Source organism: Agromyces sp. NPDC060279, assembly GCF_042726785.1.
Classification (GTDB): domain Bacteria; phylum Actinomycetota; class Actinomycetes; order Actinomycetales; family Microbacteriaceae; genus Agromyces.
In genome coordinates, this window is the sequence record NZ_JBHXBK010000001.1 from 1091500 (window position 1) to 1147037 (window position 55538).

Annotated in this window: 52 protein-coding genes and 2 tRNA genes; 18 read left to right on the top strand and 36 right to left on the bottom strand. The window is 71.6% G+C overall.

Annotated elements, in window-relative coordinates; genetic code table 11:
- Nucleotides 1-145: 145 nt before the first annotated feature.
- The 4 genes from ACFWE1_RS05185 to ACFWE1_RS05200 are packed head-to-tail and all read right to left on the bottom strand — an operon-like array spanning nt 146 to nt 5716.
- Nucleotides 146-1489 carry an MFS transporter gene (locus ACFWE1_RS05185; protein WP_376932423.1) on the bottom strand — a complete coding sequence of 448 codons (1344 nt, stop codon included), beginning with the start codon at nt 1487-1489 and terminating at the stop codon, nt 146-148.
- Nucleotides 1486-3129, bottom strand: coding sequence for a hydantoinase B/oxoprolinase family protein (locus tag ACFWE1_RS05190; RefSeq protein ID WP_376932424.1), 1644 nt, complete (start codon nt 3127-3129; stop codon nt 1486-1488). Before ACFWE1_RS05190 ends, ACFWE1_RS05185 begins: the two co-directional genes overlap by 4 nt.
- Nucleotides 3126-5126 (bottom strand): hydantoinase/oxoprolinase family protein, encoded by a 2001-nt coding sequence (locus ACFWE1_RS05195; RefSeq protein ID WP_376932425.1) that lies wholly within the window; start codon nt 5124-5126, stop codon nt 3126-3128. The genes ACFWE1_RS05190 and ACFWE1_RS05195 overlap by 4 nt, the downstream gene beginning before the upstream one ends.
- A 26-nt stretch (nt 5127-5152) precedes the next feature.
- Complete coding sequence (locus ACFWE1_RS05200) at nt 5153-5716, bottom strand: helix-turn-helix domain-containing protein (RefSeq protein WP_189083636.1); 564 nt, start codon at nt 5714-5716, stop codon at nt 5153-5155.
- Between the two features lie 92 nt (nt 5717-5808).
- On the opposite strand from ACFWE1_RS05200, the gene ACFWE1_RS05205 reads away from it, so the two are divergent.
- Both ACFWE1_RS05205 and ACFWE1_RS05210 read left to right on the top strand, forming a co-directional pair.
- Nucleotides 5809-7197, top strand: a complete 1389-nt coding sequence (locus tag ACFWE1_RS05205) for an NAD(P)/FAD-dependent oxidoreductase (protein WP_376932426.1) — start codon at nt 5809-5811, stop codon at nt 7195-7197.
- A gap of 55 nt (nt 7198-7252) precedes the next feature.
- A complete protein-coding gene (locus tag ACFWE1_RS05210; protein ID WP_376932427.1) occupies nt 7253-7627 on the top strand; it encodes a nuclear transport factor 2 family protein in 375 nt (124 codons plus the stop codon).
- A gap of 18 nt (nt 7628-7645) precedes the next feature.
- Here ACFWE1_RS05210 and ACFWE1_RS05215 read toward each other — a convergent pair whose 3' ends face one another.
- From ACFWE1_RS05215 to ACFWE1_RS05235, 5 genes are all read right to left on the bottom strand, one after another.
- Nucleotides 7646-7837: a hypothetical protein gene (locus ACFWE1_RS05215; RefSeq protein ID WP_376932428.1), complete on the bottom strand. Its 192-nt coding sequence runs from the start codon at nt 7835-7837 to the stop codon at nt 7646-7648.
- A gap of 46 nt (nt 7838-7883) precedes the next feature.
- Nucleotides 7884-8600, bottom strand: a complete 717-nt coding sequence (locus ACFWE1_RS05220; RefSeq protein WP_376932429.1) for a haloacid dehalogenase type II — start codon at nt 8598-8600, stop codon at nt 7884-7886.
- Nucleotides 8601-8655: 55 nt separating this feature from the next.
- The gene (locus ACFWE1_RS05225; protein ID WP_376932430.1) at nt 8656-9759 is read right to left on the bottom strand and encodes an acyl-CoA desaturase; all 1104 of its coding nucleotides are present in this window, start codon (nt 9757-9759) and stop codon (nt 8656-8658) included.
- A 169-nt stretch (nt 9760-9928) separates the two neighbouring features.
- Complete coding sequence (locus ACFWE1_RS05230; RefSeq protein WP_243570791.1) at nt 9929-10132, bottom strand: cold-shock protein; 204 nt, start codon at nt 10130-10132, stop codon at nt 9929-9931.
- A 543-nt stretch (nt 10133-10675) separates the two neighbouring features.
- Nucleotides 10676-11164 (bottom strand): CinA family protein, encoded by a 489-nt coding sequence (locus tag ACFWE1_RS05235; protein WP_376932431.1) that lies wholly within the window; start codon nt 11162-11164, stop codon nt 10676-10678.
- Nucleotides 11165-11325: 161 nt separating this feature from the next.
- Here ACFWE1_RS05235 and ACFWE1_RS05240 point away from each other — a divergent pair, with 161 nt between their 5' ends.
- Nucleotides 11326-11706: a hypothetical protein gene (locus ACFWE1_RS05240; protein ID WP_376932432.1), complete on the top strand. Its 381-nt coding sequence runs from the start codon at nt 11326-11328 to the stop codon at nt 11704-11706.
- On the opposite strand, the gene ACFWE1_RS05245 is transcribed toward ACFWE1_RS05240, so the two are convergent.
- Both ACFWE1_RS05245 and ACFWE1_RS05250 read right to left on the bottom strand, forming a co-directional pair.
- Nucleotides 11703-12488, bottom strand: coding sequence for a TetR/AcrR family transcriptional regulator (locus ACFWE1_RS05245; protein WP_376932433.1), 786 nt, complete (start codon nt 12486-12488; stop codon nt 11703-11705). The genes ACFWE1_RS05240 and ACFWE1_RS05245 overlap by 4 nt on opposite strands.
- 32 nt (nt 12489-12520) lie before the next feature.
- The gene (locus tag ACFWE1_RS05250) at nt 12521-12970 is read right to left on the bottom strand and encodes a hypothetical protein (protein ID WP_376932434.1); all 450 of its coding nucleotides are present in this window, start codon (nt 12968-12970) and stop codon (nt 12521-12523) included.
- 178 nt (nt 12971-13148) lie between these two features.
- Here ACFWE1_RS05250 and ACFWE1_RS05255 point away from each other — a divergent pair, with 178 nt between their 5' ends.
- From ACFWE1_RS05255 to ACFWE1_RS05265, 3 genes are all read left to right on the top strand, one after another.
- A complete protein-coding gene (locus ACFWE1_RS05255; RefSeq protein WP_376932435.1) occupies nt 13149-14165 on the top strand; it encodes a zinc-binding alcohol dehydrogenase family protein in 1017 nt (338 codons plus the stop codon).
- Nucleotides 14166-14190: 25 nt separating this feature from the next.
- Nucleotides 14191-14619 carry a MarR family winged helix-turn-helix transcriptional regulator gene (locus ACFWE1_RS05260; protein WP_376932436.1) on the top strand — a complete coding sequence of 143 codons (429 nt, stop codon included), beginning with the start codon at nt 14191-14193 and terminating at the stop codon, nt 14617-14619.
- 475 nt (nt 14620-15094) lie between these two features.
- Complete coding sequence (locus ACFWE1_RS05265) at nt 15095-20386, top strand: CshA/CshB family fibrillar adhesin-related protein (RefSeq protein WP_376932437.1); 5292 nt, start codon at nt 15095-15097, stop codon at nt 20384-20386.
- 178 nt (nt 20387-20564) lie between these two features.
- On the opposite strand, the gene ACFWE1_RS05270 is transcribed toward ACFWE1_RS05265, so the two are convergent.
- Nucleotides 20565-20655: transfer RNA gene (locus ACFWE1_RS05270), tRNA-Ser, on the bottom strand.
- A 94-nt stretch (nt 20656-20749) separates the two neighbouring features.
- Here ACFWE1_RS05270 and ACFWE1_RS05275 point away from each other — a divergent pair.
- Complete coding sequence (locus tag ACFWE1_RS05275) at nt 20750-21520, top strand: SGNH/GDSL hydrolase family protein (protein ID WP_376932438.1); 771 nt, start codon at nt 20750-20752, stop codon at nt 21518-21520.
- A gap of 9 nt (nt 21521-21529) precedes the next feature.
- Complete coding sequence (radA, locus tag ACFWE1_RS05280; protein ID WP_376932439.1) at nt 21530-22894, top strand: DNA repair protein RadA; 1365 nt, start codon at nt 21530-21532, stop codon at nt 22892-22894.
- Between the two features lie 43 nt (nt 22895-22937).
- Here the strand turns inward: radA and ACFWE1_RS05285 are convergent, their stop codons facing one another.
- Nucleotides 22938-23345, bottom strand: a complete 408-nt coding sequence (locus ACFWE1_RS05285; protein ID WP_285463033.1) for a dehydrogenase — start codon at nt 23343-23345, stop codon at nt 22938-22940.
- A 69-nt stretch (nt 23346-23414) separates the two neighbouring features.
- On the opposite strand from ACFWE1_RS05285, the gene ACFWE1_RS05290 reads away from it, so the two are divergent.
- Both ACFWE1_RS05290 and ACFWE1_RS05295 read left to right on the top strand, forming a co-directional pair.
- Nucleotides 23415-24074 (top strand): pentapeptide repeat-containing protein, encoded by a 660-nt coding sequence (locus ACFWE1_RS05290; protein WP_376932440.1) that lies wholly within the window; start codon nt 23415-23417, stop codon nt 24072-24074.
- 23 nt (nt 24075-24097) lie between these two features.
- Nucleotides 24098-24364 carry an SHOCT domain-containing protein gene (locus ACFWE1_RS05295; protein ID WP_376932441.1) on the top strand — a complete coding sequence of 89 codons (267 nt, stop codon included), beginning with the start codon at nt 24098-24100 and terminating at the stop codon, nt 24362-24364.
- A gap of 7 nt (nt 24365-24371) precedes the next feature.
- On the opposite strand, the gene ACFWE1_RS05300 is transcribed toward ACFWE1_RS05295, so the two are convergent.
- The 4 genes from ACFWE1_RS05300 to ACFWE1_RS05315 form a co-directional block, all read right to left on the bottom strand.
- Complete coding sequence (locus ACFWE1_RS05300; RefSeq protein ID WP_376932442.1) at nt 24372-25013, bottom strand: hypothetical protein; 642 nt, start codon at nt 25011-25013, stop codon at nt 24372-24374.
- 73 nt (nt 25014-25086) lie between these two features.
- Nucleotides 25087-25590, bottom strand: a complete 504-nt coding sequence (locus ACFWE1_RS05305) for an amino-acid N-acetyltransferase (protein ID WP_376932443.1) — start codon at nt 25588-25590, stop codon at nt 25087-25089.
- Nucleotides 25591-25693: 103 nt separating this feature from the next.
- Nucleotides 25694-28222: an ATP-dependent Clp protease ATP-binding subunit gene (locus tag ACFWE1_RS05310; protein WP_376933067.1), complete on the bottom strand. Its 2529-nt coding sequence runs from the start codon at nt 28220-28222 to the stop codon at nt 25694-25696.
- A gap of 164 nt (nt 28223-28386) precedes the next feature.
- Nucleotides 28387-28833 carry a hypothetical protein gene (locus ACFWE1_RS05315; protein WP_376932444.1) on the bottom strand — a complete coding sequence of 149 codons (447 nt, stop codon included), beginning with the start codon at nt 28831-28833 and terminating at the stop codon, nt 28387-28389.
- A gap of 91 nt (nt 28834-28924) precedes the next feature.
- Between ACFWE1_RS05315 and ACFWE1_RS05320 the strand changes: the two genes are divergently transcribed.
- A complete protein-coding gene (locus tag ACFWE1_RS05320; RefSeq protein ID WP_376932445.1) occupies nt 28925-29974 on the top strand; it encodes a pirin family protein in 1050 nt (349 codons plus the stop codon).
- Between the two features lie 18 nt (nt 29975-29992).
- Here the strand turns inward: ACFWE1_RS05320 and cls are convergent, their stop codons facing one another.
- From cls to ACFWE1_RS05335, 3 genes are all read right to left on the bottom strand, one after another.
- Nucleotides 29993-31462, bottom strand: coding sequence for a cardiolipin synthase (gene cls, locus ACFWE1_RS05325; protein ID WP_376933068.1), 1470 nt, complete (start codon nt 31460-31462; stop codon nt 29993-29995).
- A 9-nt stretch (nt 31463-31471) separates the two neighbouring features.
- Nucleotides 31472-31648, bottom strand: coding sequence for a hypothetical protein (locus ACFWE1_RS05330; protein WP_189083612.1), 177 nt, complete (start codon nt 31646-31648; stop codon nt 31472-31474).
- Nucleotides 31649-31713: 65 nt separating this feature from the next.
- Nucleotides 31714-32433: a DUF1684 domain-containing protein gene (locus ACFWE1_RS05335; protein WP_376932446.1), complete on the bottom strand. Its 720-nt coding sequence runs from the start codon at nt 32431-32433 to the stop codon at nt 31714-31716.
- Nucleotides 32434-32563: 130 nt separating this feature from the next.
- Here ACFWE1_RS05335 and ACFWE1_RS05340 point away from each other — a divergent pair, with 130 nt between their 5' ends.
- From ACFWE1_RS05340 to ACFWE1_RS05360, 5 genes are read left to right on the top strand one after another with little or no spacing between them, the layout of a single operon-like run.
- The gene (locus ACFWE1_RS05340; RefSeq protein WP_376932447.1) at nt 32564-35221 is read left to right on the top strand and encodes an ABC transporter substrate-binding protein; all 2658 of its coding nucleotides are present in this window, start codon (nt 32564-32566) and stop codon (nt 35219-35221) included.
- The gene (locus ACFWE1_RS05345) at nt 35218-36210 is read left to right on the top strand and encodes an ABC transporter permease (RefSeq protein ID WP_376932448.1); all 993 of its coding nucleotides are present in this window, start codon (nt 35218-35220) and stop codon (nt 36208-36210) included. The genes ACFWE1_RS05340 and ACFWE1_RS05345 overlap by 4 nt, the downstream gene beginning before the upstream one ends.
- A complete protein-coding gene (locus tag ACFWE1_RS05350; RefSeq protein ID WP_376932449.1) occupies nt 36207-37064 on the top strand; it encodes an ABC transporter permease in 858 nt (285 codons plus the stop codon). The genes ACFWE1_RS05345 and ACFWE1_RS05350 overlap by 4 nt, the downstream gene beginning before the upstream one ends.
- Nucleotides 37061-38746, top strand: coding sequence for an ATP-binding cassette domain-containing protein (locus tag ACFWE1_RS05355; RefSeq protein ID WP_376932450.1), 1686 nt, complete (start codon nt 37061-37063; stop codon nt 38744-38746). The genes ACFWE1_RS05350 and ACFWE1_RS05355 overlap by 4 nt, the downstream gene beginning before the upstream one ends.
- Entirely contained in the window at nt 38743-39822 is a 1080-nt protein-coding gene (locus ACFWE1_RS05360; protein WP_376932451.1) for a peptidase C39 family protein, read from the top strand. Before ACFWE1_RS05355 ends, ACFWE1_RS05360 begins: the two co-directional genes overlap by 4 nt.
- 85 nt (nt 39823-39907) lie before the next feature.
- On the opposite strand, the gene ACFWE1_RS05365 is transcribed toward ACFWE1_RS05360, so the two are convergent.
- The 14 genes from ACFWE1_RS05365 to tilS form a co-directional block, all read right to left on the bottom strand.
- Nucleotides 39908-40042: a hypothetical protein gene (locus ACFWE1_RS05365; RefSeq protein ID WP_269060687.1), complete on the bottom strand. Its 135-nt coding sequence runs from the start codon at nt 40040-40042 to the stop codon at nt 39908-39910.
- Between the two features lie 2 nt (nt 40043-40044).
- The gene (gene lysS / locus ACFWE1_RS05370) at nt 40045-41562 is read right to left on the bottom strand and encodes a lysine--tRNA ligase (protein ID WP_376932452.1); all 1518 of its coding nucleotides are present in this window, start codon (nt 41560-41562) and stop codon (nt 40045-40047) included.
- A 70-nt stretch (nt 41563-41632) separates the two neighbouring features.
- Complete coding sequence (gene panC / locus ACFWE1_RS05375; protein ID WP_376933069.1) at nt 41633-42493, bottom strand: pantoate--beta-alanine ligase; 861 nt, start codon at nt 42491-42493, stop codon at nt 41633-41635.
- A 20-nt stretch (nt 42494-42513) separates the two neighbouring features.
- A complete protein-coding gene (locus tag ACFWE1_RS05380; RefSeq protein WP_376932453.1) occupies nt 42514-43272 on the bottom strand; it encodes a Rossmann-like and DUF2520 domain-containing protein in 759 nt (252 codons plus the stop codon).
- Nucleotides 43265-44938 (bottom strand): PH domain-containing protein, encoded by a 1674-nt coding sequence (locus ACFWE1_RS05385; RefSeq protein ID WP_376932454.1) that lies wholly within the window; start codon nt 44936-44938, stop codon nt 43265-43267. The genes ACFWE1_RS05380 and ACFWE1_RS05385 overlap by 8 nt, the downstream gene beginning before the upstream one ends.
- Complete coding sequence (locus ACFWE1_RS05390; protein WP_376932455.1) at nt 44935-45450, bottom strand: PH domain-containing protein; 516 nt, start codon at nt 45448-45450, stop codon at nt 44935-44937. The genes ACFWE1_RS05385 and ACFWE1_RS05390 overlap by 4 nt, the downstream gene beginning before the upstream one ends.
- Nucleotides 45443-45907: a DUF3180 domain-containing protein gene (locus tag ACFWE1_RS05395; RefSeq protein WP_376932456.1), complete on the bottom strand. Its 465-nt coding sequence runs from the start codon at nt 45905-45907 to the stop codon at nt 45443-45445. The genes ACFWE1_RS05390 and ACFWE1_RS05395 overlap by 8 nt, the downstream gene beginning before the upstream one ends.
- Nucleotides 45904-46389 carry a 2-amino-4-hydroxy-6-hydroxymethyldihydropteridine diphosphokinase gene (gene folK / locus ACFWE1_RS05400; RefSeq protein WP_376932457.1) on the bottom strand — a complete coding sequence of 162 codons (486 nt, stop codon included), beginning with the start codon at nt 46387-46389 and terminating at the stop codon, nt 45904-45906. The genes ACFWE1_RS05395 and folK overlap by 4 nt, the downstream gene beginning before the upstream one ends.
- Entirely contained in the window at nt 46386-46775 is a 390-nt protein-coding gene (folB, locus tag ACFWE1_RS05405; protein ID WP_376932458.1) for a dihydroneopterin aldolase, read from the bottom strand. Before folB ends, folK begins: the two co-directional genes overlap by 4 nt.
- Complete coding sequence (gene folP / locus ACFWE1_RS05410) at nt 46759-47550, bottom strand: dihydropteroate synthase (RefSeq protein WP_376933070.1); 792 nt, start codon at nt 47548-47550, stop codon at nt 46759-46761. The genes folB and folP overlap by 17 nt, the downstream gene beginning before the upstream one ends.
- A gap of 31 nt (nt 47551-47581) precedes the next feature.
- The gene (gene folE / locus ACFWE1_RS05415; protein WP_376932459.1) at nt 47582-48205 is read right to left on the bottom strand and encodes a GTP cyclohydrolase I; all 624 of its coding nucleotides are present in this window, start codon (nt 48203-48205) and stop codon (nt 47582-47584) included.
- Nucleotides 48206-48222: 17 nt separating this feature from the next.
- Complete coding sequence (ftsH, locus tag ACFWE1_RS05420; protein ID WP_376932460.1) at nt 48223-50241, bottom strand: ATP-dependent zinc metalloprotease FtsH; 2019 nt, start codon at nt 50239-50241, stop codon at nt 48223-48225.
- A 105-nt stretch (nt 50242-50346) separates the two neighbouring features.
- A complete protein-coding gene (gene hpt, locus ACFWE1_RS05425) occupies nt 50347-50898 on the bottom strand; it encodes a hypoxanthine phosphoribosyltransferase (protein ID WP_376932461.1) in 552 nt (183 codons plus the stop codon).
- A 42-nt stretch (nt 50899-50940) separates the two neighbouring features.
- Complete coding sequence (gene tilS, locus ACFWE1_RS05430) at nt 50941-51999, bottom strand: tRNA lysidine(34) synthetase TilS (protein ID WP_376932462.1); 1059 nt, start codon at nt 51997-51999, stop codon at nt 50941-50943.
- 61 nt (nt 52000-52060) lie between these two features.
- Between tilS and ppa the strand changes: the two genes are divergently transcribed.
- Nucleotides 52061-52546 carry an inorganic diphosphatase gene (ppa, locus tag ACFWE1_RS05435; RefSeq protein ID WP_189083594.1) on the top strand — a complete coding sequence of 162 codons (486 nt, stop codon included), beginning with the start codon at nt 52061-52063 and terminating at the stop codon, nt 52544-52546.
- Nucleotides 52547-52613: 67 nt separating this feature from the next.
- Here ppa and ACFWE1_RS05440 read toward each other — a convergent pair whose 3' ends face one another.
- Both ACFWE1_RS05440 and ACFWE1_RS05445 read right to left on the bottom strand, forming a co-directional pair.
- Nucleotides 52614-53918 (bottom strand): NlpC/P60 family protein, encoded by a 1305-nt coding sequence (locus ACFWE1_RS05440; protein ID WP_376932463.1) that lies wholly within the window; start codon nt 53916-53918, stop codon nt 52614-52616.
- Nucleotides 53911-55191: a peptidoglycan DD-metalloendopeptidase family protein gene (locus tag ACFWE1_RS05445; RefSeq protein ID WP_376932464.1), complete on the bottom strand. Its 1281-nt coding sequence runs from the start codon at nt 55189-55191 to the stop codon at nt 53911-53913. The genes ACFWE1_RS05440 and ACFWE1_RS05445 overlap by 8 nt, the downstream gene beginning before the upstream one ends.
- A 254-nt stretch (nt 55192-55445) precedes the next feature.
- Between ACFWE1_RS05445 and ACFWE1_RS05450 the strand changes: the two genes are divergently transcribed.
- Nucleotides 55446-55518: transfer RNA gene (locus ACFWE1_RS05450), tRNA-Glu, on the top strand.
- Nucleotides 55519-55538 lie beyond the last annotated feature (20 nt).

The window sequence follows — 55538 nt, forward strand, 5'->3', positions numbered from 1 at the left end:
CCCTCCCTTGACATGTCTAACACAACCTTCCCCTCGTGTGTTTGATGTCCTCCTTCCCCCCCCCCCCCCGTCAACCACCCACCGCCTCCTCCCTCCCGTGTCGTCGTCCCGGGGCCGTCGTGCCGGTCTTCCCGGCGGGTGCGCGTCAGGCGCGGATGAGCTCGCCGTCGGCGGTCGTCGCCTCGCCTTCACCGGCCACGTCGGGCTGCTGCAGGCGCGGCAGGATCAGCACGCAGACGATCATCACCGCGGCGGTGACCGCCGGGATCAGCGCGATGAAGAAGACGTCGCCGCCGGTCGCCTCGAGGATCGCCGTCGCGGCGATCGGTGCCAGGCCGCCGCCGATGACCGCCGCCAGGTGGTACGAGAGCGAGGCGCCCGTGTAGCGGGTGTCGGTGGTGAACAGCCGCGCCACGTCGGAAGCGAGCACGCCGTAGGCCGCGCCGACGAACACCATCGAGACGCCGACCGAGACGTACAAGCCCCACGGCGGCGCCGCCGCGGCCAGGTAGAACGAGGGGAAGGCCCAGAGCAGCAGCGCGACGGCGGACACGACGTTGATCCGCTTCGTGCCGATCCGCACGCTGAGCACCGCCGCGACCACGATGAACACGCCCTCGACCACCGCCGCGATGAGGTTCGCCGGCAGCGAGACCGCGGACGACAGCCCGACGGAGTCCGTCGCGTACACGAGCATGAAGCTCGTCATCAGGTAGTAGGTGAGGAACACGGCGGCGAACGAGCCGATGCCGACGAGCAGGTGCGGGGTCTGGAAGCGGAACAGCTTCACGATCGGCACGGAGCCGCTGCGCTCCTGCTTCGAAAGCGCCGCGAACTCGGGGCTCTCGGCGACCTTCGAGCGGATGATGAAGCCGATCGGGATGAGCACGATCGAGGCGAGGAACGGGATGCGCCAGGCCCACTCCTGCATCGCCTCCTGACCGAACGCGGCGTTCACCGCGAGGGTCATCGAGGTCGCGAGCACGAGGCCGATCGGGGAGCCGAGCTGGGCGAAGGAGCCGAACAGCGCCTTCTTCTCCGGCGGCGCGTGCTCGACGCCGATGAGCGCGGCGCCGCCCCACTCGCCGCCGGCCGCGAGGCCCTGGCAGAGCCGCAGGGCGACGAGCAGCACCGGCGCGGCTGCGCCCCAGCTGTCGTAACCGGGCAGCAGGCCCATCGCGAAGGTCGCGACGCCCATCATCAGGAGGGTGATGATCAGCGTCTTCTTGCGGCCGATGCGGTCGCCGATGTGCCCGAAGATGATCGCGCCGAGCGGGCGGGCGACGAAGCCGACGCCCATCGTCGCGAAGAGGATGAGGACGCCGGTGAGCGGCGAGACCTCGGGGAAGAAGACGACGTTCAGCGCGAGGGCGGCGGCCTGCGCGTAGACGAAGAAGTCGTACCACTCGATCGAGGTGCCGATCACGGCCGCCGCGGCGACGCGGCGCATCGAGGTGGGTTGGGAGGTGGTGGGGGAGGTGGTGCTCATCGCTGATGCTCCTTCGCATAGCCATCGGTGGTGTCGGATTCTCGGGCGCGCGCCGAACGGGAGCCGGGGTCGCCGATGCCGCCGCCGCCTCCGGTCAGCACCTCGATCCGGTCTCCGCGGTCGAGCGTGCCGCTGAAGACGGCGGTGATCGGCTCGACGCGGCCGTCGGCCCGCGTCAGCCGGAAGCGGCCGACCGCGCCCGGCTCGCCGCCGGCGAGGCCGGGGGCGCCGCTGCGGTGCCGGTCGGCGTAGCCGGCGATCTGCACGCCGTCGGCGAGCGCCTCGTAGACGCGGCGGATGCCGAGGCCGCCACGGTGCTCGCCGTCGCCGCCGCTCGACTCGACGAGCGAGTACTCGGTGATCGCGAAGTGCGAGTAGTCCGTCTCGAGCGACTCGATGGGCGCGTTCGCGCAGTTCGAGATGGGGTTGTCGAGCGCGTCGGCCCCGTCGTGCGCCTGGCATCCGCCCCATCCGCCGCCGAGGATCTCGACGACGACCTGGTAGTCGCCCGTCGCGGCGAGGTGGCTGATCGCGAAGGCGGTCGTAGTGTCGAAGCCGGTGGCGACCGCGGCCTCGGGCACCGCCTGGCCCATCGCGCTCACCACGACGTTGAACACGCGGCTCGCCGGGGTGAGCCGGGCCCGCACCGCGGCCGGCGGCGCGGGGTTCAGGATCGAGCCGTACTCGGTGAGCACGGTGATCGGCCGGTTGCAGCCCTCGTTGAACGGGATGTCGGTATCGCTGATCATGCAGCGGATGGCGCTCTGCACCGCGGACACCGTCGAGGCGTACGGGCAGTTCACGTTGCCGACCACCTGCGGTCCGCTGCCGCGCAGGTCAACAACGATCTCGTCGCCGGCGACGGTCAGCACGACCGCGACGGGGATGTCGCCGGCGCCCCAGGGCGAACCGTCGACGAAGTCCGCCGCGCGGTACTCGCCGTCGGGGATCGCCCGGATGGCGCTGCGGAACCGGCGCTCGGCGTAGTCCTGCAGCTCGTCCATCGCCGCGAGCGTCGGCTCGAGCCCGTACCGCGCCGCGATCTCGGCGAAGCGCTGCTGGGCGATGCGGTTCGCGGCGAGCTGCGCCTCGAGGTCGCCGATGACGAGGTCGGGCACCCGCACGTTCGCCTCGATGATGCGCCGCACGAAGCCGCGCTCGCCCCAGTCCCGGCTGAGCGAGAAGGTCGAGACGGGCAGGCGCAGCCCCTCCTGGTAGATCTCGGTGGCATCGGCGCTGAGGCCGGCGTACGCGCCGCCGACGTCGACGTGGTGCGCCGTGGTCGCCGCGAAGCCGACGAGCGAGCCGTCGAGGAAGATCGGGTTGAACAGGTAGATGTCCTGCAGGTGCTGCCCGCCCTTGTACGGGTCGTTGTAGAGGATCGCGTCGTCCTCGGTGAGGGCGTCGACGTCGAGCTCGGCGAGCGCGTGCTGCAGCGCGATGGCGACGCCCGCCGTCATGATCGGGATGCACTCCGCCTGCGCGACGATCGCGCCGCGGCGGTCGGCGAGCGCGACCGAGAAGTCGCGCGCCTCCCGCACGATCGAGGAGAACGCGGCGCGGCGGAGGTTCACCGCCATCTCGCGGGTGAGCGACTCGAAGGCCGACTTGAAGAGGCCGAGCTGGTGCTGCTGGGTCATGCGGCACTCCGTTCCAGGAGGAGGTTTCCGTGCTCGTCGATCTCCGCCAGCCAGCCGGCGGGCACGAGCGTGGTCGAGGTGTCGTCGGCGACGACCGCGGGCCCCTGCACCGGGGCGGACATGCCGCCGCGGTGCAGCACCGGGGCGTCCCGGCGCTCGCCGTCGACGAGGATCGAGGTCGTGCCGGCCGGGGTGTCGTTCGCGGCGGTCTGCACCGCGGCGACGGGCGGCTTCTCGCCGGTCAGCCGCAGGCGCACCGTGACGAGCTGCGCGGCGCGCTGCTCGCTCGAGTGGCCGAACTGGCGGTGGTGCGCGGCGTGGAAGCCGGCGAGCAGCTCGCTCGCCTCGTCGCCCGGCGCGAACGGCACCGCGAGCTCGAAGCCCTGGCCGCGGTAGCGGATGTCGGCGAGCCAGCTCGCGACGAGGCCGTCGGCGGCGACGCCGGTCGCGGCGATCTCGGCGCGCGCGGCGGCCTCGATCTCGCGGCAGGCGGCCGCGAGCTCTGCGGCGGAGACCGCGGCGAGGTCGGGCTGGAACCAGGTGGCCGAGAAGTCGCGCTTGAAGGAGGCTGTGAGCAGGCCGTAGGCGGAGGTGAGCCCCGCGTGCGGCGGCACGAGCACCCGGTCGATGCCGAGCTCCTCGGCGACCGAGGCGGCGTGCAGCGCGCCGGCCCCGCCGTAGGCGATCAGCGCGGCGCCGTCCAGCTCGTGCCCGCGCTCGAGCGAGACCTCGCGGATCGCGCCGGCCATCGTGACGTCGGCGAGCTGCAGCGCGTCGGCGGCGACCTGCTCGACGGAGCGCCCGAGGGCGGCGGCGAGCGGCTCGAAGGCGGCGCGCGCGGCGTCCCGGTCGAGCTCGAAGCGACCGGCGAGCCGGGCTCCGGCGGGCATCGCGCCGACGAGGAGGTTCGCATCGGTGATCGTGGGTCGGCTGCCGCCGCGGCCGTAGCAGGCGGGGCCGGGGTCGGCGCCGGCGCTCTCCGGGCCGACGGAGAGCAGCCCGCCGGCGTCGATGTGCACGATGCTGCCGCCGCCCGCGCCGACGGTGTGGATGTCGACGAGCGGCACCCGCAGCGGCAGGCCGTCGACGACGGTGCCCGTCGCGAGCTCGGGCTCCTCGCCCTCGACGAAGGAGACGTCGGTGCTGGTGCCGCCCATGTCCATGGTGACGATGCGGTCGACGCCGGCCGCGGAGGCGATCGTGACCGCCCCGCTCACGCCCGCGGCGGGCCCGCTGAGCAGCATGGTGACGGGCCGGGAGATGGCCGCCTCGGGCGGGACGATGCCGCCGTTGGACTGCATGACGGCCATCGAGCGGATGCTGCGCTCGGCGACGTGCGAGCGCAGGTTCTCGAGGTAGGCGCCGACACGGGGACGGATGAAGGCGTCGACCACCGTCGTCGTGGTGCGCTCGTACTCGCGGAACTCGCGCACGACCTCGTGGCTGAGCGAGACCGGCAGCTCGAGCCCGGCGGCCTCGATGGCCGCAGCGACCCGGCGCTCGTGCTCGGGGTTGGCGTAGGCGTGCAGCAGGCAGACCGCGATCGCGGAGACGCCGGCCTCGGCCAGCGTCGCGACGGCGCGGGCGACGCCCTCCTCGTCGAGGCCGCGGAGCACCTCGCCCTCGGCCGACACGCGCTCGTCGACCTCGACGATGTGGCGGCGGGCGACGAGCGGCTCGGGCTTGGTGTAGCCGAGGTCGTACATCCGGGTCCGGTCCTGGCGCTGCAGGAAGACGAGGTCGCGGAAGCCCTTCGTGGTGATGAGGCCGATCGGGCCGCCCTTCCGCTCGAGCAGGGCGTTGGTGGCGACCGTGCTGCCGTGCAGCAGCTCGGCGCCGTCGACGAGCTCGTCGGGAAGCCCGCCGAGGCCCTCGAGCACGGCGAGCGAGGGGTCCTCGGGGGTGGAGAAGACCTTGTTCGTCGCGACGATCCGTCCGACGTCATCGACGACGACGACATCCGTGAAGGTGCCGCCGCATTCGATTCCGATGCGCATGGTGTTCCTCTTGCTTTCTGTGGGGGTCAGTAGCTCGGCGGCGACATGAGCCAGACGGCGACCGCACGGCCCCCGTCGGCCTCGCGCGCGCGGTGCGGCGTCGACGACGCGTAGGAGATGCTGTCGAGCGGTCCGAGCACGTGGGTCTCGGTGCCGATGGTGACCTCGAGCCGGCCGCTCACGACGAGCAGGGTCTCTTCGGAGTCGCCGTGGGCGTAGAGCTCGTCGCCGGTCGTGCCGTGGGCGTCGAACTCGCCGATGAACGATTCGAGCTGGGTGTTCGTCGTGGGCGTGATGCGCACCTTGCGCGCGCCGATGCCGTAGGGGTTGAAGTTCGCCGAGGCGTGCCGGTGCACGGAGAGCTGGCGGCGCTCGTTGAAGAGGTCGCCGACGGGCATCTCGAGGGCGGCGCAGATGCGCTGCAGGGTGGCGATGCTCGCGCTCGCCCGGTCGCGCTCGAGCTGGCTCAGGAAGCTCTCGCTGATGTTCGCCTCGGTCGAGACGCTCGCGAGGGTCTTGCGCAGCACCCGGCGGCGTGAGCGCAGGCGTTCGCCGACGGTGTGGGTGTTCGGGAGCTCGTTCTCCGGCATGGCCACGAACGTACAGCAGAGTTCACACACACGCAAGAAGACTTGAATATTGGTTCAGAAAACTTTACAGTCGAGGAGCAACGACGAGGTATGTGAAGGGCGGACCCCACGTGATCAACGGTGAATTCGGCTTCTGGGCGAACCGGAACGAACCCATCCGAGCCGATCCGCTGCGCGAGTCCGGCACCGCCGACGTCGCCATCGTCGGCGGCGGGTACACCGGTCTCTGGACCGCCCTCGCACTGCACTCCGCCGATCCCTCCCTCGACATCGTCGTCCTGGAGGCCGAGCAGTTCGGCTTCGGCGCGTCCGGGCGCAACGGCGGATGGCTGTCCTCGAAGCCCGTGGGCATGCGGCCGGTGCTGGCGCGCGGCAGCGGCCGGGATGCGGTGCTCGACGTGGAACGACGACTCCTCGCGACCATGGAGACCGTCGTGGACGAGTTCGCCGCGGAGGGCGTCGACATCGGCGCCGAGCGCGGCGGATGGATCCAGGTGGCCCGCACCGCGCCCGAGCTCGCCCGCCTCCGGGCGAGCCTCGCGGGACACCGCGCCTGGGGGCTCGGCGAGGAGCACGTGCAGCTCGTCGACGGCGACGCCCTGCGCGAGCGGATCGACATCCACGACGCCGTCGGCGCGCTCGTCTCCCCCGATTGCGTGCGGGTCGACCCGTTCCTCCTGCTCCGCGGAGTGTTCGAGCGAGCGCGCGCGGCCGGCATCCGCCTCCATGAACGTTCGCGCGTCACCGAGATCGCGCCCGGCTCGGTGCGGGTCGGTGCGCTCGAGCTGCGTGCGAAGCGGATCGTCCTCGCCACCGAGGGCTACACGGCGGCCCTCGCCGGGCGGGGCCGGGAACTGCTCCCCCTGAACAGCGCGATGATCGCGACCCGACGGCTCGACGACGACGAGTGGGCGCGGATCGGCTGGGAGCCGGCCGCCGGCCTGTCGGGCTCGGCGCACACCTACTTCTACGGGCAGCGCACACCCGACGGCCGCATCATCATCGGCGGCCGGGGCAGGCCGTACCGCTTCGGCTCCGGCTTCGACGATCGCGGCCAGGTCGACCGCGGCACGGTCCGGGCGCTCGAGGCGATCGTCGAGGACCTTTTCCCCGGCCTCGGCGCCGAGGCGGAGTACGCCTGGTGCGGCGTGCTCGGCGTGCCCCGCGACTGGACGCCGTTCATCGACTGGGACTCGGACAGCGGCATCCTCCAGCTCGGCGGGTACGCCGGCCAGGGCGTGACGGCGGCGCGGCTCGCGGCCGACGCGGCGGCCGCGCTCCTCACCGGCAGCGACGACCCGATCGCCCGCATCCCCTGGGTCAGGCAGCGCCCGCGGCGCTGGGAACCCGAGCCGCTGCGCTGGATCGGGGCGAACGGCCTGTACCGCGCCTACTCCGTGGCCGATTGGGTCGAGCAGCGCTCCTCGAGCCCGCGCACCTCGGTGATCGCGAAGGTCGCGGACGTGATCGCGGGGCGCTGACGGCCCCGCGGTCAAGCCCTGCCGGTCCACGCGCCCGGCGCGTAGATTCCGCGGCATGACGGCACTCACCCTCGAGACCCTGCTCGCCCTCGAGCACGACGGCTGGAACGCGCTCTGCGGAGCGCGCGGCGGCGGCTTCTACGGCGAGCTGATGACGGCGGAGGCCGTCATGGTGCTCGTGAACGGCGCGGTCCTCGACCGCGACGCGGTCGCCGCCTCGCTCGACGGCGCGCCGCCCTGGGCCGAGTTCGAGCTCACCGAGCCCCGGCTCGTGGCGATCGCCGACGATGCGGCCGCGCTCGTCTACCGGGCGCGCGCGGCGCGCGACGACGATGAGGACCCGTTCACCGCCCTGATGACGAGCGTGTACGTGCTCCGCGACGGCCGGCCGCGGCTCGCGCTGTACCAGCAGACGACGGTCACGCGCTGAGGCGGTGCGGGCGGCGCCTCACGACTCCCGCCGCGACCCGCCGTCCGCATCGCGCCGGCCGAGCACGCGCTGCCACCAGCCGCGCTTCGGCGGCGCCTCGGGCTCCGGCTCGGCCGCGGGCCGCTCGCCCTTCCAGATCAGGTAGGCGAGGTACGGGTCGTCCTCGGGGTTCGTCGGCGGCGGCACGGCCCGCCGTCGTCTGATGCCCATGGTCGCCTCCCCCCGTCGGCCCGGTCACCGTTCCTTCCAGTGTCGGTCATCCACCCGGGAACTCCCCCAGAGACGATTCCGTCCGCGCGGCGAGTCGTTCGGCGAGCTCGAGCAGTCCCTCGGCGCGCACGTCGAAGGTGTCGGAATCGCGCGGCGGGTCCCCGACCGGGCGGTGCACGTACGCGGTCCGCATGCCGGCCGCCTGCGCGGCGCGCAGATCCCAGGCGTGCGCCGCGACCATCAGGATGCGGTCCGGCCGACACCCGCTCGCCTCGACGGCGAGTCGATAGACGGCGGGGTCCGGCTTGTACGCGCGAACGGTCTCGGCCGAGAGCACCCCGTGCCAGCGGAAGCCGGCGTTCGCCCCCAGCCGGCCGAGGGTGCGCGCGCTCGCGTTCGAGAGTCCGAGCACCCGGACCCGCGGCGTCAGCCGGTCGATGCCGGCAGCCGAGTCCGGCCAGGCGGGGAGCCGCTCCGCAGCCGTCGCCAAGCGGCGGACGAGGGCGCGATCGGTGACGCCGGCCGCCGCCGCGACCGCCGTGGCGGCCTCGTCGTCGAGCACGTCGCCGTTCGCGTACGCACGATGGCCCTCGGCGATCCGCTGCTGCTCGCCCTCGACCAGCTCCTGCCAGCGCGCCCGCAGCGCCCCGACCTCGCGCTCGCCGCTCGCGTCTCGGAGCGCGGCCTCGATCCCGCCCGGTTCGTCCACCAGGGTGCCGAGCACATCCAGCAGCACGACGTCGATCTCAGCGAACGCAGCCATGCTCCCGAGCGTAGCGGAGACGACGGTCCGCACCGCTCGGCGCGGGGTGCTGCGCTCAGCGGTACCTGGCGGCCACCGGGCAGTCGAAGGGGTCGCGCGCGGCGAGCCCGACGCGGTTGAGGTACGCGATCACGATCGCGTAGGAGCGCCAGATCGACGTCTCGGTGTACGGCACGTCGTGGGTCTGGCAGTACTCGCGCACGATCTCCCGGGTCCGGGCGAGGTGCAGGCGCGACATGCTCGGGAAGAGGTGGTGCTCGACCTGGTAGTTGAGGCCGCCGTAGAGCCACGTCGCCCACCATCCGCCGCGGATGTTGCGCGAGGTGCGCACCTGCTTCTGGAAGAAGTCGAGCTTCGCGTCGGGTGCGATCACCGGCATGCCCTTGTGATTCGGCGCGAAGGACGCGCCCATGTAGACGCCGAAGACGGCGAGCTGCACGCCGACGAAGGCGAACGCCATCCCGAGCGGCAGCACGAGGAACACGGGCACGAGCACGACCGCGAGACGCGCGGCGATGATGGCGAGCTCGGTCCAGCGCCCGGCGACCGGGCCGCGGCCGAAGAGGTAGCGGAGGCTCTGGTAGTGCAGGTTCAGGCCCTCGAGCGTCAGCAGCGGGAAGAACCACCAGCCCTGCTTGCGGGTGAGGAGCCGGCGCAGGCCCCGGGCGTTCGCGGCATCCTCTTCGAGGAAGGAGATCGTGTCGACCTCGATGTCGGGATCCTTGCCGACGCGGTTCGGGTTGGCGTGGTGCCGGCTGTGCTTGCTGTCCCACCAGCCGTAGCTCATGCCGACGAGGCCGGCGAGCACTCGCGCGAGCCGGTCGTTGGCCGGCCCGGAGGCGAGGATCTGGCGGTGCGCCGCCTCGTGCGCGAGGAACGCGAGCTGGGTGAACAGCAGCCCCAGCGCTCCGGCGATGAGCAACTGGTACCAGCTGTCGCCGAGCAGGACGAAGCCGGCGACCGCTCCGCCGAAGGCGAGCGCGATGCCCGCACCGACGAGGCCGTAGAACCACGGCGTACGGCGCAGGAGCCCGGTCTCGCGGACGGTCTGGGAGAGCTGGCTGTAGGCCCGGGTGATCGGCGGGAAGTCGCCGGCTCGGGCGTAGGTCTGTCGGACGGGGCCGAGCACGGCCTCCTGGACGATGGGGATGGTCGGCATGGGGGCTGCCTGTCTGTGCTGGGCCGCGAGTCTTCGGCCGTGAAGCCAAAGGCGGGTGCCCATCGCTGATCCCACGCTACGCGGCGAACCATGCCGTGGCCTGCATACCTCCCGTGACCCCGCTGGGAGTGGGCGGCCGGCCCCGCCGCTGGCGGGGCCGGCCGGGAGCTCACAGGCCCCGGATGTTGGTGGCCTGGAGGCCCTTCTGACCCTGCTCCACGTCGAACTCGACGCGCTGGTTCTCGGTCAGCTCGCGGTAGCCGTTGCCGGTGATCGCGCTGAAGTGCGCGAACACGTCGGCGGAGCCGTCGTCGGGAGCGATGAAGCCGAATCCCTTTTCAGTGTTGAACCATTTGACGATGCCGGTGGCCATGACGTCATTCCTTCGTTGTCTGGGACCACGGGTGTGATCCGTGAATCCGCGGCGACGGCGCCGCCGCGGGGCTTTGGTGCGCCGGGCGAGGTGATCGCCGGCGGAGTGGATGCCTGCTGGGGTCGCGGCCTCGAGGGCGAGGAAGGCCGCGTCGAGCGTGTCGCAGCGGGCCACGACCCGGCCGATCGCGTCGGAGACGAGGAAGCCGTCGCCGAGGGCCACGACGTGCCCGGCGTACTCGCCGTCACGCGTGGCGCTGTGCACGTCGTGATCGGCTTGCCGCCAGTGCAGGCGAGGGGACGAACTGGTGAAGAGCAGAGAGATGAGAACGATCGTTTCGATACGGCGGCCGGCGTGACGTCGACGTCAGCGGCTGCGGGAAGCTGAGGATGCGCTCCAAGCGCGGAGATGGAATCGGGACGCGTGGAACGCGACGGTGCTCGAAGATGACGGGCACGCGGTCGTGACGACCGGTTGGGCTGCACGGTGAATCACTGCGTCCCAGTGTACGCGATGCAGCTGAGAGGTCCAGAGGCGGAGCGCTCACGCGGAGCGCAGGCGCTCCAGCAGTGCCGCGAGCGCCGCCCGGACGGTCGAGGCGACCACCTCGGCGGGGTCGCCGTCGAAGTGGTGCTCGCCGACGTGCACCCGGTCGTCGAGGGCCACGGCGACGTAGACCGTGCCCGCCGGCCGCCCCTCCTCGGAGCCGGGACCCCCCACCCCCGTCACGGCGACGGCGCCGCGGGCGCCCAGCCGCTCGCGAACGCCGGCCGCCATCTGCTCGGCCGCTCGGGCGGTGACGACCGGACCCGGCGTCACCCCGAGCAGCTCGAACTTCACGGATGCCTCGTACGCCACGATCGATCCCGCGAACCACTCGCTCGCGTCATCCGCCTTTCCGAGCGCGACCGCGATGGCTCCGCTCGTCAGCGATTCCGCCGCCGCGATGCGCAGCCCGCGCCGCTCCGCCTCCGCGGCGACCGCCTGCGCGAGCCGCTCGATCTCCCCGTCCGTTCCGTTCCGCTCCGGCATCCCGCTCCTCCGTTCCCCAGCACCGTCCCGCACGGGATCGGATCACGTCAAGCCCCTCGCGCGGGTGCGCGGGAGCCGCAATGCGTACCGAGCAGGACGGAATGCGCAGCCGCGAACGAGCAACGTCAATACGACTGGAGAAAAACGGTACGGTCGGCGTCATGGGAACGCTGTACTACGGGGACTCGCAGACCCCGATCGGGATCGAGGATCGCGCGCTCGCGCACCTGAAGGTCGTCCTGACCACCAAGCTGCGCCGCAACGAGAGCTTCACCCTGTCCTGGCGGCACCCGGACGACGAGCCGCGCGGGCGCGAGACGCTCTGGCTGCACCCGGCCATCCCGCTCCGCTTCGTCTTCACCGAGCCCGAGCGCCCCGAGCTCAACCCCCAGTGGCTCGAGGACCTCATGCGCTCGGCGAACAGCACCGGCGGCATCGAGCTCGTGCCCGAGCACCTGGACCCCGAGCCCATCCCGGTCGACCCGCGGCAGCCGATCGGCGTCGGCGCGGACGTGCAGGACGTGGAGCCGGCACAGGATTAGCCAGCGTCAGAGGCCCCGGCGGCCAAGACTCCGAGCGACGACAGGATGACCTCGAGCCCGAACTCGTAGGCGTGCTCGGGGTCGTGGGCACTCCCCCGTGCCTCGCCCGCCGCCGAGCCGATCCGCGACGCGAGCGGATACGCGTCGTCTGTGACGAGTCCGGAGAGGATCGGGCCGGCGACCGCCCACCAGCCGCGATCGTCGAGGCCGCTGGCCGCGCGGCTTCGTTCGGCGGCGAGGGCGTCCGCGGCATTGGCCCGCACGAACGACAGGACGAGGGTGAGCGCGTCGTCGACCTCCCGGTCCGAGAGCCCGGATCCTGCGAACGCGCCCAGCTCGTGCTCGTACTTGGCGAGCTGCCCCGGTCCGAGCGGCGGGCGGAGCGTCGACAGCTCGGCGGCCCACGGGTGCGCCAGGTAGAGCGCCCGATTCGCGTCGGCGAGCGCCCGGACGCGCGCGCGCCAGTCGGTGCCGCCGTGCGGCGTCCGGGGCATCCCCTCGTACACGCGGTCGAGCATGAGGTCGACGAGCTCGGCGCGGCCGGGCACATAGCGGTACAGGCTCATCGGCTTCGTCGCGAGCCGCTCGGCCAACCGGCGCATGGTGAGCGCAGTCATCCCCTCGGCGTCCGCGAGCTCGATGGCCGCCTCGACCAGCCGGTCGACGCTCAAGGTCGGGCGCGGACCCGGCCGGGCCGCCGGCTGGGCGAGCCGGGCGCGCCAGAGCAGGCGGATCGACGCGGCGGGATCGCCGGCGCTCGTGCCGGTGCGGTCGTCGGGCATACGGCCATTCTCCCCCGGCGCCGATCAGCGGATCACAACTGCTCGTGCCATCCGCCCGCCACCATCGTCTGGAAGCGCCAGCCGTCGGCCGTGCGCACCAGCAGATCGCCGTAGCGCATCTGCTGGGTGCGCCCGCCGACCGCGAAGCTCGCGTCGGTGACGACGAAGCAGAGCGCCGGCGAGAGAAAGATCGGATGCCTCGTCGAGTGCATCGTCAGCTCGGCGGAGTTCGCGCCGAGCACCTCGCGCATCTGCGCCAGGTACCGGTCCCGGTCGCAGGCCGCGGCGATGCCGTAGCCGTCGGCGTCGTCGGTGACTTCGTTGATCGGGAAGGCAGCGAGGTCCGCCATGCCGTTCAGGTCGCCGGCGGCAACCCGCTCGTCGTAGCGGTCGAACCAGGCGAGCACCTCGGCGAGCTGCTCGGCGGTCGCGTCGCCGCCTGCGGCGGCAGCGGTGATCTCGTGCGTGTCCATGGTCGTCATGCGGTCCTGCTCTCTTTCCGGTCCTGGTCGCGTTCTCAGTGCGCGATCCGTTGAAACGCGTACAGTGTACCCAATTATTCCGTCAGGACTGAGGCTCGGGTGGTCCGCGGGGGCCAATTCCTTAATCGACTCATGCATCGATGCTTTAGTTGATTCAATCAAGCAAATAGGAGCACACATGCGCACCCGACCCCAGCCGTCGTCCCCGGGCACGACGACCCCCGCCGAGATGAACGCCGTCGTCCTCGACCGGTTCGGAGCGGAGGACGAGCTCGCCATCCGCCGGATCGCCGTCCCCGAGGTGGGCGCACGCGAGGTGCTCATCCGGGTGCACGTCGCCGGCGTCGCCTCCTGGGACGCCGAGGAGCGCCGCGGGCACTACGACGGCGTGTTCGGCATCCCGTCGCGCTTCCCGTACATCCTCGGCTGGGACGCGGCCGGCACCGTCGCGGCGGTCGGCCCCGAGGTCACGCGCTTCGAGCCCGGCGACCGCGTCTACGCGGCCTCGACGCCGGTGCCGCGCGGGGGCTTCTACGCCGAGTTCGGCGTCGTCGACGAGGAGCACGCGGCACCCCTTCCCCCGCAGCTCACGATGGAACAGGCCGGAGTGATGGCCTGGGACGCCCTGACCGCGCAGAGCGGCCTCGAGCTGCTCGACCTCCGTCCCGGCCAGACCCTTATGGTCTTCGGCGCCAGCGGGGGCATGGGCCACCTGGCGGTGCAGCTGGCGCGTCACCGAGGCATCCGGGCCCTCGCCGTCTCCTCCGGCGCCGACGGCGTCACCCTGTCGCGGGCGCAGGGCGCGGACGCGGTGGTCGACGGCCGCACCCAGGACGTGCTGGCCGCGGCGGAGGCGTTCGCCCCGGGCGGGATCGACGCCGCGCTCGTGACGGCGGGCGGCCCGGCCGCCGAGCGCGCGCTCGGCGCGCTCTCCCCCGCCGGACGGATCGCCTGGCCGAACGGCGTGCATCCCGCCGCCGCCGTCGCGCCCGCAGCACCGATCCTCCCCTTCGACGGGGACCGGAGTCGCGCGGCATTCGACCGGCTCAACGCCGCCGTCGAGGCGGGCGCGTTCACGCCGCACGTGGCGCAGCGTTTCCCGATGGCCCAGGTGCAGGACGCCCACCGCGCGCTCCGCGAGCACTACGTCGGAAAGCTGGCGTTGCTCGTCGATACTCCGACCCGGATTGCTTGATCGCCTCCAGCGTTAGGATCGGGGCATGGCGCTCCCCCTTCGCATCGCGACCGAGACCTCGGAGGCCGAGGGCGCGCTCCTCGACCTCGTGAACGCCTACGAGCAGGCGTTCGACCGCGCCGCCGCTTCCGTGCAGCTGAGCGCGGCCCAGGCGTGCGTGCTCGGCCGGCTCTCCGAGCACCGCTCGATGGGCGGGCTCGCCGCGGAGCTCGGCTGCGACGCCTCGAACATCACGCAGATCGTCGGGCGCCTCGACGGGATGGGGCTCACGTCCCGTGAAACCTCCCCGGCGGACAAGCGCGTCCGCATGGTGGCGCGTACGGCGGCCGGCGAGCAGGTCACCGAGCGATTCGACCGCGCCTTCGGCTTCGCCCGCGAGGCGCTCGCCCGCCTGTCGCCCGACGAACAGGCGCTGCTCACCTCGCTGCTCCGCAAGGCCCTGCCGGCTTCGTGATGCAGGCCGTCCTCGTGATGCAGAAAACCCCCGATCTCAGCTGAGATCGGGGGTTTTCGCCTGCAGTGACGGTGACGGCGAGAACCCGAATGGCGAATCGATGCGCACCGGGGCACCAGGCAGGATGCGGATGATTCCGGGGATTTCGCTGGAACCGCTGCGCCACGCCCAGCTGTGACGCGTGGGCCGCGCGTCGCCTCAGAGGCCTTGCTCGACCCCACATCGCCGCCGAGGGGTCGACCGAACGGTGGATATCCCCTCGGGCCGACTGGTGAGCGACGCGCGAGGTGATTTGGATACCAAACGGGCAAAAATATAATCCCAGATCAAAGGCTCTTATTGATTTGGCTTCGGATTTTCCTCGCGTTTGGCTTGACGATGCGAGATACCACGATTCAATATGGCTTTCCAGACAGTTCACAGGGTGATTCTCCTCAGAGGGGTGTTGCGAGAACGCGATTGGAGTTCTGGTTTCATGGACGAGAAGATCGAGTTCAGCAGAGGCAAAGAGGCCGACGCCGGACCTGACCAGGGCGAGAAGTTCCGACTCGACCGCAGGGAGCGGACCAGGCGTCTGATCAAGAAGAGCCTTGCCCTCACAGCGACTTTCGCCGTTGTCATGAGCGGCCTGATTCTCGCCGGCCCACAGCCCGCGGAAGCGCGGATCGCGACCGGGGGTACGGGCAAGTGGCGCTCGATGCTCAACTGGATGGAGTGGCCGGGTGACGCATCCGGGAAGATCTCCAACGGTGCAGTTGCCCAGACGCGGCAGCAGATCGGTGATGAGATTCTGACCAGCACGTGCACCCTCACCAGAATCACTGCCTCTGATGGAGCCGGCGACCTCTATCGCTACCGTTCGGGTTCTTGGCAGGGTGACGCGCTCGATGAGCTCTACAACATCGGGGGAACGGGGACGAACAACCAGCTCGTCTCAGGAATCTCCAACGGTCAGAACCCGAGGAACCCTGGAACAATGTCGTTCCACGTCTCCTGCGAGGCAGACGTCGACGGCCGCCCAATCCCGATGGCCGGGCTTGTGTTCGCCGATGCCGAGCAGAACAACTACCAACCCAACGGGCAGCAGGAGAGCATCGCAGCCACACCTGACGATCCCGACAGCGTGACCTGGCGCATCATGGAGCGCACGAAGACCAACGGATGCGCCACCGGCACCTGGGTGAGCCGGTATGCGGATACTGAGCGTCTGCGGATGATGTCGACGGCCGACCAGTGCAGCGGTTCCCCGGGCGGCCCGATCGTCATGACCATGATGGAGGGCGTTTCCTCGGCCACCTTCGAGCTCTGGTCCAACAACGGCGCCGTCTCAGCACTTGCCCTCGGCGTCGTCCACTACGCCGACTTCGGCGACGCGCCCGAACGCTACGGCATTGCAACGGCACTCAGCACGGATACGCTGCGCGGGGGCGAGATCCCCGTGGGGCACACGCAGGCGTTCAACAGCGGCGCTCCCGCCGACGCGACCGTCGGCCAGCCTCTGCCGCGCCTGGGCGCTCGCGTCGATCCCGAGGCGAACCCCCTGTTCAGCGCGGATGCTCGCGGAGACGATACGAACGGTGTCGATGACGAGGACTCGATCACCATCCCGGCGACGATCGAAACCCAACAAGGCCAGACGTACACCTCGCCTCCGGTGTCGTGTTTCGGTCCCGGCAACGTCGTCGGATGGATGGACTGGAACGGCAACGGAGCCTTCGATGACGCAGAGCGATCCACCACCGTCGTGTGCGGGGAAGGCGAGCACTCCGTAACCCTCGACTGGCAGGTCCCCGCCGACGTCGTGGTCGGCGCGAGCACTACGTTCCTGCGACTGCGCATTGCCGACCCTGACGAGACCTTCGGCCCCACGGGAACGACCTTCTCGGGCGAGGTTGAAGACCACCGTGTGCAGCTCCAGGTCGAAGAGATGCTGACGGCATCCGACGATGAATCGCGCGGGAACAACCCGGGATCCCCGGTGACGTTGAACGTCCTGGACAACGATTCCGGCAACGCTGATCCGTCGACGGTGAACATCACCGATTCCGACGGAAACCCGACCAAGGAGCTCACGGTGCCAGGCGAAGGTGTCTGGACGGTCAACGACGACGGCTCCATCACGTTCACCCCGGAAGACGGCTTCCTGGGTGATCCCACCCCGATCTCCTACACCGTGGAGGACGAGAACGGCAATCAGGCCACAGCCAAGGTGGTCGTCACCTACCTGCCCGACGCAGTGGACGACGAGTCACTCGGCAATGACCCCGGCTCACCAGTCACGTTGGACGTGCTGGACAATGACCTGGGCAACATGGACCCCTCGACGGTGCAGATCATCGACCCCGAGAGCGGTGAGCCCACGAAACAGCTCACCGTGCCGGGCGAGGGTGTGTGGCACGTCAACGATGATGGAACCATCACGTTCACTCCGGAGGAAGGATTCACAGGAGATCCGACGCCGATCGTTTACGAAGTTGCGGACGAGAAGGGGGAACCATCACGTGGAAACGTGACCGTGACCTACCTCCCCGTCGCAGCGGACGACGAATCGCACGGCAACACGCAGGGCGAGTCCGTGACCGTCAACGTTCTCGAGAACGACTCTGACAATGTCGACCCGTCGACGGTGAACATCACCGATCCGGACGGAAACCCAACGAAGGAACTGACGGTGCCAGGCGAAGGAACCTGGCTGGTCGACCCGGAGACCGGCGCCATCACCTTCACCCCTGAAGACGGATTCACTGGCAACCCGACCCCGATCTCCTACACGGTCGAAGACCCAGACGGAAACACCACTGGTGCGGATGTTGTAGTCACCTATCTCCCCGAAGCGCAAGACGATGAATCTCACGGGAACACGATCGGTGACGCGGTCACAGTCCCGGTGCTCGGCAACGACTCCACCAACCTCGACCCGACGTCCGTGCTGATCGTGGATCCCGAGACCGGCGACGGGGTCAGTGAGCTCGTCGTACCGGGAGAAGGAACCTGGAAGACTGACCCTGAAACCGGGGCCATCACCTTCACTCCAGAAGACGGATTCAAGGGAAACCCCACCCCAATCGACTACACAGCTGTCGACGATGCTGGGAACCCGGTAACCGCCACGGTGACGGTCACATACCTTCCCGAAGCAACCGACGACGAATCGCTGAACAACACCCGTGGCGAGGCCGTCACCCTCAGCGTGCTGGACAACGATTCCGACAACCTCGGCCCCTCGACGGTCAACATCACCGACCCCGACGGCAACCCGGTGAAAGAACTCACCGTTCCCGGTGAAGGCGTCTGGACCGTGAACGGCGACGGCACCATCACCTTCACCCCGGAGGATGGCTTCGAGGGAAACCCGACCGACATCGCCTACACCGTCGAGAACACGAACGGCGACCTGACCGGCGCGAACGTGCACGTCACCTACATCGACACGCCCGCGGCCGACGACGACCGTTCTGATGGCAACACGATCGGCGACGCGGTGACGGTACCGGTGCTCGGCAACGACTCCGGCAGCAATCTGGACCCGTCGACGGTCCGGATCACCGACCCCGCGTCCGGTGACCCGGTGACCGAACTGGTCGTCCCCGGCGAGGGGACCTGGACCGTGGATGCCGAAACCGGTGACATCACCTTCACCCCGGAAGACGGGTTCACGGGGAACCCGGCCCCGATCGACTACACGGTCGAGGACGAGTACGGCAACGAGACCGGCGCCACCGTGACGGTGACATACCTGCCCGAGGCCAGTGACGATGAGTCGCTGAACAACAAGCAGGGCGAGACCGTCACGGTCCCGACGCTCGAAAACGACAAGGGCGACCTCGACCCGGCAACGGTGCGGATCACCGACCCCGCGTCCGGGGACCAGGTGACCGAGCTCGTCGTCCCGGGTGAGGGGACCTGGACCGTGGATCCCGAGACCGGTGACATCACGTTCACCCCGGAGGACGGGTTCGAAGGGAACCCGACCCCGATCGATTACACGGTCGAGGACGTCAACGGGAACCCCACGGGTGCGACCGTGACGGTGACCTATATCGATGCGCCGCAGGCGCGCGACGATCGGTCCGAGGACAACCCTCCTCGCACGCCCGTCACGCTCACCGTGCTCGAGAACGACGAGGGCGACCTCGACCCGTCCACGGTGAACATCACCGACCCGGACGGCAACCCGGTCAAGGAGCTCACGGTGCCCGGCGAGGGCGTGTGGACCGTCGACGACGAAGGTGAGATCACCTTCACCCCCGAGGACGGCTACACCGGGGATCCGACCCCGATCCACTACACCGTCGAAGACGAGTATGGCAACGAAACGGGCGCCAAGGTTGAAGTCGACTACCTGCCAGAAGCAGCTGACGACGAATCGCTGGACAACCCCCGCGGCGACGCGGTCACCCTGAACGTGCTCGAGAACGACTCCGACGACCTGGACCCGACGACGGTGAACATCACCGACCCGGACGGCAACCCGGTCAAGGAGCTCACCGTGCCGGGTGAGGGCGTGTGGACGGTCGACCCGGAGACCGGAGCCATCACCTTCACCCCGGAAGACGGGTTCGAGGGCCAGCCCACGGACATCGCCTACACCGTGCAGGACAGCTCCGGCAACGAGACCGGCGCGAACGTGCACGTCACCTACATCGACGAGGAACCGCCGGCGCAGCCAGAGGCCCGCAACGACGAATCGCTGAACAACCCGCGCGGTGAGTCCGTCTCCGTGCCGGTGCTGGACAACGACGAAGGCGACCTGGACCCGACGACGGTGAACATCACCGACCCGGACGGCAACCCGGTCAAGGAACTCACCGTGCCGGGCGAAGGCGTGTGGACAGTCGACCCGGAGACCGGGGCGATCACCTTCACCCCGGAAGACGGGTTCGAGGGCCAGCCCACGGACATCGCCTACACCGTGCAGGACAGCTCCGGCAACGAGACGGGCGCGAACGTGCACGTCACCTACATCGACGACCCTGGTCAGCAGCCGGAGGCCGCCGACGATGAGTCCCGCGGAAATGAGCAGGGGAAGCCGGTGACGGTCCCCGTGCTCGGGAACGACGAGGGCGACTTCGACCCGTCGACGCTCGCGATCATCGACCCGAGGACTGGGCAGCCGGTCAAGGAGCTCGAGGAGCCCGGCGAAGGTGTCTGGCGAGTAGACGACGAAGGGAACATCACGTTCACGCCCGACCAGAACTTCACGGGCAACCCGACGCCGATCGAGTACGTCATCTCGGACGAGGACGGGAACGACTCTCGAGCCACGGTCGTGGTGACGTACCTGCCGAGGGCCGCCGATGACGAGTCCTCGAACAATGAACCCGGCTCGACGGTTACCGTCAAGGTACTCGACAACGACTCCGACAACGTCGACCCGTCCACAGTGATGATCATCGACCCGAATAGTGGAAACCCGGTCCAGGAACTCACCGTCCCCGGCGAGGGCGTATGGACCGTGAACGACGACGGGACGATCACCTTCACGCCCGAGAAGGGGTTCACGGGCAACCCCATCCCCGTGGAGTACCAGGTTTCCGACGCTGATGGGAATCCCGTCGTCGCCACGGTCACCATCACCTACCTCAACGTGAGGACCACGCCGCCGCCCACGGACCCTCCAGTGAAGCCAGGATCGCCGGAGCCGGGCGACCGGTTGCCGGTGACTGGTATCGAGGCAGGAACCGCGTGGATCGCCGGCGTGTTGCTCCTCGGCCTCGGCGCCACCCTGCTGGTGCGTCGACGCCGTCGTCAGGACGAGCTCGGCTAGCGCCGATCGTCAAGCCGGCCGAGCATCCTGGCTCGTCTCGAACAGGCGGCGATGGGCGCGACGCAGTGAGCAGGCTCAACTCGAACCTGGGTCGTGCGGGCCGTCGTCGGAAGGCCGCAAGTACACAATGAAACCCCTGCGATCCCAATGTTCTTTGGGCATCGCAGGGGTTTCATTCTGGCGGTGACGGTGGGATTTGAACCCACGGTAGGGGGTTACCCTACACAACTTTTCGAGAGTTGCACCTTCGGCCGCTCGGACACGTCACCGGGATCGATAGTAGACGATCCCGCCCGGCTGGCCAAAACGGACGGACGGCGGATGGCTCAGCCGACGTTCAGCGGACACCCATAGTTTCGTCGCATGCCCGCACCGCACCGCCTCGCCACCATCGCGCTCGTCGCCGGAGGGATCGGCGCCGCCGCGGCCGCCGGCGCCCTCGGCTGGCGCGCCTTCGGCGAGCGCCGGCGCGAGCAGTCCGCGGTCCTGAACGAGACGCTCCCCGTGCACTCGAAGTGGTGGCGCGAGCTCGCCAAGACCCGCGGCGAGCTGCTCTACGTCGCCATCGGCGACAGCGCCGCCCAGGGCATCGGCGCGAGCCGTCCCGATCTCGGCTACGTCGGCCTGCTCGCCGACGAGCTCCGCACCCGCAGCGGGCGCACGGTGCGGGTTGTGAACCTCAGCGTCTCCGGGGCGACCGTCGGGCTCGCGGTGCGCGACCAGCTGCCCCGCTTCAGCAAGCTGCGCCCCGATGTCGTGACCGTCGCGATCGGCGCGAACGACATCGCCGACTGGGATGCCGCGGCCTTCGCCGAGGGCATCCGTGCCGTGTTCGACGCGGTCCCCGAGCACGCCGTGGTGGCGGATCTGCCCTGCTTCTACTTCCCCGCGAACGAGCGCAAGGTCGCCGAGGCGAACGCGATCCTCCGCCGCGAAGCCGCGGTGCGCGGACTCGTCGTCGTGCCGCTGCACGAGGCGACGCGGCGGCAGGGCGTGCGCGGCATCCTGACCGGCTTCGCGAAGGACTGGTTCCACCCGAACGACCGCGGCTACCGGGTCTGGGCCGGCGCGTTCCGACCCGCGGTGATCTCGCGGCTGGCCGAGCTGCGGGGCCGTGTCGGGGGCCGCGGCTAGGCTCTGGGCATGGCCCGAACGAGCACCGCCTTCCGCTGCACCGAGTGCGGGTGGAGCACCGCCAAATGGGTCGGCCGCTGCGCCGAGTGCCAGCAGTGGGGCACCGTCGTCGAGGCCGCGGCGCCAACCGGCATCACGCGCACCGTCAAGGCCGCCGCCATCGCGCCGTCGCAGGCCGCGCGGCCCATCGCGCACATCGAGGTCGCGGCCACGAGCCATCGCGCGAGCGGCATCGGCGAGTTCGATCGGGTGCTCGGCGGCGGCATCGTCGCGGGCGCCGCCATCCTGCTCTCCGGCGAGCCCGGCGTCGGCAAGTCCACCCTGCTGCTCGAGGTCGCCGCCCGCGTCGCCGCGAGCGGCCGTCGCGTGCTGTACGTCAGCGCCGAGGAGTCGGCCGCCCAGGTGCGGCTGCGGGCGGGCCGTACGGGCGCCCTGCACGACGAGCTCTATCTCGCCGCCGAGGCCGATCTCGCCACGGTGCTCGGGCAGATCGACGAGGTCTCCCCCGAGTTGCTCATCGTCGACTCGGTGCAGACGGTCGCGAGCTCCCTCGTCGACGGCCTGCCGGGTCAGCCGAGCCAGGTGCGCGAGGTGGCCTCCACGCTCATCCGCGTCGCGAAGGAGCGTGATCTGCCGCTGCTCCTCGTCGGTCACGTCACGAAAGACGGCACGATCGCCGGTCCCCGCCTGCTCGAGCACCTCGTCGACGTCGTGTGCCACTTCGAGGGCGACCGGCAAACCTCGCTGCGCTTCGTGCGGGCGCTCAAGAACCGCTTCGGCCCCACCGACGAGGTCGGCTGCTTCGAAATGACCGGCGACGGCATCGCCGAGGTGCCCGACCCCTCCGGCCTGTTCCTCAGCCGCGCCCGCACCTCGGTGAGCGGCACCTGCGTCACCGTGGCCCTCGAGGGTCGCCGGGCGCTGCCCGTCGAGGTGCAGGCGCTCGTCGTCGCGACGAAGGCGCCGCAGCCGCGTCGCGTGGTGAACGGCGTCGACCCCTCGCGGGTGGCCATGATCCTCGCCGTGCTCGAGCGACGGGCGGGGCTCAAGGCACTCGGCGAGCACGACGTCTACGTCTCCACCGTCGGCGGCGTGCGCCTCGTCGAGCCGGGCGCCGACCTCGCCATCGCGGTGGCCATCGCCTCGGCGATGCGCGACCGGGCGGTGCCGCACGAGCTCGCCGCCTTCGGCGAGATCAGCCTCGCGGGCGAGGTGCGCCCCGTCGCCGCGGCGACGCAGCGCGCCACCGAGGCCCGCCGGCTCGGCTACACCTCGATCCTCGACGTCGAGGCGGGCAGCGTGCGCGCCGCCGTCGAGCGGGCGATGCTCGCCGCCAAGGGCTCACGCGAGCGCGAGCTCGACGCCGCGTTCTGAGCTCGTCGGCGGATGCGCTCGTCCTCGAATGCGGCGGTTGGGCCTACGCTTCCAACGCGCGCAGCAGCTCGCCGGGCGGCGCCTGCATCGGGTGCGGGCCGGCGATGTCGAGGAACACCGTGGTGATCGTCGACTCGTAGCGCTTCAGGAAGCTGCGCAGCCAGCCGGGGCTCTGCAGCCCCACCGCGGGCGGCAGGTTCGCCGGCTTGTTCGCCGCATCGCTGAAGAGCAGCAGCGCGACCTCGCCGGTCTTCGGGTCGCGGTAGGTCCACACCTCGCCGCCGTCGAGCGGTCGGTCGCGCGGGCCGGGCTTCACGAGCGGCACGACGGTGTTGCCGTGGCGCAGAGCGAGGGCGACCGCCGCCATGTCCTGCCGTTCGAGCGCCTCCGCGAGCGCCTGCGAACGGAACTCGAGGGGCTCCTTCGCCTTCTTCTTGCCCGTGCCTGCCATGCCTCCAGCGTAACCGCGCGCGAACGTGCGCCAGGCCGCCATGTCGGTCGCGGCCAATAGCGTGCAGCCATGCCCAAGCCCACCCGTGCGCCCCAGATCGACCCGCTCCGCCTCGACGACCTCCGGCCCGGCGACGCCGCAGAGCTCGGCCCGCAGCGCACCGTCGAGGGGCTCCGCTTCGTCGACGCCGAGGTCGAGGGCCGCGACCTCTCCGGCGCGACGTTCTCCGAATGCGAGCTCGTGGGGTGGAACGCGCACGAGGCCTCGTTCCGCGCCGCCCGCTTCCTCGAGACGCGCATCGAGCGGTTGAACGCCCCGGTCCTCTCCGCGGCGCGCTCGACGTTCCGCGACGTGCGCATCGAGGGCTCCCGCATCGGCTCCGCCGAGCTCTACGACGCCGAACTGCACTCCCTCGTCGTCGAGCAGTCCAAGCTCGGCTGGGTCAACCTGCGGGCCGCCCAGTTGCGCGACGTCCGCTTCCGCGGCTGCACCTTCGACGAGCTCGACCTCGGCGAGGCCACCCTCGCCCGGGTCGCCTTCGAGGACTGCACCGTCGGCGAACTCGTGGTCACCCGCACCACCATGCAGGACGTCGACCTGCGCGGCCTCGACATCCGCGCCATCCGCAGCCTCGAGGGCCTCGCCGGCGCCACGATCGACTCGCAGCAGGCCGCTGCCCTCGCCGAGCACTTCGCGGCCCAGCTCGGCCTGCGCATCGAAGACCGCTGACCCCCCGGCGTTAGGCTCGAGCCATGTTCATGGGATTCGACGGCTGGCACGCGCTCATCATCCTCGGCATGGTCCTCGTGCCACTCGCGATCGTCGCGGCCATCGTGCTCGTCGTCGTGCGGGTCTCCCGCAACCAAGCGACCCCGAGCCCCGCCGCGTCGCAGAACGCCCCGGCGCACGCCCCGAGCGCATCCGAGCGGCTCGCCGAGCTCGATCGTCTGCGCGAGCAGGGCCGGGTGAGCGACGCGGAGTACGAGCAGACCCGCGCGCGCATCCTCGGCGAGCTCTAGCGACCGCTCAGTACAGCAGGAACTGCTTCGTCTCGGCCGAGGTGATGCCGTCGACGGAGACCTCGAGGTGGTACGAGGCGCCGTCGGCGGGCACGGCCTCGCGCGCGCCGGTGCACGTGTCGGTCGAGGAGCGGGTGCGGTCCCAGACGATCGGCACGGCCGAGCTGACCGGGGTGCCGGGCGTGAGCGAGACCTGCGCGTCGACCGCATCGGTCTGGCAGTCGCTCGAGCGCCAGTAGACCTCGTCGCCGCTGCTGATCGTGAACTCCTGCACCGCGGTGCCCGCGTTCATGACGCAGACGTTCTTGCCGGTGTTCGTGATCGACAGGGAGAGCTGCGGCTGCTCCCCCGCCTGATACTGCCCCATGTCGGTGACCGCCTCGACGAGCAGCTGCGCGGGGTCGCACGGGGCGCCGTCGGCGGCGGTCTCCTCGGTCGGGATGACGGTCTCCGGCGCCGTGCTGGCCGGGGCATCCGTCGTCTTCTCCGCCGGCGGAGGCGTTTTCTCGTCGCCCTGGCTGGAGCCCGGGCGCACGATGACGAGCACGATCGCGACGATCACCGCGACGACGCCGAGCAGCACCATCAGCCGGCGACGCCGGTACACCGCGGGCGAGAGCCGCCCGTTCGGTGCAGGGTTCGTCGACATGGCCACAGGGTACGTCGAGCGGCGCGCGGCGCCGGGCAGGCACGCGGCGCGCCGGGGCATCCCCCAGCTCGGCTCAGAGGCGCTTCAGCATGCGCGTGTTGCCGAGCGTGTTCTGCTTCACCCGGGCGAGGTCGAGGAACTCGGCGACGCCCTCGTCGTGCGAGCGCACGAGCTCGGCGTACACCTCGGGGTCGACGGTCTCCTCGCCCATGTCCTCGAAGCCGTTCCGGCCGAAGAATCCCACCTCGAACGTCAGGCAGAACAGCCGCGACAGGCCGAGCTCGCGGGCGTCGTGCTCGAGCGCGTCGAGCAGGGCGTGCCCGACGCCGCGGCCGAGCCACTCCTCGGCGACCGCGAGCGTGCGGACCTCGCCGAGGTCCTCCCAGATCACGTGCAGGGCGCCGGCGCCGATGACCTGGCCCTCGGCGTCCTCGGCGACCCGGAACTCCTGGATCGCCCCGTAGAGGTCGACCCGCTCCTTGCCGAGCAGGATTCGTCGGCTGACGAACGGCTCCACGACGTCGATGATCCTCGGCACATCGCTCGTGCGCGCCCGGCGCACCGTGAAGTCGGTCATCGCCCAATCGTAGGACCGCGCGGCTCGCCGACGGTAAACGGGCGGAAACGGCGGATGCCCCGTGCTCGTCGAGCACGGGGCATCCGGAGTCGGCCGGCGGGGACTACTCGCCGGAGGCGGCCGCCAGGTCGGGCGTCGCCGAGCCGGTGCCGAGCGCCGCATTGGTGTTCACGCCGACGTTCGCGGGCAGGGCCCGCTGCGTCGTCACGAAGACGAACTCGCCGTCCTGGAAGTCGACCTTCACGTGGTCGCCCGAGTTGAGCTCGCCGTGCAGGATCTTCTCGGAGAGGCGGTCCTCCACCTCGCGCTGCACCGCGCGGCGCAGCGGACGGGCGCCGAGCGCCGGGTCGAAGCCGACCTCGATCAGGCGGTCCTTCGCTTCGGAGGTGAGCTCGATCGTCATGTCGCGGTCGAGCATGCGCTCGCCGAGCCGCTTGACGAAGAGGTCGACGATCTGCTTGAGCTCGGCCTTCGACAGCTGCGGGAAGACGATGATGTCGTCGACGCGGTTCAGGAACTCCGGCTTGAAGTGCTTCTTCAGCTCCTCGTTGACCTTCGCGCGCATGAGGTCGTAGCCCGTGCGCGTGTCGCCCTCCATCTGGAAACCGACGGGGCCGCCCGAGATGTCCTTCGTGCCGAGGTTCGTCGTCATGATGATGACGGTGTTCTTGAAGTCGACGACACGACCCTGACCGTCGGTGAGACGACCCTCCTCCAGAATCTGCAGGAGCGAGTTGAAGATGTCCGGGTGGGCCTTCTCGATCTCGTCGAAGAGCACGACCGAGAACGGCTTGCGGCGCACCTTCTCGGTGAGCTGGCCGCCCTCCTCGAAGCCGACGAAGCCGGGAGGGGCGCCGAACAGGCGCGAGACCGTGTGCTTCTCGCCGTACTCCGACATGTCGAGCGAGATCATCGCCGCCTCGTCGTCGAAGAGGAACTCGGCGAGCGCCTTGGCGAGCTCGGTCTTGCCGACGCCCGTGGGGCCGGCGAAGATGAACGAGCCCGAGGGGCGCTTCGGGTCCTTGAGGCCGGCGCGGGTGCGGCGGATCGTGCGGCTGAGCGCGGCGATCGCGTCCTCCTGGCCGATGACGCGCTCGTGCAGCGCCTTCTCCATGAAGACGAGGCGGCTCGACTCCTCCTCGGTGAGCTTGAACACCGGGATGCCGGTGGCCTGGGCGAGCACCTCGGCGATCAGGCCCTCGTCGACGACCGCGGTCGTCTTGACGTCGCCCGACTTCCACTGCTTCTCGAGGCGCAGCCGCTCGCCGAGGAGGTTCTTCTCCTCGTCGCGCAGCGACGCCGCCTTCTCGAAGTCCTGCTCCTCGATCGCGGTCTCCTTCGCGGAGCGCACGGTCGCGATCTTCTCGTCGAACTCGCGCAGCTCGGGCGGGCTCGAGAGGATCGAGAGGCGCAGGCGCGCGCCGGCCTCGTCGATCAGGTCGATCGCCTTGTCGGGCAGGAAGCGGTCGGAGATGTACCGGTCGGCGAGGTTCGCCGCCGCGACGATCGCGCCGTCGGTGATCGACACCTTGTGGTGCGCCTCGTAGCGGTCGCGCAGGCCCTTCAGGATGTTGATGGCGTGCGGCAGGCTGGGCTCGTTGACCTGGATCGGCTGGAAGCGGCGCTCGAGGGCCGCGTCCTTCTCGAAGTGCTTGCGGTACTCGTCGAGCGTCGTCGCGCCGATGGTCTGCAGCTCGCCGCGGGCGAGCAGCGGCTTCAGGATCGAGGCGGCGTCGATCGCGCCCTCGGCCGCGCCGGCGCCCACGAGCGTGTGGATCTCGTCGATGAAGACGATGATGTCGCCGCGGGTGCGGATCTCCTTCGTGACCTTCTTCAGGCGCTCCTCGAAGTCGCCGCGGTAGCGGCTGCCCGCGATGAGCGAGCCGAGGTCGAGCGAGTAGAGCTGCTTGTCCTTCAGCGTCTCGGGCACCTCGCCCTTGACGATCGCCTGCGCGAGGCCCTCGACGACGGCGGTCTTGCCGACGCCGGGCTCGCCGATGAGGACGGGGTTGTTCTTGGAGCGGCGGGAGAGGATCTGCATGACCCGCTCGATCTCCTTCTCGCGCCCGATGACCGGGTCGAGCTTGCCCTCGCGGGCGGCCTGCGTGAGGTTGCGGCCGAACTGGTCGAGGATCTGCGAGCCGCCCTGGGCCTGCTGCTGCTCGTTCGCGCCGACCTGCACCTGCTCCTTGCCCTGGTAGCCGGAGAGGAGCTGGATGACCTGCTGGCGCACGCGGTTGAGGTCGGCGCCGAGCTTCACGAGCACCTGGGCGGCGACGCCCTCGCCCTCGCGGATGAGGCCGAGGAGGATGTGCTCGGTGCCGATGTAGTTGTGGCCGAGCTGCAGCGCCTCGCGCAGCGACAGCTCGAGCACCTTCTTCGCGCGCGGCGTGAAGGGGATGTGCCCGGTCGGCTGCTGCTGGCCCTGGCCGATGATGTCCTGCACCTGCTCGCGCACGGCGTCGAGCGAGATGCCGAGCGACTCGAGCGCCTTCGCCGCGACGCCCTCGCCCTCGTGGATGAGGCCGAGCAGGATGTGCTCGGTGCCGATGTAGTTGTGGTTCAGCATCTTGGCCTCTTCTTGGGCCAGGACGACGACACGGCGGGCGCGGTCGGTGAATCTCTCGAACATCATCAACTCCTCGTCGACGCCGGCTGTGTGGGCATCGATACAACGAGCGTAAACAAGGCGGATGGCTCGCGGGGCGCTGTTCGCCGTGGGCGCACCGGACTTGACGAACGACGACGGGCCGCCGGCGCACGCAGCGCCGACGGCCCGTCGGGTGGCCCGGCTCCCTACTTGATGGGGAGGACGAACTTCTCGTCGCCGAGCAGCACCGTGAGCTTCTCGGTGGTGGTGACGTTCATCGGGGTCCAGAAGACCGTGGTGTGCGGCACGTAGTCCATGGTGCAGGGCGTGGTCGCGTCGGGCTCGGGCACGACGATCTCGACCGTGTTGCCCTCGCCGGCCGGCTTCAGCACCTTGATGTCGGTGCCGACGACCGGGCAGGTCGAGGAGCCGAAGGTGGTGACGGCGAGCTTGCCGCCGAGCTCGAGCCACTGCGCCTGCAGGGCGCTCTCCTCGCCGCCGGTCTCGTGGCCGGCCTCGCCGTGCTCGGCCTCGGGCAGACCCGGGAAGTTCTCGACCGGGCTCGTGCCCGGCGCGCACGCCGAGAGGAGGAAGACCGATGCCAGCGCAGCAGCGGCCAGCGACGCACGACGGATGCCCGTGGAAGAAACCATGCGCCCATGTTATCGGCTGCCGGGCGCCGGGTTGAAGCGGGCGCCGGAGGGCTCGCCGGGAGGCTCATCCGACGGGCATAGGATGCCTCGCATGAGCAACCTCGAGCGGGACCCGGTCGAACTGCGATGCCACGCCGAGGGCGCCGGGGCCGCGATCGAGGTGCTCCGCCCGCGCGACGTGCCGCTCGGCGGCCCGCGCGCCATGCCCGTGCGGCGAACCCTGCCGCAGCGCGGCCGCACGACCATCGGCGCGTGGTGCTTCGCCGACCACTACGGCCCCGACGACGTCGCCGAGACGGGCGGCATGGTCGTGCCGCCGCACCCGCACACCGGGCTGCAGACCGTGAGCTGGCTGTTCCAGGGCGAGATCGAGCACCGCGACTCGACCGGCAGCCACGCGCTCGTGCGCCCCGGCGCGGTGAACCTGATGACCGCGGGCCACGGCATCTCGCACTCCGAGGTGTCGACGCCGGCGACCACCACCCTGCACGGCGTGCAGCTCTGGGTCGCCCTGCCCGACGGCTCGCGCGACGTGGCCCCCTTCTTCGAGCACGCCGAGGTGGGCGAGGCGAGCGTCGACGACGCCGTCGTGCGCGTCTTCGTCGGCACGCTGCCCGGGCTCGACGACGAGGCGGCCGTCACGGTCTTCACGCCCCTCGTCGCGGCGCAGATCGACCTGCCGGCCGGCGGCGAGGCGTGGATCGAGCTCGAGCCCGGCTTCGAGCACGGCATCCTCGTCGACCGCGGTCCCGTGCACCTCGCGATCGCCGCGACCGAGGACGAGGACCTCGAGGCGATGGTCGGCGGCGACCCGCTCGCGGTCGCCGGGCACACCGCGACGCTCGAGCGGGCCGAGCTCGGCTACCTGCCGCCCCGGCACGAGGGCGTGCGGCTGCGGGCCGGCGCCGAGCCGGTGCGCGTCGTGCTGCTCGGCGGCACGCCCTTCGGCGAGGAGCTCGTGATGTGGTGGAACTTCATCGGCCGCAGCCATGAGGAGGTCGCCGAGTTCCGCCGCCAGTGGCAGTCCGAGGTGATCGGGCGGGACAACCCGGACGGGCGCTTCGGCACCGTCGCGGACTACCCGGGCGAGGCACTGCCCGCGCCCGAGCTGCCGACCGTCCGGCTCAAGCCGCGCAGCTGACGCGGCCGGGCGGCTGCGCTACTGCAGCGCCGAGGTGAGCCGGGCGAGGTTGTCGAGCACGGTCGAGCGCAGCGGTTGCTTCAGCCACTCGTCGAGGGTGAGCTCGCGGCTGTCGCGGCGGTAGCCGTCCTCGATCCGCCGCATCTCGCGCACGAAGGAGGAGCCGCGCACGAGCAGCGACACCTCGGCGTTCAGCTCGAAGGAGCGGATGTCCATGTTCGAGGAGCCGATGACGGCGACCTCGTCGTCGACGGTGAAGTGCTTGGCGTGCAGGATGTACGGCGCCTTGTACATGTAGATGCGCACGCCCGCCCGCAGCAGCGCCTCGTAGTAGGAGCGCTGCGCGTGGTAGACGAGGGCCTGGTCGCCGATCTCGGAGACGAAGAGCTCGACGTGCACGCCGCGCTGGGTGGCGCCGCTGATCGCGCGGAGCATGGCCTCGTCGGGCACGAAGTACGGCGAGGTGATGATGAGCTTCTCGCGGGCGGCGTAGAGCAGGGCGAGGAAGAGCTTGAGGTTGTTCTCGTTCGGGAAGCCGGGGCCGGAGGGCACGACCTGGCAGTCGAGCGCCTGCGCCTCGCCCGGCTGCGAGAACGCCCCGTCGAACTCGTCGCGCTGCGGCGGCTCGTCGGTCTCGAGGTACCAGTCGGTCGCGAAGATCGCGTCGAGGCCCGAGACGATCGGCCCTTCGAGGCGCGCGACGAGCTCCTTCCATTTGAGCCCGCGGCGCTGGTTGCTCTTCTTGTTGTAGCTGCGGTCGATCACGTTCTGCGAGCCGAGGAAGCCGATCTCGCCGTCGACGACGAGGATCTTGCGGTGGTTGCGCAGATCGGGCCGCTGGTACTTCCAGCGCCACGGCTGCACGGGCAGCATGAGCTGCCAGCGCACCCCCATCTCGTCGAGCTTGCGGAGCGTCTGCCGGTAGCCGGCGACCCGCGCCGAGGCGATGTGGTCGAGCAGCACCCGCACCTCGACCCCGCGGTCGACGGCCGCGCCGAGGGCGTCGAAGAAGGCGGCCGTGGTGCGGTCGTACGCGAAGATGTAGAACTCGACGTGCACGTAGCGCTTCGCGTCGTGCACGGCGTCGGTCATCGCGGCGAGCGAGCCCTCGTAGTCGCCGATGAGCTGGGCGCTGTTGGAGCCGATCAGCGGCATCGCGCCCAGATTGCGGTTCAGCCGCACGACCCCCTCGAACCAGTCGGGCCAGCCGGCGGGGTCGCTCGCCCGCTCGACGCCGTGCGTGGACTCGCGGATGAAGCGGTCGACCTCGGCCTGACGCTTGCGCCGTCCGCGCGGCAGCTTGGGGTTGCCGATCAGCAGGAAGATGAGCGCCCCGAGGATCGGGATGAAGAAGATGGCGAGCAGCCACGCCATGCCGGCCGTGGGCCGGCGGTTGCGGGGGACGACGATGACGGCGACGACGCGCACGACGAGATCGATCAGGATGACGACGCCGGCGGCGATCAGCGCCACCTGCTCCCCCGTGATCACAGAGGCCTAGCCGGCGTGGCGCTCGCGCGCCCGCTTCGCGCGCTCTTCGGCTTCGATGCGGGCGTACGCCTTGCGCTCGTTGCGATCGGCGCGCATGAGCGCCCGCATCACGAACCAGAAGATGAGTCCGATGAGCACGGTCGGCGCCAGCGACCAGATCGCATTCGCCCAGAAGTCGTCCATAGCCCCCTCAGGATATACGGCTCCGCCGGAAATTCCGCCTCAGCCGGGGAATCCGACTCGCCGATTCAGCCGACGACGCGCTCGCCGGCCCGAACCGGCACCGACCAGCGGTTGCCGGGCACCGGCAGCACGCAGACGTAATGGTCGGAGAAGGCGCACGGCGGCAGGTAGGCGCGGTTGAAGTCGACGACCGCCAGCTCGCCCTCGGGGACCGGGAAGCGGAGGAAGCGGAAGGGATGACTCTCCTCACCGCTCGTCGCGTCGGAGAAAGCCGCGAAGTACCAGCCCTCGTCCTCCTGCACGGCGAGGGCCACGGCCTGGCCGTCGAGCTCGAGCTCGACCACGGCGTCGAAGGCGCCCAGGGCCGAGTGCCCGTCGACCGAGGTCGTCGGCTGCTCGCTCGTGCGGCGCCGGACGATGCCCGGCACGCGCGCCGCGGGGTCGAGCGGGAAGCGTTCGATGCGGGACAGGCCGCGCCGCGCGGCGGCGCCGGGGTCGAGCACGCGCAGCGCGAACGAGCCGTCGCGCTCGAAGGCGCGGACGAGGATGCCGCCGAGTTCGGCCTCCTCGCCGGGCGCGAGCCGGAGCGCCGCGCCGTCGAGCCCGTCGACCGCCTCGCCGACGACGACGCCGTCGGCCGCGTGCCAGCGACCGGGCACTCCCTCGAGTTCGAGCGGCTCGGTCCAGAGCCAGTGCGTGGCCGCGAGGCTCGCGATGCCCCGCTCGCCCCAGACGCGCTCCTCGCGCTCCCGCACCCAGTCCTCGTGCGCCGCCCGCAGATCCATGCCACCTCGCTGTGTCTCGTGTGCCGAACTCATCGTGCCAGCTCATCGTGGCAGTTCCTCGACGACGCCCGGTGACGCCCGCCTACATATTGTTACGCCATCGAAACATGAACATCTATAGCCTGCCCCTATGGACGATGAGGGCTTCGTCGAAATCGACGCACTGACCCGTGCGCTCGATGTGCACTCGCTGCGAATCCTGGTCGCGATCGACCGCACCGGGTCCATCAGCGCGGCCGCCCGCTCGCTCGGCTACAGCCAGCCGACCATCACCCAGCACGTGCAGCGGCTCGAGTCCCGCCTCGGCACCGCGCTCGTCGCCCGCACCGCCCGCTCGGCGGCCCTCACCCCCATCGGCGCCCTGCTCGCCACGCACGCCCCGCGCATCGACGCGAGCCTCACGGCCGCGGCCACCGAACTCGCCCGGGCCCTCGGCCACCGGGTCGGCACCGTGCGCATCGCCGCCCCCGCCGAGGCCATCGCGACGACGATCGCCCCCGCGCTCGCCCGCATCGCGGCCGAACTGCCGGGAATCGAGGCCCGCCTCATCGAGGCCGGCACCGAGGAGGCGCTCGAACTCGTCCGCTCCGGCCGTGCCGACATCGCCGTCACCACCAGCGACTCCGGCGAGCGCGGCGCACGACTCCGCCGGGCGGGACTCCGCTCGACGTTCCTCTACGCGGAGGAGCTCGTCGCCGCGGTGCCCGCCACGGAGGCCGGCGCCCTCGACGCGCGCGTCGAGGCATCCGCGCTCACCGGGCTGCCCTGGATCTTCGGCGACGGCACCCGCTCGGCGCTCGTCGCCGAGCTCGTCGGCCGGGAGGACGCGACGGGCGACCTCCGTGTCTCCCGCCCGGACGCCGCCCTCGCCCTCGTGGCCGGCGGCCTCGGCGTCGCGTTCCTGCCCGAGCGGGCCTTCGTGACCGCGCCGCCGCCCGGGGTGCGCGCGCTCGGGCTGCGCCCCGCCTGCTCCACCCGCACCGTCGCCGTGACGCTCGCCGAGGCGAGCGCCATCCCCGCCGTCGCGGCGAGCCTCCGCATGCTCGCCGCGCGCCGTCCGAACGGACTCGAGGTCGAGGCGCTCGCCGACGCCCGCCGCCGTTCGCACGGGCACCGCGCGCGCTTCGCGCAACCCATCGCCCTCGCTCCGCTCCCCCGACCCCTCGAGGAGGAATCCCCCATGTCCGTTTCCCCGCGTTCCCGCGCCGCGCGCGCGGGCGCCGCAGCGGCCGGCGTGCTGCTGCTGGCCGCCTGCGCGACCGGCGCCCCCGACCCCGGCACCGGCGTCGGCGCCGACACGGGCGAGGAGATCGACCACATCACGGTCGCCCTCCCCGGCTCGCTGTCGAACCTCTACGTCGGCCAGGAGGCCGGCATCCTGAACTACTACATCGCCTCGATCGCGCAGGAGGGCCTCGTCTCGGTCGACGCGCAGGGCCGCGTGCAGCCCGGGCTCGCCGAGTCCTGGGAGCAGACCGACGACGTGACCTACGTCTACGAGCTGCGCGACGACGCCGAGTTCCAGGACGGCACGCCGGTCACCGCCGACGACGTCGTGTACAGCCTCGAGCAGGCGCGCGACGAGACGGTCTCCCCCGGGCTCGCCTACTACCTCGCGGGCGTCGACACGATCGAGAAGACGGACGAGCACGAGGTGACGATCACGCTCACCGCGCCCGACGCCGCGTTCGCCTCGAACATGAGCTCCGGCGGCGCCGCGTTCATCAGCTCGCAGGCGTTCTGGGAGCAGAACGCCGGCAAGGTCGGCACCGCGGAGTCGCTGCTGCTCGGCACCGGCCCGTACCAGGTCACCGAGTTCGTGCCCGACTCGCATGTGCAGCTCGAGCGCGTCGACACCTGGTGGGGCGAGCTGCCGAAGGTGAAGTCGATCACGGTCGAGTTCATCCCCGACGAGTCCACCCGCCTCCTCGCCGCACAGTCCGGCGACGTCGACGTCGCGTTCAACGTGCCGCTCGCGCAGGCGAGCCAGTGGGAGAAGCTCGACACCATGCGGGTCGAGTACGTGAACGACCTCTCCTACGTGGGCCTGTACTTCAACACCTCGCTGCCGCCCTTCGACGACCCCAAGGTGCGCGAGGCCTTCGCGCACGCCGTCGACCGCGACGCCGTCGTCGACAAGCTCCTCCGCGGGCACGGCGAGGCCGCGACCGCGATCATGACGCCCGAGTCGCTCGGCAAGGCCTACGACGCCGACGAGGCGCGCACGGTGCTCGCCGAGATCCCGCAGTACGACTTCGACCTCGACGCAGCCAAGGCCGCCCTCGCCGCCTCCGGCCACCCCGACGGTTTCGAGGCGGAGCTGCTCACCCCCTCGACCGGCCCCCAGCTCGGCACGGCCGCGCAGTCGCTCGCCGAGAACCTCGCGTCCATCGGGGTCACCCTGAACGTCCGCGAGGTGCCGATCGAGGAGTGGCTCGCGAGCCTCGACGCCTCGTCGAGCTACGGCGTCGGCCTGATGTGGTACTTCTCGACCCTCGGCGACCCCGCCGAGGTGCCGAGCTACCTGCTCGGGCCGGGCAACCCCTCGGCGTACAGCAACCCGGAGATCGACGAGCTGCTGGCCCAGGCCGGCGCCGAGTCCGACCCCGTCGCCCGCGCCGAGCTGCTCGTGCAGGTCGAGACGCTGCAGGCCGAGGACGTCGTGAACGTCCCGCTCTGGTGGGGCCAGTCGGCGACCGCCTTCGCGAAGGACCTCGGCTTCGACGATTACAGCTCCTTCGCGTTCATCTCGTCCTGGCCGACCCGGCTCTACCGCGCCGAACTGTGACCGAGACCCTCCCCACGGCGCGCGCACCGCGACTCCGGCCCATCGGCCGGATGCTCGCGGTGCGCGTGCTCGGCACCGTGGCGATCCTGTTCGTGCTCTCGATCGTCGTCTTCTCGATGCTGCACCTCGCCCCGGGCGACCTCGTGAAGACCCTCCTCGGCACCCGCCCGGCCTCGCCGGAGGCGGTCGCCGCGATCCGCGAGCAGTACCACCTCGACGACCCGCTGCCCGTGCAGTACCTGCGCTGGCTCGGCGGGGTGCTGACGGGCGACTTCGGCCAGTCGATCCGGCTGCAGACCTCGGTCGCCGACGCGATCGGCTCGCGGCTCGGGCTCACGCTCGCGCTGTGCGGCCTCGCCTTCATCGCGGCGATCGGCACCGGCATCCCGCTCGGCGTGCAGAGCGCCGTCCGCGCCGGCGGCGTGCTCGACCGCATCGGCACCGCCCTCGGCGTCATCGGCCTGAGCGCCCCGACCTTCGCGGTCGGCCTGCTGCTGCTCTACGTGTTCGCCTACTACCTGCCGATCTTCCCCGTGTACGGCGGCGGGCGCGGCCCGCTCGACACGCTGTACCACCTGATCCTGCCCGCGATCACGCTCGCCGCGGGGCTCGGCGCGATCGTGCTGAAGCTCACCCGCACGGCGATGCTCCGCGAGCTCGACGCCGACTACGTGACGAGCGCCAGGGCGCGCGGCATCCCCGAAGGGCGCGTGCGCCGCCTCGCGCTCCGCAACGCCGCGATCCCGATCGTCACGGGCGCGAGCCTCCTGCTCACCTTCCTCGTCGGCGGCACGGTGCTCGCCGAGACGACCTACGCGCTGCCGGGCCTCGGCACCCTGCTGCAGGACTCGGTGCTGTTCAAGGACCTCGCCGTCGTGCAGGCGCTCACCCTGCTCGTGGCCCTCGTCATCGCGGTGATCGCGCTGCTCGCCGACCTCGCCTACCTGCTGCTCGATCCGCGCGTCCGCGCGAAGGGAGGCACCGCATGAGCGCCTCGCTCGGCGCCGTCGGCGTCGGCTTCCGCCGCCGCCGCGGCGTGCCCGCGACCATCGTCGTCTGCCTCATCGTGCTCGCCGCCGCGTTCCTCGCAGTCGTGCTCGGGCCGGTGCTCTACCCGGAGGCCACGAAGCAGGACATCCTCTCAAGCCTCATGCCGGCCGGCAGCCCGGGCCACCCGCTCGGCACCGACGAGCTCGGCCGGGACATCCTCGCCCTCACCGTCGCGGGCGCGGCCTCGGCGCTCGTCGGGCCCGTCTGCGTCGCGGTCGGCTCGATGCTGCTCGGCATCCTGCTCGGCACCCTCGCCGGCTACGAACGCGGCCCGCTCGACTTCGTGATCAGCCGCTGGACCGATCTGCTCCTCGCCCTGCCCGTGCTGCTCGCCGCGATCGTCGTGTCCGGCGTCTTCGGCGGCGGCTACTGGACGACGGTGGCCCTGCTCGTGCTGCTCTTCTCCCCCTCCGACATCCGCATCGTGCGGGCCGGCGTGCTCGAGCAGAGCGCGCGCCCCTACATCGAGGCCGCGCAGATGCTCTCGCTGTCGCGCTGGCGGGTGATGTTCCGGCACATCCTGCCGAACGTGTCCTCGCTCGTCATCACGAACGCGATGCTGAACGTCGCGTTCGCGCTCGTCGCGTTCTCCTCGCTGTCGTTCCTCGGCGTCGGCGTGCCGCCCGGCACGGCGGACTGGGGCCGTCAGCTCACCGACAGCCGGTCGATCATGTTCGACAACCCGGCCGCGGTGATCGTGCCCGCAGTGCTCATCATCGCGGTCGCCTGCGCCGTGAACCTCGTCGGCGATTGGCTCGGCCAGCGCCTCACCCGGAGCGGAGGCCTGGCATGACGGGCATCGACGTCACCCTCGACGGCATCGAGGGCCCCGCGGGCCGCATGGTCGAGCCGCTCTCCTTCGCGATCGCGCCCGCCGCCTCGCTCGCCCTCATCGGCGAGTCCGGCTCGGGCAAGACGCTGACGGCGAAGAGCCTCGTCGGGCTGCTGCCGCCGGGCTTCCGCGCCGCGGGGACGCTCCGCGTCGACGGCCGGGAGCACCGGCTCGAGCAGACGGATGCCTCGTGGCGGGCCGTGCGCGGCCGCGAGGTCTCGCTGCTGCTGCAGGACCCGTTCACGAGCCTGTCGCCCGTGCACCGCTGCGGGCCGCAGATCGCCTGGACCCTGGAGGCGAAGGCGGGACGGCGGCTGCCCGCCCGCGAGCTCGACGCGGAGGTCGCCCGGCGGCTCGCCGAGGTGAACCTGCCGGCCCGGGTCGCCCGGGCGCACCCGCACGAGCTGTCGGGCGGCATGCGCCAGCGCGTCGCGATCGCGGCGGCCCTCGCGAGCGACCCGCGGCTGCTCATCGCCGACGAGCCCACCACCGCGCTCGACGCCTCGAACCAGGCCGAGATCCTCGACCTGCTGCGCGAGCTGCAGCACGAGCGGGGCATGGCGATGCTGCTCATCTCGCACGACCTCGGCCTCGTCCGGGGCCGCACCGACGAGGTGCTCGTCATGCGGCACGGCGAGGTCGTCGAGCGGGGCGCCACCGGCCGGGTGCTCTCGGCGCCCGAGCATCAGTACACGAAGGCGCTCATCGCCGCCGACCCCGCGCTGGCGCTCGACGCGCCCGTGCACGCCGAGACATCCGGGCACTCCGAGGCATCCGGGCACTCCGAGGCATCCGGGCACTCCGAGGCATCCGAGCACGCCGGGGCGTCCGCCACTGACGCGGCCGCCGCCGCACCGCTCGTGCGCGCCACCGGCGTCGTGAAGCGCTTCGGCGAGCGCACGGTACTCGGCGGCGTCGACCTCGACGTCGCGGCCGGGGAGATCGTCGGCATCGTCGGCGAGTCCGGCTCCGGCAAGTCGACGCTCGCCCGCTGCATCGCGGGCCTGGAGCGGGAGGACGGCGGCACCATCGCCTTCGACGGCGCGGTGCTCGCGCCCGGCCGCCGCTCGCGGACGCCCGGGCAGATGCAGATCGTGTTCCAGGACCCGTACTCCTCGCTGAACCCGATGATGACGATCGGGCAGATCCTGCGCGAGGCGCTCGCCGTCGGCGGGCGGCCGGCGACGGAGATCGCCGGGCTGCTGGAGACGGTCGGCCTGCCCGCGGATGCCGCGGCGAAGCGCCCCGCGCAGCTCTCCGGCGGGCAGCGCCAGCGCGTCGCCATCGCCCGGGCCCTCGCGCCCCGGCCCAGGCTGCTCATCTGCGACGAGTCCGTCTCGGCGCTCGACGTGCAGGTGCAGGCGCAGATCCTCGAGCTGCTCGGCCGGCTCCGCGAGGAGCTCGGCGTCGCCATCCTCTTTATCTCGCACGACCTCGCGGTGGTGCGGCGGATCGCCGACACCGTCACGGTCGTCTGGCAGGGCCGCGTCGTCGAGCAGGGCCCCTGCGCCCGGGTGCTCGACGCACCGGTCGAGGAGTACACGAAGCTCCTCGTCGCCGCCGCGCACCGCGACCGCCCGCCCCGTCACGACCACACGCACAGTCACGACCACCGCACCGACGGAAGGACCATCCCGGCATGACCACCACCCTCTCCCCCCGGCTCGACGACGAGCTGCGCACGGCGCTCGGGCCCGCCCGTGCGGCACGCTGGGAGCTGCCCCGCGAGGCGTACGCCCCGCGGCTCGACGTCGCCCGCGACGGCGACGGCGCCGCCGTCGCCGCGGTACTGAGCTCGCGCCGCGGCGCGACCGCGGCCGTGAAGATCGTCGACGTGTGGTGGCGGAGCGAGTCGGATGCCCCGGCGGCCGCCGGGCTCGTCGACGAGCTCCTCGACCGCGCGCTCGCGAACGGCGACGCCGCCGTGAAGTGGGAGGTGCCCCTCGGCCAGGAGCTGCCGGACTTCGCCCGCGAGCGCGGCTTCACCGAGCTGCGCGCCCCGCACCCCTCCGCGGCGGGCACCCTCGGCAGCCGCGGCTTCGTGCGCTGGCTGCGCGAGCTGCCGCACGCCGAGGCGCCGTACTACGCGCAGACCACGATGTACACCTGCGGCGCCGTGACCGGCCTGCTCGCGGCGGAGGTCGCGGGAGCCGGCGGTTTCGCCGCCGATGCGGCGCCCGAGCCGTCACTCGCCGACCGCGATCTCGAGCTCGCCTTCTGGCGCCGGGCGAGCAACTATCCCGCGATCGAGCCGGTCGGGCTGGGGGTCGTCATGCGCGAGACCCTGCCGCCGGAGCGTCGCGTCGAGGTGCACCTCGACCACGACGACCCGGTGCTGATCGAGGCGTATTCGGGCTTCGAGCGCGACTTCCGCGCCGAGCTGCAGTCGGAGTCGCAGCGGCAGGCCGACGCGGTCGGCGTGCCCGTCGTGCGCGAGCGCGTCGCCGTCGCCGAGATCGCCCGGCGGGTCGCGGGCGGCGAGCTCGCCCTCCTGCTCATCGACGAGGCGCCGATGCACGGCGAGACCGGCCCGCACTGGGTGCTCGCGCACGCGGCCGACGAGGAGGTCGTCGTGATCGAGGACCCGTGGATCAGCTCCGAGCTCGGCGAGAGCTGGGTCGACACGCACGAGCTGCCGATCGCCCACGCCGACCTCGACCGCATGGTCGCCTGGGGCGAAGCCGGCTACCGCGGCGTCGTCTTCGTCGACCGGGGCTGAGCTGCGGTGGCTCCCTGAGCCCGTCGAAGGGGCGCTTCGACAAGCTCAGCGAACCAGGGCGACAAGCTCAGCGAACCAGGGCGGCTCAGCCGCCGTTGCTCAGCAGGCCCCAGACGCCCGAGCCGATGAAGTAGAGCGCGATCGCCCCGACCACGACCCAGATCATGATCCGCGAGTTCGACGGACGATCCGGGTCCCGGTCGGGGCGATCGGCGCTCATGGTCACTTCACCAGCGGGAAGAGGATGGTCTCGCGGATGCCGAGGCCCGTGATCGCCATCAGCAGGCGGTCGATGCCCATGCCCATGCCGCCCGACGGCGGCATGCCGAACTCGAGCGCCCGCAGGAACTCCTCGTCGAGCTGCATCGCCTCGGGGTCGCCGCCGGCGGCGAGGGTCGCCTGGGCGACGAAGCGCTCGCGCTGGATGACCGGGTCGACGAGCTCCGAGTAGCCGGTGGCGAGCTCGAAGCCGCGCACGTAGAGGTCCCACTTCTCGACGACGCCCTTGATGGAACGGTGCCCGCGCACGAGCGGCGAGGTGTCCTCCGGGAAGTCCATCACGAAGGTCGGCCGCACGAGCCCGCCCTTCACGTGGTGCTCCCACAGCTCCTCGACGAACTTGCCGGGGATGGGGTGGTCGATCTCGATACCCGCCGCCTCGGCGAGCTCCTCGAGGCGCGACATCGGCGTCTCGGGCGTGATCTCCTCGCCGATCGCCTCGGAGAGCGAGCCGTACATCGAGATGCGGTCCCACTCGCCGCCGAGGTCGTACTCGGTGCCGTCGGCCCAGGTCACGACGTGCGAGCCGGAGACGGCGGCCGCGGCATCCTGGATCAGCTTCTGTGTGAGGTCGGCGATCGTCGTGTAGTCGCCGTAGGCCTCGTACGCCTCGAGCATCGCGAACTCGGGGCTGTGCGTGGAGTCGGCGCCCTCGTTGCGGAAGTTGCGGTTGATCTCGTAGACCCGCTCGATGCCGCCGACGACGGCACGCTTCAGGTACAGCTCGGGCGCGATGCGCAGGTACAGCTCGGTGTCGAAGGCGTTCGAGTGCGTGACGAAGGGACGCGCCGAGGCGCCGCCGTGCATGACCTGCAGCATCGGCGTCTCGACCTCGATGAAGCCGAGGCTCGTGAAGGTCTGCCGGAGGCTCGCGTTGACCTTCGCGCGGTCGACGACGTTCTTACGGGCCTGTTCGCGGGCGATGAGGTCGAGGTAGCGCGAGCGCACCCGGGTCTCCTCGCCGAGCTCGTTGTGCAGGTTCGGCAGCGGCAGCACGGCCTTCGCCGCGATGCGCCACTCCTTCACCATGATCGACAGCTCGCCGCGACGGCTCGTGATGACCTCGCCGGAGACGAAGAGGTGGTCGCCGAGGTCGACGAGCTCCTTCCATGCCGCGAGCGACTCCTCGCCGACCTCGGCGAGGGACACCATCGCCTGGATGCGGCTGCCGTCGCCGGACTGGAGCGCCGCGAAGCAGAGCTTGCCGGTGTTGCGGAGGTGCACGACGCGGCCGGCGACCCCGACGGTCTCGCCGGAGGCCTGGTCGACGCCGAGGCCGACGAAGCGGTCGCGCACCTCCGGGATCGTGGTGGTGATGGGCAGGCGCACCGGGTACGCGCCGCCGCCGAGGTCGCCGGCCTCGTCGATCAGCCGCGCGCGCTTCTGGAGCCGCACGGCCTTCTGCTCCGAGATCTCCTCGGCCGTGGGTTCGGTGGGCTGGTTCGGCGTCTCGTCGGCCATGCTTCTCTCTCGTGGTTCTCGCGGATCGCGGTGCGCGCTCGGAATCGTGCGACCACCAGCCTACTTGCGGTCAGCCGAGCACGACGCGCCGGTTGTCGATCAACCGGGTCGCGCCGACCCGCGCGGCGACGAGCGCAAGCGCGGGACCGCTCGCGTCGTCGGCCACGGGCAGGAAGGTGTCGGGGTCGACGATGACGAAGTAGTCGAGCTCGGCGCCGTCGTGGTCGCCGAACGCGGCGACCGCCTCGGCGAGGGCCTCCTGGGCGCCCTGCGGTGCCGCAGCGGCGGCCGCGGCGAGCGCCTCGGACAGCACGAGCGCCGTGCGCCGCTCCGGCTCGCCGAGGAAGCGGTTGCGGCTGGAGAGCGCGAGCCCGTCGGCCTCGCGCACCGTCTCGACGACCTCGATGTCGAGGGGGAAGTCGAGCTCGCGGACCATGCGGCGCACGAGGTGCACCTGCTGGGCGTCCTTCTGGCCGAACACGGCCACGTCGGGCTGCACGAGGTGCAGCAGCTTCGCGACGACCGTGAGCATGCCGTCGAAGTGCCCCGGCCGGGAGGCGCCCTCGTAGAGCCCGCCGACCTCGCCCGCGACGATGCGCGTCTGCGTCGGGCCGTCGGGGTACATCTCGTCGACGGCGGGGGCGAACACGAGCGCCGCGCCGGTGCCGCGGAGCGCGGCGACGTCGGCGTCGAGGGTGCGCGGGTAGCGCTCGAGGTCCTCGTTCGGCCCGAACTGCAGCGGGTTCACGAAGATCGAGACGACGACGAGCTCGGCGAGTTCGCGGGCGCGCGCGACGAGCGCAAGATGGCCGTCGTGCAGGGCGCCCATGGTCGGGACGAAGGCGACGGATGCCCCGCCGGCCCGCGCCTCGGCCACGCGGGCCCGCAGCTCGGCGATCGTGCCGACGACGGCGGGCAGGTCGGCGGGCAGGTCGGCGGGCGTCGTGTCGTTCACCAGCGTCCTCCAAGGGGATCGTCGTGCGCGCCCGGCTCGCCGAGACCGGTCGGGCCGTCGAGCCCCGGTCCCTCGTCGTGCCGGGCCAGGGCGTTCTCGACCGCGCTGCGCACGAGCGGGGCGAGCACCGCGCCCGGGCGGCTCACGCCGAGCCCGCCGAGGATGCCGCTCGCCTGGTCGACGATCGCCGAGGAGAACGAGACGGCCGTGCCGATGGCCTCGGCGTAGGCCGGGCGCGCGGACTCCTCGACGACGAACGGTTCGCCGCCCATCTCCACGACGAGCGCCTGCGCGATCGGCAGCACGGGCGCGGGCGCGGTGACGGCGAACCACGCCCCGGCGAGCCGGGCGAGGTCGATGCTCGTGCCGGTGAAGCTCATCACGGGGTGCACGGCGAGCGGGATGGCCCCGGCCCGACGGGCGGGATCGAGCACGCCGGCGCCGTACTCGGCGGCCGTGTGCAGCACGAGCTGGCCCGGCTGCCAGTCGCCCGTCGCGGCGAGGCCCTCGACGAGGGCGGGCAGCTCGGCGGCGGGCACGGCGAGCAGCACGAGCTCGCTGCGGCGGACGACCTCCGGAGTGGTGAGCACGGGCACGCCGGGCAGCATCGCGTCGGCGCGCTCCCGGCTCGAGTCAGAGACGGCGGTCACCCCGGTGAGGGCGTGCCCCGCGCCGCCGAGTGCGGCGGCGAGCACCGCGCCGACCCGGCCGGCCCCGACCGTGCCGACCCCGAGGCGTCCGGCCCGCTCAGGCATCCGCCGTCTCCCGTCCCCAGTGCTGCGAGCGGTCCTCGTTCGCGCGCTCGACGGCCTCGTCGGCGAGCTGCGCGAAGAGCGCCTCGCCGGCCTCGCGGTCGATGACCGGCAGGCTCGGCACGACGGGCCCGACGACGGTGTGCAGCCGCAGTTCGGCGAGCCCGAGCCCCCGACGCACCGGCCCGGCGGAGAGCGCTACCGACTGCATCCGCGCGAGCGGCACGAGCACGAGCCGCCGCACGAGCGAGCCGCGCCGGAGCAGGGCGATGCCGTCGGACACCGACCAGCCGATGCGCCGCCACGAGAAAGGGTGCAGCCAGGCGCCCCGCTTCGGCGTCGCCGAGAAGCGGTCGCCCTCACGCCCGGCGCGGCCGGTGAGCCCGCTGCCGATCTGCGCGGCGACGGCGCCGTCCTCGGCCGCCTCGGGCAGCAGCAGGGCGATGACGCGCTGCACGTCCTCGGCGGTGCCGACGGGCAGCACCTGCGTGCGCTGCGCCGCCTCCGAGCCGTTCGTCACGGACTGACCGGCGACGTTGATGCGCACCGACCACCACCCGAAGGGGCGCCAGAAGATCCACTGCGTCGCCTCGACGGCGTGGATGCGGCCGGGCGGGATGGTGTGGTTCGCCGTCGAGAGCAGGCCGTAGCCGACCCGCACGCCGTCGGGCGTGCCCGCGATCGAGTAGCGCAGCGACTTCGTGATGCGCGACCAGAGGTAGCTCACGATGCCGATCGCGGCCGGGACGAAGGTGAACAGCATCCAGAGCTGACGGCTGACGATGCCCGCCACGACGATGCCGGCGAGGGCGAGCATCCACAGCGCGGCGCCGCCGAGCAGGGTCGAGCCGACGATGCGCCCGACGGGGATGTGCACGACCGACTCGGGCGGGGCGAGCTCGGGATCGAGCTCGGGGGCCAGGAACTCGTCGACCCGCTGGCCGACGATCGCGCCCGCGCGCGAGCCGATCGTGGCGGGCTCGGCCGCCGGCGCGGCGCCCGGCAGCGGCTCGGCGGCCGCGTCGCCGCTCGTGACGGTCGGCAGCGCGACGGCGGAGGCCGGGCCGCTCTTCGTCGCCCGCGCGCCGGAGGCGAGGCGCAGGATGTCGCGACGCAGCCCGTCGGTGAGCGAGGAGCCGAGGTAGGCGAGCTGCATGTTGCCTGACTGGCCCGCCACCTGCACCTCGAGCTTCGCGGCGCCGAACAGGCGGGCGAACACCGGCCGGGTGATGTTGATGCCCTGGATGCGGTCGAGCCTGGCGCTGCGGTGCGAGCGGAACAGGATGCCGCTTCGCACCTCGACCGCCTCGGGCGTGACGCGGAAGGTGTGCATCCGCCAGGACAGCCAGAAGCCGGCGATCACGAGCACGACGACGAGCAGCACGCCGAGCAGCGCCCAGCCGACGAGGTTGTTCGCGACGATGCCGCCGATCGGGTCGCGGCCCCAGTCGTTCTCGTCGCTCCACTCGCCGAAGCCGTCGTCGAGCTGGCCGGGGGCGAAGATCACGAGGAAGAACTCGACGACCCGCTCGCGCAGGTTCGCGATCACGAAGCCCGCGATCGCGATGAACACCAGGCCGCCGCGCAGCAGCGGGCTCGCCGGGTGCAGCCGGTGCCACTCGCCGTCGGCGAGGTCGACGACGGGCTTTGCGGGGGCGGCTCCGCTCACAGGCCCGCCCGCCGGGACTCGGCGAGTGCGACGAGCTCGTCGCGCAGGCGGTCGGCCTCCGCCTCGGGGATGCCGGGGACGGTGACCGCCGTGGCGGCCGCGGCGGTCACGAACTTCAGCTCGGCGAGGCCGAGCGCGCGGGCGACGGGCCCGCGGGTGATGTCGACGAGCTGCATGCGGCCGTAGGGCACCGCGACCTGGCGCTGGAACATGATGCCGCGGCGGAACAGCAGGTCGTCCTCGCGGAGGCGGTAGCCGATCGAGCGCACCCGGCGGGGCTCCAGGGCGATCGCGACGAGCGCGACGAGCGCCACCGCGCCGGCGGCCCACGGCGCCCACCAGAGCCCCCAGAGCGAGGAGGCGACGAGCAGGGCGGCCACGATGATCGCGGTCGTGACGATCGAGCCGATCACCTCGACGACGAGGTACTTCGGCGAGACGCGGCGCCACTCGGCGTCGGGCGTGAAGCGGTGCGCGGGCTGCTGCTCAGGGTGGTCCGACTGTTCAGGCATGGGCGGGCTCTTCATCCTCGGGGTCGTCGGGCGGAAGCGTGCAGAAGTGCTCGGCGACGAGGCCGGCGGCGAGCAGCAGGACGGCGCCGATCGCCGTCGCCGCGGCGAGCCAGACGGTGCCCGCCTGGGGCACCACGGTGCGGCTCAACAGGAAGAGCGTGATGCCGAGCCCGAGGCCGGCGACGAGCGCGCCGCTCAGGCTGCATGCCTTCGCGAGCACGGCGACGCGCATCGCGCGGAACGGGTCGACCCGGCGTCCGGTGCCCTTGACCGCGCGGCGGATCGGCCAGGCGAGGGCGACGACGACCGCGCCGACGCCGACGAGCGTGATCGGCAGCGAGACCGGCGGGACCAGAGCGTTGCCGCCCGCGGTGACGATCGCGAGGTCGCCGAGGTAGCCGAGCACGAGGCCGAGCGCCACGAACGCGACGATCACGGGGGCGTGGGTGCGCTTCATCGGCGGTGCACCTCGTCACTCGCCGCGGCGCGGAGCTCGGCCACCGTGCCTCGGCCCGCGACGACCGCGTCGGGGTCGACGTCGAGCCAGGGCTGCAGCACGAAGGCCCGCTGCCAGGCCCGCGGATGCGGCAGTTCGAGCCGGGCGTCGGTGAACTGCGCACCGCCGTGGTCGATGAGGTCGAGGTCGAGGGTGCGGTCGCCCCAGCGCTCCTCGCGCACCCGGCCGTGGGCCTGTTCGAGCCCCTGCAGCACGTCGAGCAGGGCGAGCGGCCCGAGCTCGGTCTCGAGCAGCAGCACGCCGTTGAGGTAGCCGGGGGCGTGGTGGTCGACGCCGGAGAGCTTGATGGCCGGCGTCTCGTACACGGGCGAGACCGCGACGAGTTCGACGCCGGGGGTGTCGGCGAGCGCGGCGACGGCCTGGGCGATGGTCGCCTCGCGATCGCCCAGGTTCGCGCCGAAGGCGACGACGGCCCGGGTCACGCTCGGCTCCTCGTGATCGTGACGGCGACGTCGTCGAAGAGCACGCGGATGGGCGCCTGCGGCTTGTGCACCGTCACCTCGACGGCCTCGGCCGCCTCGAAGCCGAGGGCGATCTGCGCGACCCGCTCGGCGACGGTCTCGATGAGGTCGACGGGGTCGCGCTCGACGCCCTGCACGACGGCCTCGGCGAGTTCGCCGTAGTGCACGGTGCGCGCGAGCTCGTCGCCGCGGGCCGCCGCGGCCAGGTCGACGAACACGGTCACGTCGATCACGAACTCCTGGCCGTCGGCGCGCTCGAAGTCGAAGACCCCGTGGTGCGCGAACACGCGCAGCCCGGTCAGGGTGATCCGGTCTCCCCCGGTGCGCGCGTCAACCACGTGCTCCATGCTGCCATGCTCCGAGGACGTCGAGGGCGAGCCGGGTCGCCGCGACGTCGTGCACGCGCACCGCCCAAGCCCCGGCCTGCGCCGAGAGCACGCTCACCACAGCGGTCGGCAAGTCCCTCGCCTCGACCGGGGCGCCATCGGGCAGCAGGCCGCCGAGGAAGCGCTTGCGGGACGCGCCGACGAGCACGGGGAAGCCGAGCGCCTGCAGTTCGCCGAGGCCGGCGAGCAGCTGCCAGTTGTGCTCGGCGCGCTTGGCGAAGCCCAGCCCGGGGTCGAGCACGATTCGCTCGGGGGCGACGCCAGCGGCGACGAGGGCGTCGACCCGGGCGGCGAGCTCGTCGCGCACCTCGCGCACGACGTCGTCGTACTCGGCGAGCCCGTCCATGCGGTCGGAGTGGCCGCGCCAGTGCATCGCGACGTAGCGGGCGCCGCTCGCGGCGGCGATCTCGGCCATGGCCTCGTCGGCGAGCCCGGCGGAGACGTCGTTGATGAGCTCGGCACCCGCCTCGACGGCGGCCTGCGCGGTCGAGGCGCGCATGGTGTCGACGCTCACCCGGTGGCCGCGGGCGGCGAGCTCGGTGACGACGGGGATGACCCGGCGGAGCTCCTCGGCGGGCTCCACCCGCGCGGCGCCCGGCCGCGTCGATTCCCCGCCGACGTCGAGCAGCTCGGCACCGGCCGCCGCGAGCTCCAGGCCGTGCGCGATGGCCAGCTCGGGATCGAACCAGCGTCCGCCGTCGCTGAAGGAGTCGGGCGTCACGTTCACGACGCCCATCACGAGCGGCGTCACCGGCACGGTGGGCACGTCAGTCACGCGGGGCCCCGATGAGGGCGACGATCTCGGCCCGCGCCGCGGGCTCGGCGAGGGCGCCCCGGCTCGCGATCGTCACGGTCGAGCTGCGCTCCTGGCGGGAGCCGCGGGTCGTGACGCAACGGTGCTGCGCGTCGAGCACGACGAGCACGCCCTTCGGCTCCAGGCCCGTCTCGAGCGCGTCGGCGATCTCCTCAGCGAGCCGCTCCTGCAGCTGCGGGCGGCTCGCGAGCGTGTCGACGACGGCCGGGATGCGGCCGAGACCGACCACGCGGTCGCCGGGGAGGTAAGCCACGTGCGCCGTGCCGACGAAGGGCAGCAGGTGGTGCTCGCACACCGAGCGGAAGTCGAGGTCGCGCAGCACCACCGCATCCGAGGTCGTGGGGGTGTCGGCATCCGCCCCGCCCTTCGCCCGGCGGATGCCGGCGTCGAGCGGCACCGCGTCGGCGAGGTGCACGAGCGGGTCGACGGCGAGCCCGCCGAAGAACTCCGCGTACGCCTCCGCCACCCGCTGCGGGGTGCGGGCGAGCCCGGGCCGCGTCGGGTCCTCGCCGATCGCGAGCAGGATCTCGCGCACGGCGCGCTCGATGCGCTCCTGGTCGACGCCGGGTGTCGTCATCCCCGCCCCGTCACGGCTCAGGCCGTCGCCGGCCGCGGGTTCGACCGCGGCGCCTTCGGCTCGGCCGCCGGCTCCTCGGGCGTCACGTCGGAGTCGATGCCGCCGTCGACGAGGCCGGCGTCGATCGGCATCTTCTCGGTCGGGAAGGCGATCGGCGGCACGTCGGAGACTGGGCGCTTGTCGCTCGAGAGCCACAGCGGGCGCTCGGGCAGCTTGCGCACGTCCCGGAAGATCTCGGCGATCTGGTTGTGGTCGAGGGTCTCCTGTTCGAGGAGCTCGGCCGCCAGCTTGTCGAGGATGTCGCGGTTGTCGTTCAGCACCTGCCACGCCTCGTCGTGCGCCTGCTCGATGAGCGCGCGCACCTCGGCGTCGACCTTCTCGGCGATGCCCTCCGAGTAGTCGCGCTGGTGGCCCATGTCGCGGCCGAGGAACATCTCGCCCGAGGACTGGCCGAGCTTCACCGCGCCGACGTTCGCCGACATGCCGTACTCGGTGACCATCTTGCGGGCGGTGGCCGTGGCCTTCTCGATGTCGTTCGACGCACCGGTCGAGGGGTCGTGGAACACGATCTCCTCGGCGACGCGGCCGCCCATCGCGTAGGTGAGCTGGTCGAGCAGCTCGTTGCGGGTGACGGAGTACTTGTCCTCCAGCGGCAGCACCATCGTGTAGCCGAGTGCGCGGCCGCGGGGCAGGATCGTGATCTTCGTGACCGGGTCGGTGTAGTTCATCGCCGCCGCCGCGAGGGCGTGGCCGCCCTCGTGGTAGGCCGTGATGAGCTTCTCTTTGTCCTTCATCACGCGGGTGCGACGCTGCGGGCCGGCGATCACGCGGTCGACGGCCTCGTCGAGGGCGCGGTTGTCGATGAGCTGCGCGTTGGAGCGGGCCGTGAGCAGGGCCGCCTCGTTCAGCACGTTCGCGAGGTCGGCGCCCGTGAAGCCCGGGGTCTTGCGCGCGAGCACCTCGAGGTCGACGCCCTTCGCGAGCGGCTTGCCCTTCGAGTGCACCTCGAGGATCTTCTGCCGGCCCTTGAGGTCGGGCGCGTCGACGCCGATCTGGCGGTCGAACCGGCCGGGGCGCAGCAGCGCCGGGTCGAGGATGTCGGGGCGGTTCGTCGCCGCGATGAGGATGACGTTCGTCTTGGGGTCGAAGCCGTCCATCTCGACGAGCAGCTGGTTCAGCGTCTGCTCGCGCTCGTCGTGGCCGCCGCCCATGCCGGCGCCGCGGTGCCGGCCGACGGCGTCGATCTCGTCGACGAAGATGATGGCCGGGGCGTTCTGCTTGGCCTGGTCGAAGAGGTCGCGCACGCGGCTCGCGCCGACGCCGACGAACATCTCGACGAAGTCGGAGCCCGAGATCGAGTAGAAGGGCACGCCCGCCTCGCCGGCGACGGCGCGCGCGAGCAGGGTCTTGCCGGTGCCGGGAGGGCCATAGAGCAGCACGCCCTTGGGGATGCGCGCGCCCACCGCCTGGAACTTCGCCGGCTCCTTCAGGAACTCCTTGATCTCGTGGAGCTCCTCGATGGCCTCGTCGGCACCCGCGACGTCGTCGAAGGTGACCTTCGGGCTCTCCTTCGAGACGAGCTTCGCCTTCGACTTGCCGAACTGCATGACGCGGTTTCCGCCGCCCTGCATGCCCGAGAGCATGATCCAGAAGAAGAGGCCGATGAGCAGCAGCGGCAGCAGGATGCCGAGCATCGAGAGGAACCAGTTCGGCTGCGGCACCTCGTCGTTGAAGCCGTCCTTCGGGTTCGCGTCGTCGACGGCCGCGATCACGTCGGCGCCGCGGGGCGTGACGTAGTAGAACTGCACCTGCGTGCCGAGCTTCTCATCGGCCTTCGCGAGCGTGAGGTCGACCCGGTTCTCGCCGTCGACGATCTTCGCGGCGGCGACCTTGCCGTCCTTCAGGAGCTCGAGGCCCTCCTGCGTGGACACCTCTTTGAACCCGGAGGCCGTGATGAGGCTCGCACCGATCCACACCACGATCGCGGCGATCAGGATGTAGATGACCGGTCCGCGCAGGATCTTCTTCATGTTCATGGTGCTGCCAGGCTACCGTTCACCCGCTGATCGCTGGATGTGTGTTCGCTGAGGGCTGCGCAGCAGTCCCGAAGCGGACCATGGGTACTGCCGCTGAGGGCTGCGCTAGCTGTAGACGTGCGGCGCGAGGATGGCGACGTCGCGCAGGTTGCGGTAGCGCTCGGCGTAGTCGAGGCCGTAGCCGACGACGAACTGGTTCGGGATGTCGAAGCCGAGGTAGCGCACGTCGACCTCGACCTTGGCGGCGTCGGGCTTGCGCAGTAGGGCGCAGACCTCGACGGACGCCGCGCCGCGCGAGCGCAGGTTCTCGAGCAGCCAGCTGAGGGTGAGGCCCGAGTCGATGATGTCCTCGACGATGAGCACGTCGCGGCCGGTGAGGTCGCTGTCAAGGTCCTTCAGGATCTTCACGACGCCGGAGGACTGGGTGCCGGCGCCGTAGCTCGAGACGGCCATCCAGTCCATGTTCAGGTGCGGACGCAGCTCGCGCGCGAGGTCGGCCATGACCATGACCGCGCCTTTCAGCACGCCGACGAGCAGCAGGTCGCGCCCCTCGTAGTCGGCCTCGATGCGCCGGGCGAGCTCAGCGAGCTTCGCGTGGATCTCGGATTCGGTCACCAGGACTTCGGTGAGGTCGCCCTCGATGTCGCTCGCGTGCATGGAACGATCCTAGGCGACGCCGCACCCCGATCCGTGCCCCGATCAGTGATCGTGCGGCAGGATCTCGGTCGCGCCGGTCGCCGAGAACACGACGTGCGCCCCCGCGCGGGTGGCGACGGCTCCGCCCGGGAGGGCGACTGGGCCCTGACCGTGCCAGTCGGTGACGAGCCGGGCGACTTCGAGCGTCTGCACCCGGCTGAGCGCGACGCCGAACTCGCTGCCGACGACGTGCCGGATGATGCGCTGGCGGAGGGCTGCGGGATTGGCCGCGAGCACCGCGGCCGACACCGCGATGCCGGCCTCGGCGGGCTCGCAGATCTCCTCGATGAATTCCTCGAGCTGCTCGTCGAAGGCCGCCTCGTCCTCTCGGAGCTGCTCGGCGGTGCGGGCGAGCGCCTCGGCGATGCCCGGTCCGAGCTCGGCCTCGAGCACGGGCAGCACTCGCTCGCGCACCCGCACCCGGGCGTAGCCGGGGTCGCTGTTGTGCGGGTCGTCCCAGAAGCCCAGCCCCGCGTCGAGGCACGCCTGCCGCGTCGTCTCACGGCGGAGGCCCAGCAGCGGCCGCACGTAGCGGCCGGCCCGCTGCGGCATGCCCATGAGGCTCGCTCCCCCGGCGCCGCGGGCGAGGCCGAGCAGCACCGTCTCGGCCTGGTCGTCGAGGGTGTGCCCGAGCAGCACGACGACCGCGCCGGTCTCGGCGGCGGCCTCGTCGAGCGCGGCGTAGCGGGCGGCGCGGGCGGATGCCTCGGGCCCCTGGCCTGCGGCCGGCACCTCGACGCGGCGCACGAGCACGGGATCGAGCCCGAGCTCCCGGGCCGTGGCGGCGGCCCGCTCGGCGACCTCGGCGGAGCCCGCCTGCAGTCCGTGATCGACGACGACGGCGCCCGCGCGCCATCCCGCTCGCGGCGCCTCGAACGCCGCGGCCGCCGCGAGGCAGAGGGAATCCGCGCCGCCGGAGAGCGCGACGAGCGCGAGCGGCGCGGGCGCGCCGGTCTCGGCGGGATCGACGGGCTCGAGCACGGCGCGCACGGCGCGGCGGGCATCGGCGATCGGCGGAGTGAGGCGGGGCCGGCGCTCCGCCGTGCGGTCGTCTGAAGGCATCGAGGTAACCTTATTCCGCCGCGCGCCAGGTGCCCGGCGGGACTTCACACAAGGAGAGCACATGGGCGAGTACAACGCCGTCATCGAGATCCCGAAGGGGAGCCGCAACAAGTACGAGGTCGACCACGAGACCGGCCGGGTCTTCCTCGACCGCGTGCTCTACACGGGCTTCGTCTACCCCACCGACTACGGCTTCTTCGAGAACACGCTGGGCGACGACGGCGACCCGCTGGACGTGCTGGTGCTGCTCGAGTACCCGCTGTTCCCCGGCGTCGGCGTGAAGGTGCGCCCGGTCGGCGTCTTCCACATGACCGACGACGGCGGCGGCGACGCGAAGGTCATCGCGGTGCCCGCGGGCGACCCGCGCTGGAACCACATCCAGGACGTCGACACGATCCCCGAGTACACGAAGAAGGAGATCGAGCACTTCTTCGAGCACTACAAGGACCTCGAGCCCGGCAAGTGGGTCAAGACCGAGGGCTGGGCGAACGCGGCCGAGGCCGAGGCGCTCATCCAGAAGGCGATCGAGGCCTTCCCCGGCCACTGAGCCGAACCGAACGCACGAAGGGGGCGAGCCGATCGGCTCGCCCCCTTCGTCGTCTGCCGCGAGCGGCTCAGCCGGTCGGGCGGGCGGCCGCCGCTGGGCTGCCCCAGATGAAGTACTCGCGCACGGGGACGCCCTCGCGCGGCGCCTCGAGGATGCGTCCGCCGCCGAGGTAGATCGCGACGTGGTAGTAGTCGCCGCCGGATCCCCAGAACAGCAGGTCGCCGCGCTGGATGCTGCCGAGCGACACCGCCTTGCCCTGGCCCGCGAGCGTGTAGTACTGGTTCGTCGCCGAGTGCGTGCCGACGTAGATGCCGGCGTAGCCGTAGGCCATCTTCGTGAGGCCCGAGCAGTCCCAGACGTCGGGGCCGGCGCCGCCGAGGCGGTACGGCTCGCCCAGCTGCTGCGAGGCGTACCAGATGGCCGACTCGACCGCGCTCTGGTTCGGCGGCTTCGGGGTGGTCGGCTTCGGGGGCGTCGTCGGCTTCGGCGGGGTCGTCCCGCCGCCGCCGGTGTTGCCCCCACCGGTGTTGCCGCCGCCGGTGTTGCCCCCACCGGTGTTGCCACCGCCCGTGGCGGGCGGGTCGGGCCGCAGGGCCTCCTCGGCCTCCTCGCGGGCGATGCCCTCCACCCGCTCGCGCTCGAGCTCGGCGGTGGTGTCCTTGAGCCGGGCGAGCTGGGCGTAGAGCTCCGCGGAGCGACGCTCCTGCTCCGCGACCGCCGCGGTCGCGGCATCCGCCTTCGACTGGGCGTCGTCGTACTGGGACTTCGCGTCGTCGGCGAGCTTCTTGCGCTCCTTCGCGGCGGCGTCGGCCTGCTCGCGCAGCGAGTCGGCCGCGTTGCGGTCGGCGAGCGCCTGCTCGTAGACCGAGGTCGACTGCTCGCCGAGCTTCGACGCCATGCCCAGCTGCTTCAGCAGCCCGGCGCTGTCGCCCGAGAAGACGAGGGAGGTCGTCAGGTCGTTGCCGCCGGCCTTCGCGAGGTGCGCGGCGATGAGCCCCGCCCGCATCTTCGAGATCTCGGCGACGGCCTCGGCCTCGTCGGCCTGCTTGCCGAGCGTCGCCTCGCGCTCGACGGCCTCGTCGCGCTTGATCACGGTCTGCCGGTACGCCTCGGCGGCGATCTGCGAGTCGCGCACCGCGGCATCCGCCGTCGCCTGCAGGCCCGCGAGCAGTTCGCCGAGCCGGGCGATCTCCGCCTGCTTGGTCTGCTCGTTCTGCTTCGCCTGCTCGATCTCGCCCCACGAGGGGTAGTCGACGGCGAAGGCCGGGGCGCCGGAGACGCCGAGCGACGCCGTCACGGCGCCGACGGCGACCGCGGAGAACACGGTCGCGGGCTTCACCCGGGAGACCGGGCGGGTGCGGTTCTCAGCCAAGGTTCACTCCTCGTGCCGACATGAAGGGGCCGGGGTTGATGCGGTCCCAGCCGTCCCAGACCTCGAAGTGCAGGTGGCAGCCGGTGGAGGCGCCGGTCGTGCCGCTCCACGCGATCTGCTGGCCGGCCGAGACCCACTGCCCCGCGCCGACGAGGATGCCGCCCTCGCGGATGTGGGCGTAGCCGGTCGAGATGTTGCCGCCGTGGTTGATCTTCACGTAGTTGCCGTAGCTGCCGCTCCAGCCCGCGATCGAGACCGTGCCGCTGTTGGCCGCGTAGATCGGCGCGCCGCAGCCGGTGGCGATGTCGTAGGCGTAGTGGAAGCCGCTCGAGCAGTAGCCGCCGCCGCAGATGATCGGGCGGGCGCCGTAGCCGTCGGAGATGTAGCCCGAGGCGGGGCGGGCCCAGCCCGAGCTCGCGACGGTGCCCGGGGAGCCGGCGGCGAGCGCCTCGCGGCGGCGCTTCTCCTCCTCGGCCTTCCGGATGCGTTCGCCCTCCTGATAGGCCGCCGTGGTCTTCGCCTCGGCATCCTTCATGAACTTCAGCTGCTGGTCGAGCTCGACCTTCTTCGTCTGCGACTCGCTCAGCGCGGCCTCCGCGGCCGCCTGCGCCTCCTGGGCCGCGGCGAGCGCGTCCTGGGCGGCGATGCGCAGCTTCTCGCGCTCGGCCTTGGCGACCTCGGCCTGCTCGCCGAGCGACTCCGCGTCGTTCGACTTGGACTGGGCGCTGCGGTACACCTCGGAAGTGCGCTCGACCATCTTCTCCATGTTGCCGAGCTTGGAGAGCAGCGCGTCGGTCGCGAACTCGTCGCCGGACTCGAGGAAGAGGTCGACGCTCAGGTCGCCGCCGCCGGAGCGGTACAGCTGCGCCGCGACCTGGCCGGCGTTCTTCTTGGCATCGGCGGCCTCGGCCGCGGTCTCCTGCGCGAGCTGCTCGATCTCCCCGGCCTTGCGGGCGGCGTCGTCGTAGCGCTGCTGCGCGTCGAGGAACTCCGCCATCCGCTTCTCCGCCTCGGCGCGCGTCGTCGCGACGTTCTGCTCGAGCTGGGCGATGAGCGAGGTGATCTCGGCGACCGCGTCGGCGGCGGCCGCGGTGTCGGCCTTCGCCGCCTGCAGCTCATCCCACGTCGGATAGTCGGCGGCCACGGCCGGGCTCGCGCCGAGCACCGTGCCGGTGACGGCGAGCCCCGCGGCGAGCAGGGTCGCCAGGGCACGGCGCAGCCGCGCCGGGGTTCGGCGCTTCGTCGTCGGGCGGTTGACTGTGGTTCGGTACATGGTTCCCCGTCCACGCGGGCTCGGGCCCCCGCGCCGTAATGTGGTTCGAGCTTCTGGGTCGAGCTTGTGGTTCAAGCTCAGCTTGAGGCGATCAGAGCCACGATAGGCATGGATTCGCGGGGCGAACGGCATTTCGGCGGGCATGTCCAAGGGGCACCGACGGGCCGTCGGAATGATCGCCGGCCTCGTTTTGGAATCTCGGCGGGAAACCCGTATGCTTGGCTGTCGGCGGGAGAGCGCAAGCACTTCCACCCGGCCCCATCGTTTAGTGGCCTAGGACACCGCCCTTTCACGGCGGCAGCACGGGTTCGAATCCCGTTGGGGTCACTCTCGAAGGTTTTACAATT

Coding starts and splice junctions, on each gene's coding strand:
- ACFWE1_RS05185 (WP_376932423.1), bottom strand. CDS start 1,489: ATGAGCACCACCTCCCCCACCACCTCCCAACCCACCTCGATGCGCCGC.
- ACFWE1_RS05190 (WP_376932424.1), bottom strand. CDS start 3,129: ATGACCCAGCAGCACCAGCTCGGCCTCTTCAAGTCGGCCTTCGAGTCG.
- ACFWE1_RS05195 (WP_376932425.1), bottom strand. CDS start 5,126: ATGCGCATCGGAATCGAATGCGGCGGCACCTTCACGGATGTCGTCGTC.
- ACFWE1_RS05200 (WP_189083636.1), bottom strand. CDS start 5,716: ATGCCGGAGAACGAGCTCCCGAACACCCACACCGTCGGCGAACGCCTG.
- ACFWE1_RS05210 (WP_376932427.1), top strand. CDS start 7,253: ATGACGGCACTCACCCTCGAGACCCTGCTCGCCCTCGAGCACGACGGC.
- ACFWE1_RS05215 (WP_376932428.1), bottom strand. CDS start 7,837: ATGGGCATCAGACGACGGCGGGCCGTGCCGCCGCCGACGAACCCCGAG.
- ACFWE1_RS05220 (WP_376932429.1), bottom strand. CDS start 8,600: ATGGCTGCGTTCGCTGAGATCGACGTCGTGCTGCTGGATGTGCTCGGC.
- ACFWE1_RS05225 (WP_376932430.1), bottom strand. CDS start 9,759: ATGCCGACCATCCCCATCGTCCAGGAGGCCGTGCTCGGCCCCGTCCGA.
- ACFWE1_RS05230 (WP_243570791.1), bottom strand. CDS start 10,132: ATGGCCACCGGCATCGTCAAATGGTTCAACACTGAAAAGGGATTCGGC.
- ACFWE1_RS05235 (WP_376932431.1), bottom strand. CDS start 11,164: ATGCCGGAGCGGAACGGAACGGACGGGGAGATCGAGCGGCTCGCGCAG.
- ACFWE1_RS05240 (WP_376932432.1), top strand. CDS start 11,326: ATGGGAACGCTGTACTACGGGGACTCGCAGACCCCGATCGGGATCGAG.
- ACFWE1_RS05245 (WP_376932433.1), bottom strand. CDS start 12,488: ATGCCCGACGACCGCACCGGCACGAGCGCCGGCGATCCCGCCGCGTCG.
- ACFWE1_RS05250 (WP_376932434.1), bottom strand. CDS start 12,970: ATGACGACCATGGACACGCACGAGATCACCGCTGCCGCCGCAGGCGGC.
- ACFWE1_RS05255 (WP_376932435.1), top strand. CDS start 13,149: ATGCGCACCCGACCCCAGCCGTCGTCCCCGGGCACGACGACCCCCGCC.
- ACFWE1_RS05260 (WP_376932436.1), top strand. CDS start 14,191: ATGGCGCTCCCCCTTCGCATCGCGACCGAGACCTCGGAGGCCGAGGGC.
- ACFWE1_RS05265 (WP_376932437.1), top strand. CDS start 15,095: ATGGACGAGAAGATCGAGTTCAGCAGAGGCAAAGAGGCCGACGCCGGA.
- ACFWE1_RS05275 (WP_376932438.1), top strand. CDS start 20,750: ATGCCCGCACCGCACCGCCTCGCCACCATCGCGCTCGTCGCCGGAGGG.
- radA (WP_376932439.1), top strand. CDS start 21,530: ATGGCCCGAACGAGCACCGCCTTCCGCTGCACCGAGTGCGGGTGGAGC.
- ACFWE1_RS05285 (WP_285463033.1), bottom strand. CDS start 23,345: ATGGCAGGCACGGGCAAGAAGAAGGCGAAGGAGCCCCTCGAGTTCCGT.
- ACFWE1_RS05290 (WP_376932440.1), top strand. CDS start 23,415: ATGCCCAAGCCCACCCGTGCGCCCCAGATCGACCCGCTCCGCCTCGAC.
- ACFWE1_RS05295 (WP_376932441.1), top strand. CDS start 24,098: ATGTTCATGGGATTCGACGGCTGGCACGCGCTCATCATCCTCGGCATG.
- ACFWE1_RS05300 (WP_376932442.1), bottom strand. CDS start 25,013: ATGTCGACGAACCCTGCACCGAACGGGCGGCTCTCGCCCGCGGTGTAC.
- ACFWE1_RS05305 (WP_376932443.1), bottom strand. CDS start 25,590: ATGACCGACTTCACGGTGCGCCGGGCGCGCACGAGCGATGTGCCGAGG.
- ACFWE1_RS05310 (WP_376933067.1), bottom strand. CDS start 28,222: ATGTTCGAGAGATTCACCGACCGCGCCCGCCGTGTCGTCGTCCTGGCC.
- ACFWE1_RS05315 (WP_376932444.1), bottom strand. CDS start 28,833: ATGGTTTCTTCCACGGGCATCCGTCGTGCGTCGCTGGCCGCTGCTGCG.
- ACFWE1_RS05320 (WP_376932445.1), top strand. CDS start 28,925: ATGAGCAACCTCGAGCGGGACCCGGTCGAACTGCGATGCCACGCCGAG.
- ACFWE1_RS05330 (WP_189083612.1), bottom strand. CDS start 31,648: ATGGACGACTTCTGGGCGAATGCGATCTGGTCGCTGGCGCCGACCGTG.
- ACFWE1_RS05335 (WP_376932446.1), bottom strand. CDS start 32,433: ATGGATCTGCGGGCGGCGCACGAGGACTGGGTGCGGGAGCGCGAGGAG.
- ACFWE1_RS05340 (WP_376932447.1), top strand. CDS start 32,564: ATGGACGATGAGGGCTTCGTCGAAATCGACGCACTGACCCGTGCGCTC.
- ACFWE1_RS05350 (WP_376932449.1), top strand. CDS start 36,207: ATGAGCGCCTCGCTCGGCGCCGTCGGCGTCGGCTTCCGCCGCCGCCGC.
- ACFWE1_RS05355 (WP_376932450.1), top strand. CDS start 37,061: ATGACGGGCATCGACGTCACCCTCGACGGCATCGAGGGCCCCGCGGGC.
- ACFWE1_RS05360 (WP_376932451.1), top strand. CDS start 38,743: ATGACCACCACCCTCTCCCCCCGGCTCGACGACGAGCTGCGCACGGCG.
- ACFWE1_RS05365 (WP_269060687.1), bottom strand. CDS start 40,042: ATGAGCGCCGATCGCCCCGACCGGGACCCGGATCGTCCGTCGAACTCG.
- lysS (WP_376932452.1), bottom strand. CDS start 41,562: ATGGCCGACGAGACGCCGAACCAGCCCACCGAACCCACGGCCGAGGAG.
- ACFWE1_RS05380 (WP_376932453.1), bottom strand. CDS start 43,272: ATGCCTGAGCGGGCCGGACGCCTCGGGGTCGGCACGGTCGGGGCCGGC.
- ACFWE1_RS05390 (WP_376932455.1), bottom strand. CDS start 45,450: ATGCCTGAACAGTCGGACCACCCTGAGCAGCAGCCCGCGCACCGCTTC.
- ACFWE1_RS05395 (WP_376932456.1), bottom strand. CDS start 45,907: ATGAAGCGCACCCACGCCCCCGTGATCGTCGCGTTCGTGGCGCTCGGC.
- folB (WP_376932458.1), bottom strand. CDS start 46,775: ATGGAGCACGTGGTTGACGCGCGCACCGGGGGAGACCGGATCACCCTG.
- folP (WP_376933070.1), bottom strand. CDS start 47,550: ATGGGCGTCGTGAACGTGACGCCCGACTCCTTCAGCGACGGCGGACGC.
- folE (WP_376932459.1), bottom strand. CDS start 48,205: ATGACGACACCCGGCGTCGACCAGGAGCGCATCGAGCGCGCCGTGCGC.
- ftsH (WP_376932460.1), bottom strand. CDS start 50,241: ATGAACATGAAGAAGATCCTGCGCGGACCGGTCATCTACATCCTGATC.
- hpt (WP_376932461.1), bottom strand. CDS start 50,898: ATGCACGCGAGCGACATCGAGGGCGACCTCACCGAAGTCCTGGTGACC.
- tilS (WP_376932462.1), bottom strand. CDS start 51,999: ATGCCTTCAGACGACCGCACGGCGGAGCGCCGGCCCCGCCTCACTCCG.
- ppa (WP_189083594.1), top strand. CDS start 52,061: ATGGGCGAGTACAACGCCGTCATCGAGATCCCGAAGGGGAGCCGCAAC.
- ACFWE1_RS05445 (WP_376932464.1), bottom strand. CDS start 55,191: ATGTACCGAACCACAGTCAACCGCCCGACGACGAAGCGCCGAACCCCG.